The organism is Pseudorhodobacter wandonensis (assembly GCF_001202035.1).
Lineage (GTDB): Bacteria > Pseudomonadota > Alphaproteobacteria > Rhodobacterales > Rhodobacteraceae > Pseudorhodobacter > Pseudorhodobacter wandonensis.
This window is the reverse complement of the sequence record NZ_LGHT01000025.1, coordinates 451,666-503,565: the sequence shown is the minus strand read 5'-3', so window position 1 is coordinate 503,565 and position 51,900 is coordinate 451,666. Positions and strand designations below refer to the sequence as shown.

At 57.8% G+C, this 51,900-nt stretch carries 49 protein-coding genes, 1 other RNA gene and 2 pseudogenes (1 of these 52 only partly in view); 27 read left to right on the top strand and 25 right to left on the bottom strand.

The annotated features are described in order from the left end of the window. Positions 1–89 (top strand): annotated as a pseudogene (locus AKU79_RS20005) (ATP-binding protein); the annotation flags it as partial. A 73-nt stretch (positions 90–162) separates the two neighbouring features. Here AKU79_RS20005 and AKU79_RS06485 read toward each other — a convergent pair. Next, positions 163–396 (bottom strand): annotated as a pseudogene (locus AKU79_RS06485) (transposase); the annotation flags it as partial. A 209-nt stretch (positions 397–605) separates the two neighbouring features. Beyond that, positions 606–1,022, bottom strand: a complete 417-nt coding sequence (locus AKU79_RS06480; RefSeq protein WP_050522720.1) for a VOC family protein — start codon at positions 1,020–1,022, stop codon at positions 606–608. A 396-nt stretch (positions 1,023–1,418) separates the two neighbouring features. Between AKU79_RS06480 and AKU79_RS06475 the strand changes: the two genes are divergently transcribed. The 4 genes from AKU79_RS06475 (at position 1,419) to AKU79_RS06460 (ending at position 9,099) form a co-directional block, all read left to right on the top strand. Then, positions 1,419–1,742: a hypothetical protein gene (locus tag AKU79_RS06475; protein ID WP_156209510.1), complete on the top strand. Its 324-nt coding sequence runs from the start codon at positions 1,419–1,421 to the stop codon at positions 1,740–1,742. 287 nt (positions 1,743–2,029) lie between these two features. After that, a complete protein-coding gene (locus AKU79_RS06470) occupies positions 2,030–4,972 on the top strand; it encodes a Hint domain-containing protein (protein WP_050522718.1) in 2,943 nt (980 codons plus the stop codon). A 222-nt stretch (positions 4,973–5,194) separates the two neighbouring features. Further along, positions 5,195–7,675 carry a calcium-binding protein gene (locus AKU79_RS06465; RefSeq protein WP_050522717.1) on the top strand — a complete coding sequence of 827 codons (2,481 nt, stop codon included), beginning with the start codon at positions 5,195–5,197 and terminating at the stop codon, positions 7,673–7,675. Further along, complete coding sequence (locus tag AKU79_RS06460; RefSeq protein WP_156209508.1) at positions 7,621–9,099, top strand: Hint domain-containing protein; 1,479 nt, start codon at positions 7,621–7,623, stop codon at positions 9,097–9,099. Before AKU79_RS06465 ends, AKU79_RS06460 begins: the two co-directional genes overlap by 55 nt. Before the next feature lie 28 nt (positions 9,100–9,127). On the opposite strand, the gene AKU79_RS06455 is transcribed toward AKU79_RS06460, so the two are convergent. Continuing rightward, entirely contained in the window at positions 9,128–9,763 is a 636-nt protein-coding gene (locus AKU79_RS06455; protein WP_050522783.1) for a nucleotidyltransferase family protein, read from the bottom strand. Between the two features lie 472 nt (positions 9,764–10,235). Here AKU79_RS06455 and AKU79_RS06450 point away from each other — a divergent pair, with 472 nt between their 5' ends. The 4 genes from AKU79_RS06450 to AKU79_RS06435 all read left to right on the top strand — a co-directional run bounded on the left by AKU79_RS06450 (position 10,236) and on the right by AKU79_RS06435 (position 16,587). Beyond that, positions 10,236–12,989: an Rne/Rng family ribonuclease gene (locus tag AKU79_RS06450; RefSeq protein WP_050522715.1), complete on the top strand. Its 2,754-nt coding sequence runs from the start codon at positions 10,236–10,238 to the stop codon at positions 12,987–12,989. 155 nt (positions 12,990–13,144) lie between these two features. After that, positions 13,145–13,894 (top strand): cytochrome c biogenesis CcdA family protein, encoded by a 750-nt coding sequence (locus tag AKU79_RS06445; protein ID WP_050522714.1) that lies wholly within the window; start codon positions 13,145–13,147, stop codon positions 13,892–13,894. A gap of 72 nt (positions 13,895–13,966) precedes the next feature. Further along, entirely contained in the window at positions 13,967–15,244 is a 1,278-nt protein-coding gene (locus AKU79_RS06440; RefSeq protein WP_050522713.1) for a hypothetical protein, read from the top strand. Beyond that, the gene (locus AKU79_RS06435) at positions 15,241–16,587 is read left to right on the top strand and encodes a cytochrome P450 (protein ID WP_050522712.1); all 1,347 of its coding nucleotides are present in this window, start codon (positions 15,241–15,243) and stop codon (positions 16,585–16,587) included. The genes AKU79_RS06440 and AKU79_RS06435 overlap by 4 nt, the downstream gene beginning before the upstream one ends. 110 nt (positions 16,588–16,697) lie before the next feature. Here the strand turns inward: AKU79_RS06435 and AKU79_RS06430 are convergent, their stop codons facing one another. The 10 genes from AKU79_RS06430 to AKU79_RS06390 all read right to left on the bottom strand — a co-directional run bounded on the left by AKU79_RS06430 (position 16,698) and on the right by AKU79_RS06390 (position 24,213). Continuing rightward, positions 16,698–16,928: a ribbon-helix-helix domain-containing protein gene (locus AKU79_RS06430; protein ID WP_050522711.1), complete on the bottom strand. Its 231-nt coding sequence runs from the start codon at positions 16,926–16,928 to the stop codon at positions 16,698–16,700. Continuing rightward, positions 16,925–17,107 (bottom strand): DUF4169 family protein, encoded by a 183-nt coding sequence (locus AKU79_RS06425; protein ID WP_050522710.1) that lies wholly within the window; start codon positions 17,105–17,107, stop codon positions 16,925–16,927. Before AKU79_RS06425 ends, AKU79_RS06430 begins: the two co-directional genes overlap by 4 nt. 11 nt (positions 17,108–17,118) lie before the next feature. Further along, entirely contained in the window at positions 17,119–18,513 is a 1,395-nt protein-coding gene (gene fumC, locus AKU79_RS06420) for a class II fumarate hydratase (RefSeq protein ID WP_050522709.1), read from the bottom strand. Positions 18,514–18,607: 94 nt separating this feature from the next. Then, a complete protein-coding gene (locus AKU79_RS06415) occupies positions 18,608–19,168 on the bottom strand; it encodes a class I SAM-dependent methyltransferase (RefSeq protein WP_050522708.1) in 561 nt (186 codons plus the stop codon). 23 nt (positions 19,169–19,191) lie between these two features. Next, positions 19,192–19,659, bottom strand: coding sequence for an SspB family protein (locus tag AKU79_RS06410; RefSeq protein ID WP_050522707.1), 468 nt, complete (start codon positions 19,657–19,659; stop codon positions 19,192–19,194). 83 nt (positions 19,660–19,742) lie between these two features. Continuing rightward, entirely contained in the window at positions 19,743–20,999 is a 1,257-nt protein-coding gene (gene chrA / locus AKU79_RS06405; protein ID WP_197087233.1) for a chromate efflux transporter, read from the bottom strand. 89 nt (positions 21,000–21,088) lie between these two features. After that, positions 21,089–21,916, bottom strand: a complete 828-nt coding sequence (locus AKU79_RS06400) for a chromate resistance protein ChrB domain-containing protein (RefSeq protein ID WP_050522706.1) — start codon at positions 21,914–21,916, stop codon at positions 21,089–21,091. Between the two features lie 113 nt (positions 21,917–22,029). Next, the gene (locus AKU79_RS06395) at positions 22,030–22,686 is read right to left on the bottom strand and encodes a DUF1194 domain-containing protein (protein ID WP_050522705.1); all 657 of its coding nucleotides are present in this window, start codon (positions 22,684–22,686) and stop codon (positions 22,030–22,032) included. Between the two features lie 248 nt (positions 22,687–22,934). Beyond that, positions 22,935–23,291, bottom strand: a transfer-messenger RNA (tmRNA) gene (ssrA, locus tag AKU79_RS18905). 4 nt (positions 23,292–23,295) lie between these two features. After that, entirely contained in the window at positions 23,296–24,213 is a 918-nt protein-coding gene (locus tag AKU79_RS06390) for an MBL fold metallo-hydrolase (protein WP_050522704.1), read from the bottom strand. An 81-nt stretch (positions 24,214–24,294) separates the two neighbouring features. On the opposite strand from AKU79_RS06390, the gene AKU79_RS06385 reads away from it, so the two are divergent. Further along, positions 24,295–25,587, top strand: coding sequence for an ATP-binding protein (locus tag AKU79_RS06385; RefSeq protein WP_050522703.1), 1,293 nt, complete (start codon positions 24,295–24,297; stop codon positions 25,585–25,587). 6 nt (positions 25,588–25,593) lie between these two features. Here AKU79_RS06385 and AKU79_RS06380 read toward each other — a convergent pair whose 3' ends face one another. Further along, positions 25,594–26,019, bottom strand: a complete 426-nt coding sequence (locus tag AKU79_RS06380; protein WP_050522702.1) for a CAP domain-containing protein — start codon at positions 26,017–26,019, stop codon at positions 25,594–25,596. A 366-nt stretch (positions 26,020–26,385) separates the two neighbouring features. Between AKU79_RS06380 and AKU79_RS06375 the strand changes: the two genes are divergently transcribed. The 4 genes from AKU79_RS06375 (at position 26,386) to AKU79_RS06360 (ending at position 29,267) form a co-directional block, all read left to right on the top strand. Next, complete coding sequence (locus AKU79_RS06375; RefSeq protein WP_050522701.1) at positions 26,386–27,018, top strand: ATP-dependent Clp protease proteolytic subunit; 633 nt, start codon at positions 26,386–26,388, stop codon at positions 27,016–27,018. A 115-nt stretch (positions 27,019–27,133) separates the two neighbouring features. Beyond that, positions 27,134–28,399: an ATP-dependent Clp protease ATP-binding subunit ClpX gene (gene clpX / locus AKU79_RS06370; protein ID WP_050522700.1), complete on the top strand. Its 1,266-nt coding sequence runs from the start codon at positions 27,134–27,136 to the stop codon at positions 28,397–28,399. Between the two features lie 112 nt (positions 28,400–28,511). Then, positions 28,512–28,886, top strand: a complete 375-nt coding sequence (locus tag AKU79_RS06365; RefSeq protein WP_050522699.1) for an NADH:ubiquinone oxidoreductase subunit NDUFA12 — start codon at positions 28,512–28,514, stop codon at positions 28,884–28,886. Between the two features lie 21 nt (positions 28,887–28,907). Next, on the top strand, positions 28,908–29,267 hold the full coding sequence (locus AKU79_RS06360; protein WP_156209506.1) for a DUF2155 domain-containing protein: 360 nt from the start codon (positions 28,908–28,910) through the stop codon (positions 29,265–29,267). Here AKU79_RS06360 and aat read toward each other — a convergent pair. From aat to accB, 3 genes are read right to left on the bottom strand one after another with little or no spacing between them, the layout of a single operon-like run. Next, on the bottom strand, positions 29,231–29,872 hold the full coding sequence (aat, locus tag AKU79_RS06355; RefSeq protein WP_050522698.1) for a leucyl/phenylalanyl-tRNA--protein transferase: 642 nt from the start codon (positions 29,870–29,872) through the stop codon (positions 29,231–29,233). The genes AKU79_RS06360 and aat overlap by 37 nt on opposite strands. 33 nt (positions 29,873–29,905) lie before the next feature. Further along, positions 29,906–31,258 carry an acetyl-CoA carboxylase biotin carboxylase subunit gene (accC, locus tag AKU79_RS06350; RefSeq protein ID WP_050522697.1) on the bottom strand — a complete coding sequence of 451 codons (1,353 nt, stop codon included), beginning with the start codon at positions 31,256–31,258 and terminating at the stop codon, positions 29,906–29,908. A gap of 10 nt (positions 31,259–31,268) precedes the next feature. Next, positions 31,269–31,760, bottom strand: a complete 492-nt coding sequence (gene accB, locus AKU79_RS06345; RefSeq protein ID WP_050522696.1) for an acetyl-CoA carboxylase biotin carboxyl carrier protein — start codon at positions 31,758–31,760, stop codon at positions 31,269–31,271. A gap of 218 nt (positions 31,761–31,978) precedes the next feature. On the opposite strand from accB, the gene AKU79_RS06340 reads away from it, so the two are divergent. Together AKU79_RS06340 and preA are read left to right on the top strand one after the other, a co-directional pair. Continuing rightward, on the top strand, positions 31,979–33,301 hold the full coding sequence (locus tag AKU79_RS06340) for an NAD(P)-dependent oxidoreductase (protein ID WP_050522780.1): 1,323 nt from the start codon (positions 31,979–31,981) through the stop codon (positions 33,299–33,301). A 24-nt stretch (positions 33,302–33,325) separates the two neighbouring features. Then, positions 33,326–34,627 (top strand): NAD-dependent dihydropyrimidine dehydrogenase subunit PreA, encoded by a 1,302-nt coding sequence (gene preA / locus AKU79_RS06335; protein WP_050522695.1) that lies wholly within the window; start codon positions 33,326–33,328, stop codon positions 34,625–34,627. Positions 34,628–34,634: 7 nt separating this feature from the next. On the opposite strand, the gene AKU79_RS06330 is transcribed toward preA, so the two are convergent. The 6 genes from AKU79_RS06330 to AKU79_RS06305 form a co-directional block, all read right to left on the bottom strand. Further along, positions 34,635–34,961 carry a hypothetical protein gene (locus AKU79_RS06330; RefSeq protein ID WP_050522694.1) on the bottom strand — a complete coding sequence of 109 codons (327 nt, stop codon included), beginning with the start codon at positions 34,959–34,961 and terminating at the stop codon, positions 34,635–34,637. A gap of 96 nt (positions 34,962–35,057) precedes the next feature. Beyond that, positions 35,058–35,663: a TetR family transcriptional regulator C-terminal domain-containing protein gene (locus tag AKU79_RS06325; RefSeq protein WP_050522693.1), complete on the bottom strand. Its 606-nt coding sequence runs from the start codon at positions 35,661–35,663 to the stop codon at positions 35,058–35,060. A 283-nt stretch (positions 35,664–35,946) separates the two neighbouring features. Then, positions 35,947–36,498 (bottom strand): helix-turn-helix transcriptional regulator, encoded by a 552-nt coding sequence (locus AKU79_RS06320; RefSeq protein WP_231580107.1) that lies wholly within the window; start codon positions 36,496–36,498, stop codon positions 35,947–35,949. After that, entirely contained in the window at positions 36,476–37,036 is a 561-nt protein-coding gene (locus AKU79_RS06315) for a cytochrome b/b6 domain-containing protein (protein WP_050522692.1), read from the bottom strand. Before AKU79_RS06315 ends, AKU79_RS06320 begins: the two co-directional genes overlap by 23 nt. Before the next feature lie 23 nt (positions 37,037–37,059). Further along, the gene (locus AKU79_RS06310) at positions 37,060–37,320 is read right to left on the bottom strand and encodes a PepSY domain-containing protein (protein ID WP_231580106.1); all 261 of its coding nucleotides are present in this window, start codon (positions 37,318–37,320) and stop codon (positions 37,060–37,062) included. A 124-nt stretch (positions 37,321–37,444) separates the two neighbouring features. Further along, positions 37,445–38,086, bottom strand: coding sequence for a TetR/AcrR family transcriptional regulator (locus AKU79_RS06305; RefSeq protein WP_050522691.1), 642 nt, complete (start codon positions 38,084–38,086; stop codon positions 37,445–37,447). Positions 38,087–38,210: 124 nt separating this feature from the next. Between AKU79_RS06305 and AKU79_RS06300 the strand changes: the two genes are divergently transcribed. From AKU79_RS06300 to AKU79_RS06255, 10 genes are all read left to right on the top strand, one after another. After that, positions 38,211–39,461: a Zn-dependent hydrolase gene (locus AKU79_RS06300; RefSeq protein ID WP_050522690.1), complete on the top strand. Its 1,251-nt coding sequence runs from the start codon at positions 38,211–38,213 to the stop codon at positions 39,459–39,461. Positions 39,462–39,561: 100 nt separating this feature from the next. Further along, positions 39,562–41,013, top strand: a complete 1,452-nt coding sequence (hydA, locus tag AKU79_RS06295; protein WP_050522689.1) for a dihydropyrimidinase — start codon at positions 39,562–39,564, stop codon at positions 41,011–41,013. Positions 41,014–41,064: 51 nt separating this feature from the next. Then, a complete protein-coding gene (locus tag AKU79_RS06290) occupies positions 41,065–41,847 on the top strand; it encodes an ABC transporter ATP-binding protein (protein WP_050522688.1) in 783 nt (260 codons plus the stop codon). A 99-nt stretch (positions 41,848–41,946) separates the two neighbouring features. Next, complete coding sequence (locus AKU79_RS06285) at positions 41,947–42,840, top strand: ABC transporter permease (protein WP_050522687.1); 894 nt, start codon at positions 41,947–41,949, stop codon at positions 42,838–42,840. A 62-nt stretch (positions 42,841–42,902) separates the two neighbouring features. After that, positions 42,903–43,778: an ABC transporter permease gene (locus tag AKU79_RS06280; RefSeq protein WP_082223954.1), complete on the top strand. Its 876-nt coding sequence runs from the start codon at positions 42,903–42,905 to the stop codon at positions 43,776–43,778. Positions 43,779–43,802: 24 nt separating this feature from the next. After that, a complete protein-coding gene (locus tag AKU79_RS06275; protein WP_050522777.1) occupies positions 43,803–44,786 on the top strand; it encodes an ABC transporter substrate-binding protein in 984 nt (327 codons plus the stop codon). Between the two features lie 180 nt (positions 44,787–44,966). Then, complete coding sequence (locus AKU79_RS06270) at positions 44,967–46,271, top strand: helix-turn-helix transcriptional regulator (RefSeq protein WP_050522686.1); 1,305 nt, start codon at positions 44,967–44,969, stop codon at positions 46,269–46,271. Positions 46,272–46,349: 78 nt separating this feature from the next. After that, a complete protein-coding gene (locus AKU79_RS06265; protein WP_050522685.1) occupies positions 46,350–46,739 on the top strand; it encodes a response regulator transcription factor in 390 nt (129 codons plus the stop codon). Then, positions 46,736–47,005 carry a hypothetical protein gene (locus tag AKU79_RS06260; RefSeq protein WP_050522684.1) on the top strand — a complete coding sequence of 90 codons (270 nt, stop codon included), beginning with the start codon at positions 46,736–46,738 and terminating at the stop codon, positions 47,003–47,005. Before AKU79_RS06265 ends, AKU79_RS06260 begins: the two co-directional genes overlap by 4 nt. Further along, complete coding sequence (locus AKU79_RS06255; RefSeq protein ID WP_050522683.1) at positions 47,006–49,696, top strand: ATP-binding protein; 2,691 nt, start codon at positions 47,006–47,008, stop codon at positions 49,694–49,696. Between the two features lie 71 nt (positions 49,697–49,767). On the opposite strand, the gene AKU79_RS06250 is transcribed toward AKU79_RS06255, so the two are convergent. After that, positions 49,768–50,220 (bottom strand): hypothetical protein, encoded by a 453-nt coding sequence (locus AKU79_RS06250; RefSeq protein WP_050522682.1) that lies wholly within the window; start codon positions 50,218–50,220, stop codon positions 49,768–49,770. A gap of 147 nt (positions 50,221–50,367) precedes the next feature. On the opposite strand from AKU79_RS06250, the gene AKU79_RS06245 reads away from it, so the two are divergent. After that, a complete protein-coding gene (locus tag AKU79_RS06245; protein ID WP_050522681.1) occupies positions 50,368–50,799 on the top strand; it encodes a SufE family protein in 432 nt (143 codons plus the stop codon). Positions 50,800–50,803: 4 nt separating this feature from the next. Here AKU79_RS06245 and AKU79_RS06240 read toward each other — a convergent pair whose 3' ends face one another. Further along, positions 50,804–51,900, bottom strand: partial view of an aminopeptidase P family protein gene (locus AKU79_RS06240; RefSeq protein ID WP_050522680.1) — the 3' portion only. It continues 700 nt past the right edge of the window; 1,097 of the gene's 1,797 nt are visible here — the last part of the coding sequence; its start codon lies beyond the right edge, outside the window; it ends in the stop codon at positions 50,804–50,806.

Below are 51,900 nucleotides of genomic sequence, written 5' to 3'. Positions count from 1 at the left end.
AGACCGGCAATGACAGCTACCGCTTCAAGGCCAGCTCCGAAACAGCGAAGAAAAAGCGAAAGGAGGCAACAGCATTGACGCCATCATAACCAGCAGATCATAACGGCTGGGTGGGTCAGATCTCGATGAAAATGCCGGGTCAGTTCTCAATGACAATCAACACACTTCCCTCTCCTCGCGAAGCAGCCGGACTTCCTTGCGAAGGCGTTCGTTCTCTTTCTCGACGTCTTCGTGAGGACCCGACATCAGGTCATCATGCTGATGCTTTTGGACCCACTTGTTCAGCGTCGAAAGCCCAACCCCCAAATCAGAGGCCGCTTGTGGTCGTGTCAGTCCACTGGTCGTCGCGATGCGCACGGCATCACGGCGAAACTCGTCTATGTATCTCGTTGCCATTCTCAATCTCCTTCATAGCAAACATTGCTCGAAAGAGACCGGAACTAAACCGCGACAAGACCAAAGCAACTCTGCCCTGTTTTGTTGCGCTGGCTTGGCGCGCAGTCTTTCAACAGCAGTCTTTGCCAACAGGTGCAGGGCCGCGAAAGGGGGCAAAACAGCGCCATCGCAAGTATTAGTTTGCAAAGTTTGCGCTGCTACCCGTCATGTTATCCGTCGCGGCCCGGCTCATCCGGATTATTTGAGAATAGTGCGATCTTGTTGCCCTGCGGATCGCGAAGGTAGCCGACATAGAAATGGGGGCTATACGCTTTGCGAAAGCCCGGTTGTCCCTCATCACTCCCACCTGCGGCAAGTGCGGCAAAGTGAAGGTCACGAACCTCTTTTTGGCAACGCGCCTCAAATGCGATCATCGTGCCATTTCCGGCCGAAGCGGGACGCCCATCAAAGGTTGGTTTGACGTAGAAATCCGGAAATGTAGCAGCTTGATCAGGCCTTTTGGGCAAAGCGAAACTCAGGCCTTCCGGTCCTTCGTTTAGCTGGTAGTTCAGATGAGGCAGAAACGCCAAGTAAAACCGCTTTGCACGTGCGATGTCATCCGCACCGACGGTGACATAGGCGATCATGATACGTGCTCCTTTTCGCAAATGGTGCTTGGTGCTGCTTTGACCGCAGCATACCAGCTCTTCGCAGGATCTGGGTCAATTTTCGCCCGATTGGGTAGAATGCGCGGCCATAGGGGGGGATTTGCGCGCGTGAATCCATTGCGTTTTCATAAAGGCCGACTCCGGCTGGCGATCTAACCGTTGTCGGCCAGAAATGATGGCATCACCTGAACGTTTTGCTATGGACGAAATGTCGCGGGGTCGAGAGGCGGCGCACGAGCCAAATTATAGGCAAACCGCTTTCGCTTCTTTACGGTTTGTTAAGCGTAGTGATTCGAATTGCCTTGTGTGATTTGTTCTGTGCTCGATCTATTCTGCCGCTAAGTCGATGGATTAGACTGGTTTTTGCAACAATCCGTGTTGGTGGTCGGCAGGTTATTCCTGAAAACTTGTGAATTGGTTACCACGCCCGCGCTGAATGGTCTTGTTTCCGTTTTCGAAATAATAACCGATGGAAGTGTCCGGTTTCTGCCATCCAGAAGGGGGATTCACGCCCGAATAGCGGGTTCACCCGAGTTTGCAGGTGTTGATTTGGAAACAATCGGCGCGATGTATGCGTGGGCACAGCACCGCAATTTCGTGGTCTTCGCGCTAGAATGGCAAAAGCCAAACGGTTTGCGCAAGAATTATGCTTTTATGAAAATGCAAGTCATTGTATTAAAAGATGTCCTATCTGGGTAGGGATGGCCGTGGGGGCGGTCGATTTGAGTGGTTGCTGTGCCGTAAGTTGCGGTACAAAAATTGTGTGTTGGATGCTGCTTTAAGGTCATTTCCTTAAGATTTGGTTATCGTCTGCTTGTGCCAAACTCTTTTGCTGTATCACTTCCTCACTCCGTCGAACGGGCTTTGTAGTAGCGTGGGACCGGTTTTTCCGGCTTGCGTAGATCTGTTGGCCGTCGCTGGCTGTGTTTGATGGGGCGTCCCTGGTTATAGGCCCGGGGGCTCTGCTGATGTGAGGACTTTGAAGAATGCCAGTATTTGCATTGTATAATTTTGACGACACAGGCGTTGTGGCTGCCGATTCCGCACTGTCGAATGGCGCAGAAGACGGGCATTATTTCGACGGGGCCTCGCCAGTCGATGGTCGTGCCGTGCTGGATGGCGTGGACGACAAGGTCAAAATCTATCCGAATGAGAACTTTCAGCTTGATCGCGGCACATTAGAGATTCAGTTTTCGCAAACCGAGCAGGTTGGCGAAACAGCCAATACTGTTTTGTCGCGCGATTCCGTGGGCGAGACCTCTGGTGGTTACCGCATCGAAGTGATGCCTGACGGCTCGGTGCTGATTTCACACGAAGCGTCGAGTGAAACGACGACATTCCAAACCGAGGCCGGTTTTGTGAATCCGGGTGATGAAATCAACGTCGTCTATTCCTGGGATGTGACCAGCGGCGGCTCGGTTCAGATCAGCAATTTGACAACCGATGACAGTTTCAATGACACCGTTCCTGCGGGCCTGACAATGGATCAGGGTTCGATCAGCCAGCCTTGGATGGTGGGTGCAGGGCAGTCAATGTCGGACGCGGGTATTTTGAACAACCTGGATTCCTATTTTGCAGGCTCGGTTGAGATGTTTTCGCTGTCGGATACCGTGGACAACCTATCGGACGACCCAACAGCCAACCCTGATGTGGCTGAAACCGACGAAGATACACATATTGATGTCATTCCGGTTCTGGCCAATGATACCGACCCGAGCGGCGACACTTTGGTTGTGACCGGCACACCCACTGCCGAGCATGGCACAGTTGGCATAAACGCGGACGGCACCTTGAACTACACGCCTGATGCAGATTTCAACGGCACTGATACGATCACCTATTCGATCACCGACCCAAGCGGCAATGAATCGTCCAGCACGGTGACCGTTACTGTCAATCCGGTCAATGATGCCCCTGTGGCGGTCGATGATGTGGCAACCGGCACCTATAACGAGCCAGTCGTGATTGACCTGCTTGGCAATGACACGGATGTCGATAACGAGAATGCCGATCTATCTATCCTTGGTACGCCGACTTCGCCCGATGGTACGATTGAGGTGAACGCGGATGGCCGCAGCATTACCTTTACGCCTTTTGACGGGTTCACTGGCGAGGCGACGATCAATTACACAGTAACCGACCCGGCGGGGCTAACCGATGATGGCGTGGCTGTCGTCAGCTTTGAAGATCCTGACCGTGACGGAATTGTGCGCGGAACGGATGAAGGCAATCTGATAGATACTTCCTACATCGACCCCTTCGATGCCGACCGTGTGGATGCGCATGATGCGATCCTTCCTGGGGATGCGCCGGATGATGATGTTATTCGCGCCGAGGCGGGGAATGACACAGTCTTTGCGGGCCTTGGCGATGACACTGTTTTTGCAGGCCTTGGTGACGATCTGGTTTATGGCGGCGTTGGCGATGACAACCTCAGCGGCAATGAAGGCGCGGATACGCTCTATGGTGGTGACGGGTCTGATACGGTTTACGGCCATGACGGTGACGATTATATCAACACCTCTGCTGACCAACCTTTACCGGATATCGACTATCCTGGTGTTTATCCTGCCGATGCCGACCCGAATGATGACCGCGATATCGTCTATGGTGGCTTGGGGAATGATACGATTCTGACCGGCGACGATGCTGATACAATCTTTGGCGATGGCGGCAATGACCTCATCAACGCAGGCGTTGATGCCGACCTCGTTTATGGCGGTACTGGCGACGATACCATCGTCGGCAGCGAAGGTGCGGACACAATCTTTGGCGAGGCCGGAAATGATCTTATTTATGGTGGGCTTGACGATACTATCGGTGACGCATTGGACCTGCCGGATGCAAGTGATCTGCGTCCGCTGAACAACCGTGACTTGCTGGATGGCGGCGCAGGCAATGATACGATTTATGGCCGCGATGATAATGACACGCTGATCGGCGGCGATGGCAATGACCTGCTGTATGGTGGCGTTGACAATGATCTGCTGTCGGGCGACGCAGGAAATGATACGCTGCACGGCGATGAGGGTGACGACCTGCTGGTCGGCGAAGACGGCAATGACGTGCTCTATGGCGGGCCGGGCGTTGACACCATGTTCGGCGGTTCTGACCATGATGATTTCGTTATCCGTGCGGGCGAAGGCGCGGGCAGCCAGGTTTATGGCGGCGATGGTGGTGACGATTTCGACCGTCTGATTCTTCAGGGGCCTCGTGACAGCTACCGCGTTGTTGATACCGGGCCGGATAGTGACGGCAATGGTATTGACGGCCGGGTTGAGTTCCTTGATGCGAGCGGCAATGTCACCAGCACTTTGAACTTTGAAAATATCGAACAGATTGTCCCTTGCTTTACGCCGGGTACGTTGATTGCGACGCCCAAAGGTGAAGTGCCCGTGGAAAGCCTGAGGGCCGGTGACCGGATTATCACCCGTGACAACGGCATTCAGGAACTGCGCTGGATTGGCCAGCGCAAGTTTGACTGGGCACATTTGCTTGCCAACCCGCATCTGCGCCCGATCATGGTGCGTCGCGGCAGCCTTGGAAATGGCTTGCCCGAGCGTGACATGATGCTTAGCCCCAACCACCGTGTTCTGGTGTCGAACGACCGTACCGCGCTCTATTTCGACGAGCATGAAGTGCTGGTTGCCGCCAAGCATCTGATCGGTGGCAAAGGGATTTTTGAGGTGGAAAGCGTTGGCACGTCTTATATCCACCTGATGTTCGACCAGCATGAAGTTGTGTTGTCGGATGGCGCTTGGACCGAAAGCTTCCAGCCGGGTGACTATACATTGCACGGTATGGGCAACGCACAGCGCTGCGAAATCCTGGAGCTCTTCCCCGAGCTTAAGACACCACAAGGGCTGAATGACTATGCCGCCGCGCGGCGCACCTTGAAAAAGCACGAGGCAAGGCTTTTGGTGCGCTAAGGCATAACGAAAGGGCCGATCGTTACGACTGTTTTGCGCAAGGGGCATAGGCTTCTCGGGCCTTAGCCCCTTGGGTGTAATCCGCGATTTGGCCGAATGGGCGTCAAGTTGCCTTGAATTGCCATAGCCCTGCCCAAACTTTGCCGTGGTTTCCAGCCATAGCGAAGGTGAAAAGTAATGTGCAGTTTCTGTCAGGGCTAAGCTTGGCTAATGTGAGGTAATATGTCTTATAATCTGGATTGGTCAAAAATTGGCGCAAACGGCAGCTATTCATTGGCCGATGGTGCAGATACAATCGGGCTAACCATTTCAACGACAACCAACGCGGCAGGCAAGACGGCAACGGCAACGTCTACCGGTACCCCCTCATCGCCCGCTTTGTGGGTCAGCGGTCTGAAAGACCCGGTTACCAGCACGCTTACATTTGACTCTCCGGTGTCGAATTTCAGTTTTTCGATTTACGATCTGGATTCCAAGGCAAGCGGCTGGGATGACAAGATCACCATTCTGGTGACGGATGCACAAGGCAATGTCCAAACCGTGAATTTTGGTGACCTTGCCGCAGACCCGTATCATTCCAACGATGGCAATGTGCTGAATGCCGACGGCAACTTCAGCTCGGGCGTTGAAACCGCTGGGGCCAAGGATAGTGTAAACATTTCAATCGCCGGGCCGGTTTCGCAAATTCAGTTCATTTTTGACAATGGTGAAAGCTTTGCCACCAGCGGCGTTTTCGGCGTTGGCAATATGAGCTTTGATAATGCCGCGCTGGATTACATCGTCGAAGGCACCTCTGGCGACGATCTGATTGACGGCGATTATTTGCTCGACCCCGAAGGCGACCGGATTGATTCCGGTGATGCCCTTGATGGTTCGCATGATGATTATGTCCTCGCGGGCGCAGGCAATGACAGTGTCAACGCGGGTTTGGGCGACGACTCTGTCGTCGGCGGTGATGGCAACGACACCCTGAATGGTCAGGCTGGCAACGACACTCTGATAGGCGATTATGAGACTGACTCGGACGCCTCTGTTCGTGGCAATCCGGTTGCTGGCCCCGGTGGCGACGATGTCCTGTATGGTGGCGAAGGTAATGACAGCATTTACGGTGGCTCTGGCAATGACAGCCTTTACGGTGGTGACGGCGATGACAGCCTGTTGGGGGGGCATGGCGATGACTTGCTCGAAGGCGGGGCAGGCAATGACGATCTAGAGGGTCTCTACGGCGACGATACCATTTATGGTGGCGACGGCGATGACCACGTTTTCGGCCGCGATGGCGCCGATCTGATCTATGGCGGTGACGGCAATGATACCCTTATCGGGTCAATCGGCATTGATACGCTTTATGGTGGTGCGGGCAATGACATCTTGGCGGGCAGCCAGGGTAGTGACCTGATCTATGGCGGAACGGGCGATGATATTGTGTATATCGGTGTACCAGCGCCGGGTGATATTGCCTATGACAGTGAAGGCAGCGTTTATCTGGACGAAGGGAATGACTATCTGGATGCCGCAGATGCGACGCTGAAATTTGATGCCTATGGCGGCGATGGCAATGACATCATGAACGCCGGAGTCGGCGATGACACCTTGTTCGGTGGCGCCGATAATGACCAGATCTTTGCAGGCGCAGGCAATGACCAGCTAAGCGGCGATGCCGGCGATGACTATATCGAAGGTCAGTCCGGCGACGATACATTCCATCTGGCCAATGGCTTTGGTCAAGATACGCTTGTCGGTGGTGAAACCGGCGAAACCAACGGCGATACGCTTGACGCCAGCGCCATGACAACTGGTGTTGTTTTGGACCTGAGCGCAGGTGACGCGGCCAACCCCGAGGATGGCACGCTGACAGGCTCGGCCGAAGATGTCGCAAATTTCTCCGAGATCGAGAACATCTTTCTTGGGTCCGGCGATGACAATGTTATTGGTTCATCCGGTGATGATGTCGTCTCGACTGGGGCAGGGGCCGACACAGTTGATGGCGGCGCAGGCGATGACCGCTTTGACCTTGGGGCCGCGGATAACGCCGTAGATCTTGTTGGAATGTCGGATGGCGACGGTAGCGATACAATCATCAGTTTTGAAGCCCCGATTGACAATGGCGACGGCACCTATGACGGCCGCGACCAGCTTGACGTATCCGAGCTGACCTCGGATGGCGGCACAACGCCGGTCAATACCTCGGATGTTGTGGTCACCGATACCAATGGTGACGGTACCGGCGACGCCATTCTGACCTTTCCGGGCGGCGAAAGCATCACACTTGTCGGGGTGTTGGCCTCACAGGTCGATAGCCCTGCGGAACTGGCTGCCATTGGTATTCCAAGGCCACCTTTGGATTATATCGTCGAGGGAACCTCGGGCGCGGATCTGATCGACGGGACCTATTTGGGTGACCCCGAAGGCGACATGATCGACGCAAACGATAACCTTGCGGGCAACAACGACGACGTTGTTCTGGCGGGCGGCGGCAATGATACCGTCTATGGTGGGGCCGGGAACGACAGCATCAGTGGCGGATTGGGCGCTGACCAACTTTATGGCGGGATTGGTGATGATACCCTGTTGGGTGAGGCCGGAAATGACTCGTTGGATGGTGGCGCAGGCAATGACAGCATCCTGGGCGGCGACGGCAATATACGATCATCGGCTATGAGGGCAATGATTACGTCGAGGGCAATGATGGCGACGATCTGATCAACACCCGCACCTCTGTGGGCACAGGTCAGCCAGACCAAGGCTATCCCGGATTATATTCTGCCGATACCGACCCTTCGAATGATCTTGATACGGTTTACGGCGGCCTTGGCAATGATACGATCCTGACCGGCGATGATGATGATGTGATCTATGGCGGCGGGGGTGCAGACAGCATCGACGCAGGTTTTGACGATGACATCATCTTTGGTGGTGACGGTGCCGATACGATCATTGGCAGCGAAGGCAGCGATGCCATTGACGGTGGTGACGGTGCAGATGTGATCTATGGCGGGCTGGATCTGGGGGCGCTCGACCTCTCGTCCATCCCGGATGCAACTGATCTGCTGCCTGAAAACGGGATTGATACCATTCATGGCGGCGCGGGCAATGACCTGATCTATGGCATGGATGATGCCGATCACTTGTATGGTGATGACGATAACGACACCATTTACGGTGGTATCGACAATGACAGCCTTTATGGCGGTACCGGTGATGACAGCCTGCATGGCGATGACGGTGACGACTATATTGAAACTGGCGCCGGTGCAGATGCGGCCTTTGGTGATGCCGGGAATGATACGATCATCGGCGGTGACGGTGCCGACAGCCTGTTTGGCGGCGACGACCGCGATGTGTTCTTTGGTGGCATTGGCGATGTGATCGACGGTGGCGAAGGCGGCGACGATTTTGATACGCTCGACCTGTCGAGGCTCGGCGGCAATGCGATGACGAATGTTATCTATGGCGGCGGTAACAATGAGGCCGGCACCGTAGAGGTGTTGGATGACACTGGCGCAGTCGTCGGCTCGTTTGACTTTGAAAATATCGAAAGCGTCATCCCCTGCTTTACGCCGGATACGAAAATCGTAACCAACCGCGGCGAGGTTGCGGTGCAAGACCTCGGCGTTGGCGATAGGGTGCTGACACGCGACAGCGGCTATCAGGCCATTCGCTGGGTAGGCTCGCGCACCCTCAGCGATGTTGAGCTGGCGGCACAACCCAGGTTTAACCCGATCCGCATCAGTGCAAATGCGCTGGGCGCTGGAATCCCCGAACGCGATATGATCGTCTCGCCCCAGCACCGCATGTTGGTATCAGGGCCACGCGCGGAAATGATGTTTGGCGAGGCCGAAGTTCTGGTCGCTGCCCTGCATCTGGTGAATGACCAGAGCATCACGCGGCTGCGTCCGCAAACCGTGACCTATATCCATCTGATGTTCGATCAGCATGAGATTATTCTTGGTGATGGCGCCTGGACCGAGAGCTTTCAACCCGGTGATCAATCTCTGGACAGCATGCAAAGCCCGCAGCGCGAAGAGTTGCTGACCTTGTTTCCTGAACTTGCCGATGGCGCAAACTACCCTGCCGCGCGTATGACATTGAAAGCATATGAGGCAAAAGCATTGCTGGGGGCCTAGCACCCGCATCCGCCAATGGCCGTAGTATTCAGTTGTGGCCACCGGTTGCTTGGGCCTTGCGCCATTTTGCCCAATCTTCGGGGGTATCAAGATCGGTCGTGGCCCGCAGGCCGGGCAGGGGCACATGCCGTATAGAATGCGCATGGGCCTTTAGCACTGCCTTGGCACCCGTATCGCCAATGATGCCCATCAGCGCAGGCCTTGCCCAAGCCGGAAAGATGACCGGATGCCCGTCATGGCCCATGTCATTGGTTGCGCGATAAATGAATTCCGGTGCCAAGGAGTATGCAGAAATCATCTTGCAAAGGTCTTGGCATTCAATTTCTGGCATATCGGCCAGCAGCAGCAAAACCGCATGCGTCGGGTCTATGCGTCCCAATCCGGCCCGTAACGAGTCGCTCATCTCGCCGCAGGCGAACACTGGCTCAATGCTTAGCCCCTGCAATGCTTCGCGGCGTTCCGGCCGGTCTTGTGCCAACGCTACCACCACTGGCAGGCCCGTCCCAATTCCGGCCAAAACCACACGGCGCAGCAATGGCATTCCGCCCACGGTTTCCACCAACTTGTCAGTGCCCCGCATGCGTGACGACGCCCCGGCCGCCAAGACCAGAACTGTCAGCTTCAAGGGCGCAGGTCCATGCGCTGGGCTCTCTGTTGCGTTCATTTTCGCCCCTCGAAAACAGCCTTCAACCACATCCTTATAGTGCCAGACCAATGCACTTTAAAAACAAAGACCGCAAATTGACCATTGTCTTCTGTTGCGTCCTGCCTTTATGGTCAATCCACGCGGCTCTAGTTCTTACTGAACAGTGCCTGCGCAACAGTTTTATACCAAGGCGCGTTGGGCGGACAGGTCGTTCGTCGATGCTTGCCAAAGGTGGATCAACGGCCGCAAGGCCTCTTATTTGCCCGTTAAGTCACTGACATTACGGGTTTTCATATGGATGCAGCAATGCATTCGGGATAAACCGCGATGTGCCGCGCCGAATTACAGATCAAAGATGACAGGGGGCTTTTAAGGCCGACCTTGCCGTTTTTGCTGCGCAGCCCCGCCTATACAAGTCACCACATCCGCGCAAATCGCCCCCCCGGAGACACTCCGGCGCGGTGGGCGCGATTGGGTGCCATGGAACATTATGGCCAAGAAAATGCTAATCGACGCCACACATGCCGAGGAAACTCGGGTTGTTGTGGTAGATGGAAACAAGGTTGAGGAATTTGACTTTGAAACCATTAACAAACGCCAGCTGGCTGGCAATATTTACCTCGCAAAAGTAACACGGGTTGAGCCGTCGCTGCAGGCAGCTTTTGTAGATTATGGCGGAAACCGCCATGGTTTCCTCGCCTTTGCCGAGATTCATCCCGACTACTATCAAATCCCGATCGCCGATCGCCAAGCGCTGTTGGCCGAAGAGCGTGCCTTGGCACGGGCCGAGGATGAGGACGAGAACGACAAGGAAAAAGACGGGGGCCGCAATCGCAGCCGCCGCCGCAGCCCGCGTGCGCAGGCGGCGAAATCCAATGATGCGGTAAAATCTGTCGAAATTGGTTCGATGGATGTCGTGGATCTGGATGGTGATGACTCTGCCGCGACGGATGCCGACGCAAATACCACTAGCTCGGACCAAACCACGGCACCACAAGAGCAGACGGAAGCGCCAGTCGCCGCCGCCGATAGCAACACTGGCGAAAACAACGCTGATGCTGGCAACGGTGACGATGACAGTGATGACGAAAACCTGAACGCAGATAACGCGGCTTCGGATGCGGACAGCGATATTGAATCGGTTGCCGATGAAGATGTTGCCGAGGAAATTCGCGCCCCGCGTCGCCCGCGCGCGCGCCGCTATAAAATTCAGGAAGTGGTCAAAGTTCGCCAGATCATGCTGGTGCAGGTGGTCAAGGAAGAGCGCGGCAACAAAGGCGCCGCCCTTACGACCTATCTGTCCCTTGCCGGCCGCTATTGCGTATTGATGCCGAACACCGCCCGCGGTGGCGGCATTTCGCGCAAGATTACTCAAGCGAATGATCGCAAAAAGCTAAAGGAAATCGCGTCCGAGATTAAGGTTCCGGAAGGCGCGGGCCTGATTATCCGCACCGCCGGGGCCAAGCGTACCAAGCCGGAAATCAAGCGCGACTATGAATACCTGATGCGCCTGTGGGAACAGATCCGCGAGCTGACGATGAAATCGATGGCGCCCGCCGCCATTTATGAAGAGGGCAACCTCATCAAGCGCTCGATCCGTGATCTGTACAGCCGCGAGATTGACGAAGTGCTGGTTGAAGGCGCCGAAGGCTATCGCGTGGCCAAAGACTTTATGCGCATGATCATGCCATCGCATGCCAAGGCCGTGCAACCATACAATGATCCGACCCCGCTGTTTGCCCGCTATCAGGTCGAAAGCTATCTTGGAGGCATGTTCAACCCGACTGTGCAGCTGAAATCGGGTGGCTATATTGTCATCGGCATTACCGAGGCATTGGTGGCGATTGACGTCAACTCGGGCCGCGCGACCAAAGAAGGCTCGATTGAAGAAACAGCGACAAAAACCAACCTCGAGGCCGCCGAAGAGGTTGCCCGCCAACTTCGCCTGCGCGATTTGGCCGGCCTGATCGTGATCGACTTTATCGACATGGAAGACCGCCGTAACAACGCAGCCGTTGAGAAGCGTTTGAAAGACAAGCTGAAAACCGACCGCGCGCGGATTCAGGTTGGCCGTATCTCGGGCTTTGGCCTGCTGGAAATGAGCCGCCAGCGCCTGCGCCCCGGCATGTTGGAAAGCACAACACAGCCTTGCGCGCATTGCCATGGCACGGGGCTTATCCGCTCGGACGACAGCATGGCGCTGCAAATTTTGCGCGCGCTTGAGGAAGAAGGCACGCGTAAGCGTTCGCGTGAAGTTTTGCTGCGCGCGCCGATTGCGGTTGTGAACTTCCTGATGAACCAAAAGCGCGAGCATATCGCGATGATCGAGGCCCGCTATGGCATGTCGGTGCGCGTTGAATGCGACCCGGCGATGATCAGCCCCGATTACACCATCGAAAAGTTCAAAACAGCGACGCGTGTGGTCGCCGAGGTTTCTGCGGCGATTTCGGGCAATTCCTCGTTCATGGGCGCGGTAGAGGATGACATTGTTGATCCTGATATCCCGACCGAAGAGGAAGAGAACGCAGAAGTCGAAGCTGCTGCTCCAGCAGCTGAAGAAGAGCCAAAAGATGGCAACGGGCGCAAAAAGCGTCGCCGCCGCCGTCGCCGTCGCAGCGGCAATGGTTCGGATGACAACGGGTCTGATAACAACGATTCGGACGATTCTGATCGTGATGACGCAGACAGCATAGTTGCCGCAGAGCCCAAGTCAGCGCCTGCAGCCACGCCCGCATCCGAAGCCGTAGCAACGGATGCCCCTGACGAGGCGCCGAAAAAGCGCACGCGGTCGCGCAGCCGTAAACCCAAGGCGGTTGTAGAGGTCGTTGACGCCGAAGCGGTAGTCCCGGTCGATGCTGCGCCTGCAGCGGATGTCACCGAAGAGGCTGTGGAAAAACCGAAGCCGAAACCCAAGCGGACCCGCAAGCCAAAAGCCAAGGTTGAGGCTGAAACGGTTGCGCCCGAAACGGTTGCGCCCGAAACGGTTGCGTCTGAAACCGTTGCGTCTGAGGCCCATGAAAGCGTCGCTCCGATCATCGAAGTGGTGCCAGAGACGAAAGCGCCCGAGCCCCCCCCCGTACCGGCGCCCGAGCCAACGCCCGAGGCAGCATCGGCACCAGAGGTTAATTCGCAGCCAGCCGAGGTTGAATCGGTCAATGTTGAAGCAACCGCAACGCCGGATACCGAAAGCCCCGAAGAACCCGCCAAGCCAAAACGCCGCGGGTGGTGGAACATCGGGCTCTAGGCGCAAACTGAAACAGCCGAGGGCGCAGGGTCATTCCTGCGCCCTTTTTTCTTGGCCTGACGGCTTTGCCTATGACCACGCGAAAGTGACAATCTGTCGTGGTGACAAACCCGTACAGATCGCGCTATGTCCAAAGTGAAAACAAAGGAATAGCCATGGCCGGAATTGACCTTATCGACGCAGCCCTGCTGCCAGCGATGCTTGTTGCTTTGGTGGCGGGTGTGCTGTCATTCCTGTCACCTTGCGTTTTGCCAATTGTGCCACCTTATCTGGCCTATATGGGCGGCATCAGCATGGGCGAAATGCAAGGCGGCACGGCACGCCGCCGCGTCTTGTTGCCTGCGGTTTTCTTCGTGTTCGGCCTCTCGACAGTGTTTTTGTTCCTCGGGTTTACGGCCTCAATTTTCGGTACGTTTTTCTTGCAGTACCAAGATGTTATGGCAAAGGTCTCTGGCCTGATTGTCATCATCTTTGGTCTGCATTTTCTGGGCATTTTCCGCATTAATATTCTGGACCGCGAGGCACGGCTTGATGCGGGCGACCGCGGCGGCTCGGCGTTCGGGGCCTATCTCTTGGGGCTTGCATTCGCTTTTGGCTGGACGCCCTGCATCGGCCCGCAGCTGGGTGCAATTCTGTCGCTTGCGGCCTCTGAGGCAAACCTTGTCAGGGGCACAGCCCTTTTGGGTATCTATGCTTTAGGCCTTGGCCTGCCATTCATCCTTGCTGCCGTGTTCATTGAGCGGGCCATGGGCGTCATGTCGCGCCTAAAGCGTCATATGAAAACCATTGAGCGCGCGATGGGGCTGTTGCTTATCATTGTCGGTCTTGCGTTGTTGACAGGCGCATTTTCGGCTTTCTCATTCTGGTTGCTCGAAACCTTTCCGGCGCTAAGCGTTTTGGGCTAAGGATATGATTAAACCCATGGTTTTGCCTTCGGTTTGTCGGCATACTCGCCCAGAAAGCTAAGGGACGCGCCTATGTCAGGCACTCAAACTGTTAAAAACGGGGGGCAGGTACGTCGCCGCCACGTTTTTTATATTCCGGGGTATGACCCTTTTCATCCGCGCCGCTACCGCGAGCTGTATCGCAAAGAATCTGCAGTGCAGGCGGCTGTCTCGAACTATGCTTTGCAGCTTTCGCCCAAGCAATCCGGCGGGGCCTATGGTTGGGATGTGGCCGCGCAAATTGATGGCACAGACGTGCAGACCCAGGTCGAGGTGTTGGTCTGGTCTGATATCGTCAAATCCTCGATGGATACTGGCATTCTGGCGACCTACCTGCAAATGCTGCGCACGGCGTGGATCTACATTGGTTCGGGGGCGTTGTGGCGGTTGATGCAACTGCGCAAAGGGCCAGTGATTGCGGCATTGTATCCGGTGGTGTTTTTGGTGGGGCAGTTGGGCCTTTCTGTCTTGGCAGGTCATCTTGCCGGAAAGGTGCTGGTCACGGGCTTGCAACTGTTTTTACTGGACACTGAGGGGGCGGCTTTAACAATCAGCCTGCTTGGGTGGTTGGTGTATTGGGGCGCATTCGGTGGGGTCGTGTTGATGGCCTTGCGCTGGTTCCGGCGGATCGACGCAAGAGTATTTGCCTATTACCTGATGCATGATTATGCCTATTCGGCGCAGATGAACGGGGCCAATCCGCCCGCGTTAGAGGCCCGCATGGCAGATTTCACCAAGACCATCGCAGAGGCGCTGCAAAGAGATGTGGATGAGGTGTTGATCGTCGGCCATTCCTCGGGCGTGCATTTGGCGGTGTCGGTCTTGGCCGATCTTATTCGGGCAGGCCGGGTGCCAAAATCGGGACCGGCTTTGTCGTTCCTGTCTTTGGGGCAGGTGGTTCCCATGGTGTCATTCTTGCCGCAGGCGCAACGCTTGCGGACTGATCTGGCGTTTTTGGCGGCCACAAAGGCGTTGTTTTGGGTGGACGTAACAGCCCCCGGCGATGGCTGTGCCTTTGCGCTCTGCGATCCGGTAGCGGTTTCTGGGGTGGCCCCTGCCAACAAACACTGGCCGCTGGTGTTTTCGGCGGCTTTTACGCAATCTTTGTCACCGGCCCGCTGGAAAGAGCTGCGCTGGCGGTTTTTTCGTCTGCATTTCCAGTATCTTTGCGCCTTCGATCGCCCGCGTGATTATGATTATTTTCAAATCACCGCCGGGCCGATGACGCTTGGCGCGCGCTATCAGGGCCGCCCTGCATCCCAATCGCGCATCGAGACGCCTGTAAACAAATACACTTCGGTGACATTATGATGCCGCCGAAACCTGCGGCCCGCCCAGACAAAGTGTCGCTGTGGCGGTATTTGAAACTGTTTCGCCAAGACATTTTGTCGGCCCAGCCTGCGCGGCTGTATCGCGCTTGGATGGCAGAGTTTCGGACACCGTTTTTTCGCAGCTATTTGTGCAATGATCCGGCGCTGGTACGCCTGATCTTGAACCAACGTCCGGATGACTTTCCAAAATCGAACCGCATCCGCGAGGGGCTGACACCTTTGTTGGGCAACTCGGTTTTCGTGACCAATGGTGAGGTTTGGAAACGGCAGCGGCGGATCATCGACCCCGCGTTCGAAGGCGGGCGTATCCGCGAGAGTTTTGCGGCGATGGCGGCGGCAGGGCAGGCGGCGGTGTCGCGGATGCAGCCGGGCGTGCAAGAGATCGAGCCGGAAATGAGCCATGCGGCGGCAGATGTGATCTTTCGCACGCTGTTTTCCATTCCGATCGAGCATGAGATCGCGGCGAAAGTGTTTGACCAATTCCGTGCTTATCAGCGCGAGCAGCCGATCTTGAACCTGGCCGCGTTTTTGCCTTTGCCGCGCTGGTTTCCGCGGTTTCATTCGCGGCGTACCAAGCAGACGGCGGCGCGGATACGCGGCCTAATTCGGGGCCTGACCGAGCATCGGGCAGGCTTGATTGCGGCGGGTGAGGCGCCGGATGATCTGGCGACGAAAATCATGACCACCCCTGATCCGGTTTCAGGGCAGCTTTTTGATACAGAAGAGATGATCGATCAGGTCGCGATCTTCTTTCTGGCGGGGCATGAAACCTCGGCCTCGGCTTTGGGGTGGGCGCTGTATTTGCTGGCGACGTATCCGGAGGTTCAAAACCGGCTGGCCGAAGAGGCGGCCGGAATTGGTGAGGCGCCGGATTTCGCTGTGATGGGACAGCTGAAATTCAGTCGGGATGTCTTTCGTGAGGCGCTGCGATTGTATCCGCCGGTGCCGATGATGGTGCGGGAAAATCGCTGCCCTGAGGTCTTTCGCGGCCGCGAGGTGGCAGCGGGGGGGCAGGTGGTTTTAAGCCCGTGGCATCTGCATCGCCATGAAAGAATTTGGGAGCGGCCGGATGAATTTGATCCGGATCGCTGGCAAACCGAGGCCGGGCGGAGCTGCGCGAAAGAGGCGTTTTTGCCGTTTTCGGCAGGGCCGAGAGTGTGCCCCGGAGCCGGGTTTGCGATGATCGAGGGGCCGCTTTTGTTGGCGATGCTGGTGCGGGCTTACCGGTTCGAAACGGTGGCCGGGCGCGCGCCGGTTCCGGTGGCGCATCTAACGGTGCGGGCGCGGGATGGGATCTGGTTGGATGTGAAAAAGCGCGGATGACCGCGCGCGGACATGTTATTAAGATATTGATTTAAAAACGAAATCACAAAAAAATTTGTGATTTGTTAAGGGTTTGGCGCGCGGAAACGGGTGGTGCGCTGAAGCGCACCCTACGGCTGGTTGCGGAAGTGGTTTAGCACGAAAACGCGGATCGCCGAGGCAAGGCCGATGTCAGTTTGGCGGGATTCGTCGATTTCAATCGCAAGCGCGTTGATGGTCAGATCGCGCGCGGCGGCGATGTCGCGGAAGGCTTGCCAAAACTCGGTTTCAAGCGACACCGATGTGCGGTGACCGCGCAGGGTGAGCGAGTGTTTGACGGGGCGTTCTGGCGCGCGTTTCATGGTTTGGGGTCAAGCGCGTGGCCGTCGAGGTCGCGCTTGGCCTTGTCTTTGCGGGCAGCTTCGGCCAGCTTTTCGGCCTTGGTCCGTCCGAATTTCGCGGCGTTGGCATCAGCCTGCGCAGTTGCCTCGGCCCGCTGACGGGCCTTTTTAACACTGCGCAGGTTGATGACTTGTGCCATTTTGGACCCGATTACCCTTTGGGACCGATCATGTCTTCGGGGCGGACAACGCGGTCAAAGGTTTCGCCATCGACGAGGCCCAAAGCAATCGCCTCTTCGCGTAAGGTCGTGCCGTTTTTATGCGCGGTTTTGGCAACTTTGGTCGCGTTATCATAGCCGATTGTCGGCGCAAGCGCCGTCACCAGCATCAGCGATTCCTTCATCAGCTTGTCGATGCGTGCGGTGTTGGCCTGCGTGCCGACAACCATGTTGTCGGTAAAGCTGCCAGCGGCATCGCCCAAAAGCTGCATGGATTGCAACAGGTTATAGGACATCATCGGGTTGTAGACGTTCAGCTCAAAGTGCCCTTGGCTGCCTGCAAAACCGATGGCGGCATCATTGCCCATGACATGGGCGCAAACCATGGTCAGCGCCTCGGCCTGGGTCGGGTTTACTTTGCCCGGCATGATGGACGAGCCCGGTTCATTTTCTGGCAGGATCAATTCGCCAAGGCCCGAGCGGGGGCCGGAACCGAGCAAGCGCAGGTCGTTGGCGATTTTGAACAGGCTGGCGGCAACCGTTTTCAACGCGCCCGAGAACATGACCATCGCGTCATGCGCGGCCAGAGATTCGAATTTGTTAGGGGCGGTCACAAAGGGCAGGTTGGTGATGGCGGCGATTTCCGCAGCAACGCGGGTATCCCAGCCAACGCGGGTGTTCAGGCCGGTGCCAACGGCGGTGCCGCCTTGGGCCAGCTCATAAATATCGGGGAGGCAGGCTTTGACGCGCTCGATCCCTTTGGCGACCTGATGGGCGTAGCCGGAAAATTCCTGACCCAAGGTCAGTGGGGTTGCATCCTGCGTATGGGTGCGGCCGATCTTGATGATGTCTTTGAATTCGTTTTGTTTTGCGACCAGTGCGGCGTGCAGTTTTTCAAGGCCGGGCAGCAGCACATCCCGCGCCATCATGCCAGTTGCCACGTGCATTGCGGTGGGGAACGTGTCGTTCGACGACTGGCCCATGTTGCAATGATCGTTGGGGTGAACCGGTTTTTTGCTGCCTTTGACGCCGCCCAGCATTTCAATCGCGCGGTTCGAGATGACCTCATTCGCGTTCATGTTGGATTGGGTGCCGGAACCGGTTTGCCAGACGACCAGCGGAAAGTTGTCATCAAACTTGCCGTCGATCACCTCTTGCGCGGCCTCGGCAATGGTTTTGCCCAGATCTGCGGGCATATCGCCTTGGGCCACGTTAACGGTGGCACAGGCCTTTTTGATGACGCCCAAAGCGCGGATGATGGCGACAGGTTGCTTTTCCCAGCCAATGGGGAAGTTCATGATCGAGCGCTGGGTTTGTGCGCCCCAATATTTATCGGCGGGAACTTCGAGCGGGCCAAAGCTGTCGGTTTCGGTACGGGTTGCGGACATTATGCGCTCCTGATGGGCCTGAATTCGGGGCCTGTTTAGGGCGTTGGGCGCAGAAAATCAATCGGTATACGGCGGCATACCGCCGCAGGACAGGCTAGTTCTGGCTGCGCCGCAGGATATAGACCTGTGCCGGCGGAAAGTTGGCCCAGACCTTTTTCGCCTTGGTCGCGGTAAGGCCGAGGGCGGAAAGGCCCTCGGGGGAAAGCGGTGTGGTGTGGCCGTAGGTGAACTGGACGAAAATACCATCGGGGCGCATGACCTTGAAGGCGGCGCCCACAATCTCGCGGCGCAGGCTGCGCGGCATTGACAGCAAGGGCAGGCCAGAGACAACGGCGCCGACCGTGGCGGGCATCAGGTCGGGGGCCTGTTGTGCGCCGGTGACATGCATCGTGGTGCCGGGAAAGCGTTTGGCCACGGTTTCGGCAAAGACCGGGTTCATTTCAAACAGCGTCAGATTTTCGGGGCGCACGCCGCGGGCAAGGATGGCGCGGGTGATGATACCGGTGCCGGGGCCAAATTCGACCACGGGGCCGGTTTCGGGGCCGACATGTTCGGCCATTGCGGCGGCAAGCGCACGCGATGAAGGCACCAGTGATGAGGTTTGCTTGGGTTGCAAAACCGCTTGTTTCAGAAAGAACGCAAGTTCAGACAACATGGTTTTGCCTTGTGGCTGTTGGACTATTTCCGGAATTTGTCGAGCGAGACGACCTCGGCATCCTGATGCGGCTTTTCAGGTTTTTCCTGTTCGCCGTCAAGGTCTTCGTCGTCACTTTCGTAATCGTCGTCATCATCTTCTTGTGTTTCGAACCGCAAGCCGAATTCGACCGAAGGGTCAACAAACGTGCGCAACGCGTCAAAAGGCACGACCATCGGTTCGGGGTTGTTGCCGAAGTTGAGGGTGATGGAAAAGCCGGTATCGGTGACGGTGAGGTTTTCGAACCAGTTTTGGATAACGATAGTCATTTCAGTCGGGTAACGGGCGTGCAACCAGTCGGCTATCAGCACATCGGGGTGCTTGGTATCAAAGGTGATAAAGAAATGGTGGTTGCCCGGCAGGCCGTGCATCGCCACGTCGGTCAGGACGGACTGGATCAGCCCGCGCATCGCGTTATGCATAAGGTTGCCGTAGTCGATGGTGCGGGCCATGCTTTCTTCCTTTTGTCGATTCAGCACAGCATAAGGGATTTGAGGTCGAAAGAAAGGGGCGGTAGTGGTGAAAAAAGTGGCAGTTATGTGAGGGCGGGGATTGCGCCGAGCGCGGCGCAGAGGGCGAGGGTTTGTGCAAGGCCCCAGTGGCGGGCAAAGATAAGCCAGGTTGCCAGAATGGTTAGGGCGGCGGCGATCGGGTCCAGTGTGTTGATATGGGGTAGGGTTAGTGCAACGGGGCCGAGGGTATAGCTGTCGATTTGGCCAAACAGCACATGCAGCGCGAACCAGACCGACAAGTTGCCGATCACCCCGACGACGGCTGCTGTGATCGCGGCGAGGGCCGAAGACAGCCGTGGCGCGTGTTCTAGCCGCGCGATGAGCGGTGCGCCGGCAAAGATCCACAAAAAGCAGGGGGCAAAGGTCATCCATAGCGCGATGAGGGCGGCGGCGAGGCCCAGTGGCACCCCGCCTTTGCCATGGCCCGAAAGATAGGCCACGAACTCGGTGACCAGAATCAGCGGGCCGGGGGTGGTTTCGGCCAATCCGAGCGCATCGATCATTTGTGGCAGGGTCAGCCATGTTTTGTCTTGCACGATGGCTTGGGTAAGCCAGGCGAGAACCGCATAGGCGCCGCCAAAGGTCAGGACGGCGAGTTTTGAAAATAACAGGCCGATTTCAAACAAAAATCCGCCCTCGGCCAGCCAAAGGGCAGCAAGTGGCAGCAGCCAGATTACGGCCCAGAGCGCGGCGGGGCGCAGGGTTTGAGACCAATCTATCGCGGTGCTTGCTGCTAGCGGGGCCGTTTGGTCAGGCTGTTTCGCGGTGAGAAAGCCGATCAATCCTGCGGTAAGGACGACAAACGGAAAGGGCAGGTTGAACAGAAACAGCGCCAGAAAGGCCGCAACGGCGAGTTCCCTATGGAACCACCCTGTCAGCGCGCGCTTTGAAATCTTTAGTAGCGCGTGCAGCACGATGGCCAACACTGCCGCCTGCACGCCGCGCAGCAAAGCTGCCGCCAGTGGCAAATCGCCGTAAGATGCATAGAGCATGGCAAGGATTAGCACCACCAAAGCCCCGGGCAGCACGAACAACAGCCCCGCGATCAGCCCGCCAATTGTGCCGCGCAGACGCCAGCCTGCGTAGGTCGCAAGTTGCATCGCTTCGGGGCCGGGCAGCATCATGCAAAAAGACAATGCGCGCAGGTAGTCGGATTCGGTTAGCCAGTTGCGCTGTTCTACCAATTCGCGGTGCATCAGGGCGATCTGGGCGGCGGGGCCACCAAAGGACAGCAGGCCGATGCGGGCAAAGACGCGGGTAAATTCAGGCAGTTGGGGCAATGGGATGCTCTTTATTGCTGGGGCGCGTGGGGGCAGGGCGGTGCCTCCGGCGGGGATATTTTTGCCGAAAAGAAAGCGGGGGGTGGGATTTACGTGGCAGCGGGCCAGTCGTGGGTTTCAAGATGCCCGTCGCGGGCCCAACGGTAGAGGGCATCATAGAGCGGCATGGCGGCGTCAAGCTGTTGCAGATCATCTTTGTACATGCGCGACAGGCCGACCGAGAGGGCAAGCAGGCCCGCCGCTTGTGGGGCGTTTTCGTGGCTGTCTGTATCGGCGGCGCGGATGATCCGGGCCAAGCGGTCCATCGCGGGTGAGCCGAGACCGAATTCTGTGACCATTGTATCAAAGCTGCAGGTTTCGGCGCGGTGTGACCAGAAGGTGTTTTCGATATCAAAAGGGAGTGCGCTGAAGCGGTCGGCAACCGCTGCGACCTCGGATGGTGGGACATAGAGAAATTCGGCCTGCGGGTTGACGAAGCGGCGGATCAGCCAAGGGCAGGCGATGCGGTCTATTTTGGGGCGGTGACGGGTGACCCAGCGGTTGCTGCCCGCAAGAATGCTGGCGGGGGTAAGGGGCAGTTCGGCCTTTGACCAAGCCGCAAATCCGCCTTCGAGCGATTCGGCGGTGGCGCCGAGGCAGCGCAGCACAGCCGCCGCGCCATGCGAGAGTTTCAGCCCGTGTTGGCAAATGACAACGGCGTGTGGCCCGTTTTGTTGGGGGCCGTTTTGAGGGAAGGCGTTTTGGGCGAAGGCGGTTTGCAGGCTGATGTCTTGATGCGAGATGCGGCGGGCAGTGGGGATAAGGCGGGGATCGGCATTGAAATCTTCGTCCGTTCGCACATCGATCAGGGTCGGGCAATCGGGGGTGCCGATAAGGCGGGCGAGTTGGGACGGGGTAATCTGGTTGGGGCCGGGCATAGGGGCATCCTGTATAAAGCTAGGGGGATGCGATGCTTGGGCTGGCGCCTCACGGGGCGTTCGCGGGCCCCATAAGCCAAGGATAGCGCGTGGCTTGTGGCGTGGTCAAGCGTTTAGCCTGTGGGTTTGACCAGTTCGCGCAGCAGTTTGGCGCGGATGGCGCGGGGGTAATCATCAAGGCCGCGGGCGGTGATGACAAAGCCTTTGGGGGTGATGACCCAGTTCTTGTAGAAATTCGAGGTTGGCGACGAGAGGCCCATATCCTCTATTGCGATAGCGTTTATGGTGATGTTCTGGGCCAAGGCGTTGCGGCGGGCGCGGGAAACCGTGTGCCCTGCGTTTTCGGGGCCATCGCCCGAGATGTCGATCACATGGCGGGTGCAATCGGGTACCGCCGCGAATTGTGCTGTTGCAAAGCTGATCGCCTGTCCGACTGCGGTATCCGAGCCGGTAAAGGCACGGGGCAGGGTGCGGGTGGATTGGGCAAAACGGTTCAGGGCCTGAGGTGAGAGCATGCGTTGCCAAGGGATGACGAGCGCTTGGCGGTCCAAGCCCGACCATTGTACCACGGCCAAAGCAGATTGGCCCCGAAGCAGGATGTCTGCGACCTCGGGGTCTTGGAGCGCGTCGAAAAGCCCGCCGATTTGCAGCGCGTATTCGCCTTTGTCGATCGAGCCTGAGACATCGATCGCCAGCAAAAGTGCTGTGTCACAGGCCTGTGCCGGTTGGGTCAGGCCAAGGCTGAGGGCAAGGGCGAGAATGCGCAGCATGGGGCAAGTTTGGCGTGGCCCGGGTGATCGCGCAAGCGTTTAGTGGCTATGCACAAAGCCGCCGGAGGTGGCTGCCCATACTGCGTGCAGTTTGGTATTGGCGGAATTGCCTGTCTGCGGAAGAGGGGTGCGCGTGTTGGGCGGGCAATGCGGCGTTATGGGTTGTGGTTTGATCAGGTGGCTGGCGGCGGCTGCCTCCGGCGGGGATATTTGGGCCGAACAGAAAGCGGGGAGTGGTTTGGGGGGTAAGTGCAGGATTCTGTTGCCAGGCTCCTGCGGGCCCCGCCTTACACTGCTAGGTGCAAGGGCTTAGTTTTCGATAGGTCCGGTCGCTTACGCGGCCATAGCCATCGGAGCACGGTTGTCATTTGCAACTGTACGATTTGTACCGATAACGGTGGTAACTCACCGAGCGAAAGCTGGCCTCTTTAAACGTTCGTCGATCCTATTTCGACCCCGAACCCCCGAAATGAGCGGGTGGAATGGTGGAGTCGCCGGGTACCGCCCCCGGGTCCGAGCCGTGTATTACAGGTGCGTTTATCGCCATAGTCCGAGCAAGCCCGAACAAGATCAATATAGGGGGGCAGTTGCGGGCGTGCAAGGGGACGATCAGGCCAAACTGTAGCGGGCGGAAAAGCCGGGTGCGGGCCGGGCGGTGACGCGGCCTTGTTGCACCAGATCGAGCAGATGGGCCAGGACGTTGCGCTGTGCCGCGGGGTGCAGGGCGGGCGGGGTATCGGTGTAGAGCGTTTGGGTGAGGGTTTGAACGGTGCTTGGGCCATGGGCGAGTTGGGCGAGAATCTCGGTCTCGCGCTGTTCGCGGTGCCGGAGAAGAAAGGCAAGGCGGGCGACGGGATCGGTGATGGGGTCGCCGTGGCCTGCGTGGATGACCTGCCAGTTTTGCGCGGCGAGGCGGCGGGTGGAGGCCATATAGGCCGCCATGTCGCCATCGGGGGGCGAGACCAGAGACGAGGCCCAGCCCATCACGTGATCGCCTGAAAACAGTGTTGTGCCAGAGGCAAAGCAGAGGTGGTTGGACAGATGGCCGGGGGTGTGAAGGGCTGTCAGTGACCAATCGCCATGGGCGAGCGTATCGCCATCGGCCAAGGAGACATCGGGGGTAAAGGTGGCATCAATGCCTTCGCCGCCGGCAATCAGCCCGGCATCGGCCAGCGCCTGCATTTGCGGGCTGCGGCCTGCTGTGGCGGGGCCGTAGGCATAGATTTTCGCGCCATAGAATTCGGCCAAGGGGCGGGCGAGGGGCGAGTGGTCGAGATGGGAATGGGTAACGAGGATATGGCTGATCCGCTCGCCCTTGTGCAGCGCGCTTTGCAGGGCGGTGGCGTGGGCTGCAATATTGGGGCCGGGGTCGATCAGGGCGACCTCGCCCGTGCCAACCAGATAGCTGTTGGTGCCATGTAGGGTCATTGGCGAAGGATTGGGTGCCAGAATGCGACGCAAGCCATTGCCGAGATCGGTGTGCGGGCTGTCGGGCTGCGGCTGCTTTGGGGGGCGGGCATTTTGCATTTAACGCGATCCTTTGCCGCTATTGGTGTATTGCAATTGCGGGGGCTTTTGTAATGGCCGCGCCGGGGGTAGGTTGGTGCTATGTTTAGCAAGCTTAAATACCTTATGCCACGAGGCCTTTACGGGCGGGCGGCACTTATTTTGATCGTGCCTGTGGTGACGATCCAATTGGTGGTGTCGGTTGCGTTTATCCAACGTCATTTCGAGCGGGTGACGCAGCAGATGACCGAGGGCGTGGCCCAAGAGATCCAGTATATGTTGGCGCAAGACGGTAGCCTGCGCGATGATTTCGCCGCTGCCATGGGCTTTAGGATTGAATATCCGACGAAAAAGACCGGCCAAGGGGATGTGCGCAGCGCGATTGATCTATCTGGCAAAGAGGTGATTCTGACGCTGCGTACACTGGTGCCGGGGGTGCGACAGGTTGAACTGTTGTCTGATCCGCAGCGGGTGGAAATGGTGATTGATACCGCGGACGGGCCTTTGTGGTTGATGGTTGATCGGGTGCGGGTTTCGGCCTCGAACCCGCACCAACTGCTGGTTTTGATGATTCTGACCTCGGTTTTGATGACATTTATTGCCTACGGGTTTTTGCGCAACCAGCTGCGCCCGATCACCAAACTGGCCGATGCGGCGACGGCGTTCGGCAAAGGGCAGACGGTGCGCTACCGGCCGCGCGGCGCATTAGAGGTGCGGGCGGCGGGCAAGGCGTTTCTGGACATGCGTTCCCGGATCGAGCGGCAGATCGAGCAGCGCACGATGATGCTGTCGGGGATCAGCCATGATTTGCGCACGCCATTGACCCGTATGCGGCTGGGCCTGTCTATGCTGCCCGAGGATGAGGATACCGAAGCCTTGCTGCGCGATGTGGGTGATATGCAGCGGCTGATCGACGGGTTTCTATCCTTTGCGCGTGGCGATGCGATGGAAGAGGCGGAACTGACCAATCCGAAAGAGCTGATCAAGCGCATTGTTGATAATGCTGTGCGGGCAGGGATGCCGGTTGTAACGGGGGCGCAAACGGGCAGCGGTGAGGTTATGCTGCGGCCTGCGGCAGTCATGCGTGCGATAGAGAACCTGATCGGCAACGGGGTGCGGTTTGGCAGTAAAGTGCGGGTCGGGTTTGTGCAAACCGAGCGCAATTTGCGCGTGATTGTCGAGGATAACGGCCCCGGGATACCGGAACCCCAGCGTGACGAGGCCCTGACGCCCTTTGCGCGGCTGGATGCGGCACGAGACCCGAACAAAGGCGGCGGCGTAGGGCTTGGCCTTGCGATCACCCAAGATATTGCTCGCAGTCATGGCGGCAGGCTAATTCTGTCGAAAAGCGAGGATCTGGGCGGGTTGAAAGCCGAGTTCATAATCGCCTGTTAGGGTGCCTTAGCGCGGGCTGCCGCCGACCATGACCCAATAGACCTGTTTGTCTGCGCCGAGCGCGATGCCCAAGCCTATTTCTGTGATTTTCGGTGACAGCATATTCGCGCGGTGGCCGGGTGAATTGTACCACCATTGTGCCGCTTTGCCCGTTCCGAACATGCCGACATTTTCGTTTGCGGCGCTGAAGTTATAGCCCCTCGTCTTGATGCGCTGCGCAAAATCCGAGCCGTTGCTGCCTGAATGCGAGATTTTGCCCCTGTCGGCCATGTCGCAGGCGTGGCTTGCAGCTGCGGCGGCCAGTTTGGTATTTTGGCGCAGGGCGGGCAGACCTGCCTGTGTGCGATAGGCGTTGATCTGGCCACGTGTTTCGCGGATTTGCGCTGCGGCATCTGCAGGCAAAACGCATTTGGCCATGGCAGGGGGTGCCATCGCGAGGCACAAGGAAATGCAAAGCGCGTGTCGTAAATTCAAGCGGTTTCCAATTTGGCGGCTGTGTTTTGCACCTGTATTTTAGGGTGACAAAGCGTAGGGGCAACGCGAAATTGCCGCGACAGGCGGTGTGCCGCTGATGCCTTGGGAAACAGGCGGAAGGTGTGCCTTTGATCTTGTCGCTTAAGCATTTGCTAACGGTGTTTTGGCATGACAGGGTTGGGCAGGGTTTCCGGGGCGGTTGTTTTGACGTGTTGCTTTGGCTTTGGGATTTTTCCTGATGCCCTTGCAGGGGGCGGCACGCACTACTAAGACTTATGCAATCCTTTGGGACAAACGTTACTTTAGATAAACAGGCAGGCGCAGATGCAAGATCCGATTGATCACTACATGAACACCCTCGTTCCTATGGTTGTGGAACAGACCAGCCGCGGTGAACGCGCCTATGACATCTTTAGCCGGATGCTTAAGGAACGGATCATCTTTTTGTCGGGCCCTGTGCATGACGGTATGTCGAGCCTGATCTGCGCCCAGCTTTTGTTCCTTGAGGCTGAGAATCCGTCGAAAGAAATCTCGATGTATATCAACAGCCCAGGCGGCGTTGTGACGGCAGGTTTGTCGATTTATGACACGATGCAATACATCAAGCCCAAGGTTTCGACGCTGGTTATCGGGCAGGCGGCATCAATGGGCAGCCTTTTGCTGACAGCCGGCGAAAAGGGTATGCGGTTTTCGTTGCCCAATTCCCGTGTCATGGTGCACCAGCCATCTGGCGGGTATCAGGGGCAGGCGACCGACATCATGATCCACGCGCGCGAAACCGAAAAACTGAAGCGCCGGTTGAATGAAATTTATGTGCGCCATACGGGCCAAGACCTGGCGACGGTTGAGGCCGCGCTGGAACGCGACAACTTTATGTCGGCCGAAGATGCGAAAGAATGGGGCCTGATCGACGACATTCTGGAAAACCGTGGCAAAGCCGAGCCAGAAGCGAAGTAAGGCCAATGCCCCCAAAGGTGATCACATTTGGGGGCGATTTGACATTGTGAAGGCGTGGGGCTTGGCCTAGACTTGGCCCCAGCAGATATTAAGCGACGCAGGGCAGAGGATCAGGATGGCGACGAATTCGAGCAGCGACAGCAAAAACACCCTCTATTGCTCATTTTGTGGCAAAAGCCAGCATGAGGTGCGTAAGCTTATTGCAGGGCCGACGGTGTTCATTTGTGATGAATGCGTTGAACTGTGCATGGATATTATCCGCGAGGAAACCAAAACTAGCGGATTGAAAACAACCGAGGGCGTGCCAACGCCGCGCGATATTGCCAAGGTGCTGGATGATTATGTCATCGGGCAAGAGCATGCGAAACGCGTTTTGGCGGTGGCGGTGCATAACCACTATAAACGTCTGAACCATTCGTCCAAGTCGGATATTGAACTGGCGAAATCCAACATCTTGCTGATTGGCCCAACGGGTTGCGGCAAAACCTTGCTGGCGCAAACGCTGGCACGGATTTTGGATGTGCCGTTTACAATGGCCGATGCAACAACTTTGACCGAAGCAGGCTATGTTGGCGAGGATGTGGAAAACATCATCCTGAAGCTGCTGCAAGCGTCGGAATATAACGTCGAGCGCGCGCAGCGTGGCATCGTTTACATCGACGAAGTGGATAAGATTACGCGCAAGTCTGACAACCCGTCGATTACGCGGGATGTCTCGGGCGAGGGCGTGCAGCAGGCGCTGCTGAAGATCATGGAAGGTACGGTTGCATCCGTGCCGCCGCAGGGTGGGCGCAAGCATCCGCAGCAGGAATTCCTGCAAGTGGATACGACGAACATTCTGTTCATCTGTGGTGGCGCGTTTGCCGGTTTGGAAAAGATCATCGCGCAGCGCAACAAGGGCTCGGGCATCGGTTTTGGCGCCGAGGTCAAAGACCCGGATGCACGTGGCGTGGGCGAGATGTTCCAAGAGCTGGAGCCGGAAGATCTGTTGAAATTCGGGCTTATCCCTGAATTTGTGGGCCGTTTGCCCGTTTTGGCGACCCTGACCGATCTGGATGAGGCCGCGCTGATCACGATTTTGACCCAGCCAAAGAATGCGCTGGTTAAGCAGTATCAACGTTTGTTTGATATTGAAGGCACGCAGCTGACCTTTACCGCCGATGCGCTGACCGCGATTGCGAAACGCGCAATCAAGCGGAAAACCGGCGCGCGGGGCTTGCGGTCGATCATGGAGGATATCTTGCTGGATACCATGTTCGAACTGCCGGGTCTGAGTGACGTGCAAGAGGTTGTTGTCAACGAAGAGGCGGTGAATTCGGGTGCGAAACCGCTGCTGGTGCATACCGATCGCAAGAAAAAAGAACCTGCAAGCGCGGGCTAAGCAATAGGGGCGGGCCTTTCGGGGCCTGCCCTTTTTTAGGGCTGCGGATGAGGCTGGACCTTGGCCGCGCCTTACGCCATATAGCACAGTGAAACGAAGCCGGAGACCCGTGATGTATTTCCTTAAACGCCTGCTGACTTGGTGGAACAGCCAAACCATCAGCACCCAGATTTTCACTTGGCGCAAAGGCGTGAAAGTGGGGGAAGATGCGCAGGGGAATATCTATTACAAAACCACCGATGGTAAACGCCGCTGGGTGATTTACAACGGCGAGATGGAGGCCACACGGGTAAGCCCGGATTGGCACGGCTGGCTGCATTTCACCTGGAATGAGACACCGAGCGATAAGCCTTTGGTGCATAAAGCCTGGGAAAAGCCGCATCTGGAAAACCTGACGGGGACCGACGCGGCCTATGCGCCAAGCGGCTCTATTCGTCGGCCAGTGCCTGCGGCACGCAGCGATTATGACGCGTGGCAGCCGGAATAATCGGGCTGCGGAAAGAGAAACATGATTAGGGTTACCGCAGTTTTACTGGCCGCGCTTTGCGCGACAGCGGCCCAATCGCAAACGGCTGTCAGTGCGCCGGGCGGTGTGGTGCGGTGGCTGGATAAAGTCTCGGGCGAGACTGGCGATATTGAGCTGGGGCGGGGGCAATCGGCGCGCAACGGGCGGTTGTCAATTCAACTGGACGAGTGCCGCTATCCGTCAGAGGACAGCCCGACCGAGGCCTATGCGCATTTGACGATTTTGGATTCGCTGATGGACAAGCCCGCTTTCGTCGGGTGGATGATCGCCAGCAGCCCTGCGCTTTCTGCGATGGACCATCCGCGTTATGATGTGTGGATTTTGCGCTGTCTGACCAACTGAGGCGTCGGCGCGTAATCTGGGGGCGTAAAGCTTGCCGATTGCTGCAACGCTGCGTGCAGCCGCCTGTGATAGTCATTCCGGGAAATCTCGATCGCGCCGAGTGAGGCCAGATGTGGCGTGATGAATTGGGTGTCAAATAACGAAAACCCACCCGCCCGCAAGCGATGCACCAACCAAGCCAGTGCGATTTTTGAGGCATCGGTGCGGCGCGAAAACATGCTCTCGCCAAAAAACGCGCCGCCGAGCGTGACGCCATACACGCCGCCGACCAGATCGGGCCCATCCCAAACCTCTAGGCTATGGGCAAAGCCTGCGGTGTGCAGCGCTTGGTATAGCGTAAAAATCTCGTCGTTGATCCAGGTTTCTTGACGGTCGGCGCAGGCGGCAACAGTGGCGGCAAAGTCATGGTTCACGCGAATGCGGTATTTGCAGCGCGCGATGCTTTGCGAAAGGCTGCGTGAAATATGGAAATTTTCCAGCTCGAATATGCCGCGGCGGCTTGGGTCTACCCAGTGCATTTCCGTGGATGTGCTGCTTTCGGCCATCGGAAACACACCGGCGGCATAGGCGGAAAGCAAAAGCTGGGGGGTTACGGGGGCTGTCATGGAAAAAGGGGGGCGTTTCGGCCCCCCAATGCGTTAATGCTGGCCAAGCTGGGCATCGAGCCATTTTTCCAGCCAGTGGATGTTGTAATCACCGGTTTGCACATCTGGTTCGGCCAAAAGCGCGTGGAACAGCGGCACGGTGGTATCAACCCCGTCGATAATCAGCTCGCCCAAGGCGCGGCGCAGGCGGGCCAAAGCTTCGGGCCGGTCACGGCCGTGGACGATCAGCTTGCCGATAAGGCTGTCGTAATAGGGCGGGATAGAATAGCCGCCATAAAGCGCCGAATCCATCCGCACGCCAAGACCGCCCGGCGCGTGGAATGTGCGCACTTTGCCGGGGCAAGGTGCGAAATTCGGCAGCTTTTCGGCGTTGATCCGCACCTCAATGGCGTGGCCGTTGATTTCCAGATCGTCTTGGGTGAATGACATGCCCAAACCGGCGGCAACGCGGATTTGTTCGCGCACCAGATCGACGCCAAAGATGGCCTCGGTCACCGGGTGTTCAACCTGCAAACGCGTGTTCATCTCGATAAAGAAAAACTCGCCATCCTCATACAGAAATTCGACCGTGCCTGCGCCGATATAGTTAATTTTGGCAACGGCTTCAGCGCAGATCTTGCCGATTTTGGCACGCAGTTCGGTGGTGATCGCGGGGCCGGGGGCCTCTTCAAACACCTTTTGGTGACGGCGCTGCAACGAGCAGTCACGCTCGCCCAAATGCACCGCATTGCCTTTGCCATCGCCGAACACCTGAATTTCGATGTGGCGCGGCTTTTGCAGGTATTTTTCGATATAAACTTCGTCATTGCCAAAGGCGGCTTTAGACTCGCTGCGCGCGGTGCGGAAGGCGACTTCAAGTTCCTTGGCGTTTTTGGCCACTTTCATACCGCGCCCGCCGCCGCCGGCAGTCGCCTTGATGATAACCGGAAAGCCGATACCTTCGGCCACACCAATCGCATCTTCATAGCTGGCAACGCCGCCTTCCGAACCCGGAACAACGGGAATGCCCAAAGCCTTGGCGGTTTCTTTGGCGGTAATTTTATCGCCCATGATGCGGATATGTTCCGCCGAGGGGCCGATAAAGGTGATGTCGTGATCTTCGAGCGCCTGCGCAAAGGATTCGTTTTCCGACAGAAAGCCATAGCCGGGGTGGACCGCTTGCGCGCCCGTAATCTCACAAGCCGAGATGATCGCGGCTTTGTTCAGATAGCTGTCGGTCGAAGAGGCCGGGCCGATGCAGATCGACTCGTCGGCCATGCGCACATGCATGGCGTCACTATCGGCGGTGGAATGCACGGCGACAGAGGCGATCCCCATTTCGCGGCAGGCGCGGATGACGCGAAGGGCAATTTCCCCTCGGTTGGCGATCAGGATCTTGTCAAACATGGTGTGCCCCTTATTCGATGATCATCAAGGGGGCGCCATATTCGACCGGGCTGCCATCTTCGAACAGGATTCGTTTCACCGTACCCGCGCGCGTGGCGTGGATGTGGTTCATGGTTTTCATTGCCTCAATAATAAGCACAGTGTCGCCTTCGGCAACTTTGTCACCAACTGCGACGAACGGCTTTGCGCCCGGTTCGGCGGCCAGATAGGCCGTGCCAACCATAGGCGATGTCAGCGCGCCGGGGTGTTGGGCTGGATCTTCGTTGGTCGCGGCAGCGGCGGCGGCAACTGCGCCGGCGGCGGGCATGGCGGCAGGTGCCATCATCGGGGCTGCAGACTGTGCCATGGTGACGACAGTTGCCTGTTTTACAACGCGTACATCAAGGCTGTCATCCTCGGCATAATCGCGTTTTACCGAGATTTCGGTCAATTCATTGGTGTTCAGAATCTCGGCCAGTGCCTTGATGAAGGCTACGTCTGCGTCAGTCGAATGTTTGCTCATACCGTCCTCGAATATCGGGTTTTCGGGTGTTTTCGGCAAATTTTGACTTGCCCGCCCCGCATGATGTGCGGGCTTTATACGCTAGGGAAGCATTGGTGAAAAGCACGAGTTGCAGCTGTGCGGGTTTGAGAAAAAATGAAGTTTCAAAATTTACCGTTTGATAAAATAATTGACCTGTGGCAGCATTTTTTAAATCACAGCCATCGGAGGGCCAAATCTTGTCCAACACCCCGCTGACACCCGGAATAGTCTCAGGTCGGCTTGTCGCCGAAGCCTATGCCCATAACTTTGATGATCTGGAGCCGGTTCTGGATGGGCATGAGGCGCATGTGGCGGCCGATCGCTGTTATTTTTGCCATGATGCGCCCTGTATGACGGCCTGTCCGACCAGTATCGACATTCCTTTGTTCATTCGCCAGATCGCGACGGGAACCCCCGAAGCGGCTGCGAAAACCATTTGGGATCAGAACATTCTGGGCGGCATGTGTGCACGGGTATGCCCGACCGAGCAGCTGTGCGAAGAGGTTTGTGTGCGCGAAGTGGCCGAAGGCAAGCCGGTAGAAATTGGCCGCTTGCAGCGCTTTGCGACGGACCGCGTGATGGCGGCAGGGGTGCATCCGTTCACGCGTGCGGCCCCTACAGGCAAGCGGGTGGCGGTGGTTGGTGCGGGGCCAGCGGGTCTGGCGGCGGCGCATCGCTTGGCCTTGCACGGCCACGATGTGGTGATGATGGACCGGCGCGAAAAGCCGGGGGGGCTGAATGAATACGGTATTGCAAGCTATAAAGCACCGCATGATTTTGCGCAGGCCGAGGTTGAGTGGCTGCTGAAAATCGGCGGGATTACAGTGCAGACAGGCGTTGAGCTGGGCCGCGATGTGACGCTGGACGGTTTGCGGGCCGAGTATGATGCGGTGTTTTTGGGCATTGGTCTGGGTGGCGTGAACGCGCTGCGGGCGGCCGGAGAAGATATCGCCGGTGTGCGTGATGCTGTTGATTTCATTGCCGAGTTGCGCCAGCAGCCGGATAAGGCAAAGCTGGCGATTGGCCGCGACGTGGTGGTGATTGGCGGCGGGATGACGGCGGTGGATGCGGCTGTGCAGTCGCGGCTGCTGGGCGCGCAAAACGTGACAATCGTGTACCGGCGTGGCCAGGAAAAGATGAGCGCGAGCGTGCATGAGCAAGACCATGCGCAACAGGTGGGCGTGCGGATCATTTGCAACGCCGCACCGGTTGAGGTGATCGGCAAAGGTGGCAAGGTCTCGGCTGTCGAGTTTGCCTATACGCAGGATGGTCCGGAGGGGCTGAAGCTGTTGGATGATACGTTCACGCTGGCGGCCGATCAGGTGTTTAAGGCGATCGGGCAAACGCTGGTTGCGCCCGAGGGTATGGCGGGGCCAAAGCTGGATGTGCAACCATTGGCGCGTGTTTGGGCCGGAGGCGATTGCGCGCAAGGCGGTGAGGATTTGACCGTGACCGCCGTGGCCGAAGGGCGCGACGCAGCAGAGGCTATTCATATCAATTTGATGGGGGCGGTGCGCTGAAGCGCACCCTACGGAGATTTTCAAATGGCAGATCTGACAACGAATTTCATCGGTATCAAATCCCCCAACCCGTTCTGGCTGGCCTCGGCGCCGCCGACGGATAAGGAATACAACGTGCGCCGCGCGTTTGAGGCGGGCTGGGGCGGGGTGGTTTGGAAAACGCTCGGGTCCGAAGGGCCGCCCGTGGTGAACGTGAACGGCCCGCGCTATGGCGCCGTTTGGGGGGCTGACCGGCGCTTGCTGGGGCTGAACAACATCGAGTTGATCACCGACCGGCCGCTAGAGGTGAACCTGCGGGAAATAAAATCTGTAAAACGCGATTATAAAGACCGCGCATTAATCATTTCTTTGATGGTTCCCTGCGATGAAGAGTCGTGGAAGGATATTTTAAAGCGGATCGAGGATACGGAGGCGGATGGCGTAGAGCTTAACTTTGGTTGCCCGCATGGCATGGCCGAACGTGGTATGGGATCGGCCGTAGGGCAGGTGCCGGAATATATCGAGATGGTAACGCGCTGGGTAAAGCAGCATTCGCGGATGCCCTGTATCGTGAAATTGACGCCGAATATTTCCGATATTCGCAAACCTGCCGAGGCGGCAAAACGCGGCGGGGCGGATGCGGTGTCGTTGATTAACACGATCAACTCGATCACCTCGGTAAACCTGGACAGTTTTGCACCCGAGCCGATGATTGATGGCAAGGGCACGCATGGTGGCTATTGCGGGCCGGCGGTAAAGCCGATTGCGCTGAATATGGTGGCCGAGATTGCGCGCAGCATGGAAACGCGGGGCTTGCCGATTTCGGGGATTGGCGGGGTTACGACATGGCGCGATGCGGCCGAGTTTATGGCGCTTGGCGCGGGCAATGTGCAGGTTTGCACGGCGGCGATGACCTATGGTTTCAAGATCGTTCAGGAAATGATCTCGGGCCTGTCGCAATATATGGATGAAAAGGGGATGGTTTCGACAGCCGAGTTGGTTGGCCGTGCGGTGCCGAATGTGACGGATTGGCAGTTCTTGAACCTGAATGCGGTGTCAAAGGCCAAGATTGACCAAGATGCCTGTATTTCTTGCGGGCGCTGCTATGCGGCCTGTGAAGATACCAGCCATCAGGCGATCTCGATGAGCGAGGATCGGGTATTTGAGGTGATGGACGACGAATGCGTTGCCTGTAACCTGTGCGTCAACGTCTGCCCTGTGGAAGGCTGCATCACGATGGAAGAATTGCCAAAAGGCGCGGTTGATGCGCGGACAGGCAAAAAGGTTGGCGACTATGCCAATTGGACGACGCATCCTAACAACCCCAGCGTGGCGGCTGCTGAATAAGCGCCGCTCAGGTCTGGGTTTTGTTGACTGGCAGCACCGCCGGCCCGATGGTTTCACGGGCGGTGCTGTACCCGGCTTGCGCCGTTTGCGACTGGGCGGCGATTTGGGTGGCGAGGCTTAAGGCCTCGGCCGACGCGGGAGGGTTTGCAAGAAGGGCCCGGATAATCGCGGTTTTTTCGCGCGGCTCCATCGCGGTTTCGGCCGCTTTGCGGGCCTCATCCACACTGAGCGGTGCAGGAAGGACCGAGTTTTCGGCGAGTGAGCCGACCGGTTTTTGCAGGTCAATTGCAGTTGGTTGCGGCACCGAGAGGCGCGTTGAAGTTGGGAATTCCATCTGTGCTATCCGTTTCCGGTGAGGCCCCCGCCTAAGCACAGCGTAGCAAATTTCGTGCAGCATTTCCTGCCCGAAATGCCCAGAATTTTAGTGAATTTATACCGTTAGCAGCCGCCGGAACAGAATTTCGAGAAAGGCCTCGGCTTCGGCAAAGGGGTCATGATCGGGGCCGAGTACAGCGCGTACCTGAACGTCAAAATCGGCGTAATGCTGGGTCAGGGCCCAGATTGAGAAGATCAGGTGAACCGGTGGAAGGGCGGCAATTTTGCCGGCATCCATCCATTCTTGCAAAACGACGGTCTTTTCATCAACCAGCTCTTTCAACTCGCCTTCGATCGCCGCCCGCAGATGCGGCGCGCCGTGCAGAACTTCGTTGGCGAAAAGGCGGCTTTCGCGGGGGAATTTCTGGCTGATCTCCAGCTTTTTGCGGACATAGGTCATGATCTCGACCAAGGGGTCGCCCGACGGGTTCATCGCGCGCAAAGGATCAAGCCAGGTGGTTAAAAGCTGGCTGAGAAGGGCGAGGTGCATCGCCTCTTTGGAGGGGAAATAATAGAGCAAATTGGGCTTGGACAGACCCGCAACCTCGGCGATTTGGTCAAGGGTCGCGCCGCGGAAACCGTTGGCGGAAAAAACGTCCAGCGCTGCATCGAGGATGGTTGTCGAATTCTTTTGCTGAATTCGTGTTTGCGGGCGGCTCATATGTGGTCCTGCGAAAGGGCCGGTTTCTGCCCGGCGGGAGGGTGATATTAGCCCGAGTTGTAAGGGGGGTCAAACGCAATGCGGGGTGTGGGCGCGGCAAGCGATTCAGAAAATACTGCGGTGATGTCCAATGATTGCCCCTGTAAAATTAACCTGCCCTTAACGCGGATAGGCAATTCTGGAAATCAGAGGCGGAAGAAAGACGAGGCTAATTTGCCAATCAGTGCCAGGAAGGGGGGAAGTACAATGTGAGGAACACGCATGATCGGTTGATAAGGTTCGTTTAACCTGCGCTTTGCGGCTGTGTGGTGTTGTTGGGCTGGGCGTTGTTTGGGGCGCTAAGGCCATTGATCAGTTCTTCAACCATGACCGAGATCAGTTCGGACCGGCTGGAGACGCCGGCTTTGCGGTAGATCGAGGCAGATTGCGCCTTGATCGTGCCGTCGCGGGTGTGCCGCAAGGCGGCGATGTCTGCAACGGACAGGCCTTTGATCAAAAACAGCGCGACATCGCTTTCGGCCGCTGTCAGGCCCCAGCGGCGGAAATGCTCGTTTATCACCTCTTGAAACGCGCCAGAGGCTACGCCGAGTTCGCGTTCAACCTTAGTATTGCGGTGCAGCAGGTTGCGATATTCGCGCAGGGTAAGGGTTGCGCCAATCGCCAGGCCAATCACCGCAACAGCCTCAAACAAAGCATGGAAGTTGAGATCGTGCAAATCCATGCTAACATCGACGACGAAAATCAGGCAGCAGATGATTTGCAAAGCTGCGGCGCATAAGAACAACATGCGTCGGACTGACAGTTGGTCGAAGTTAGAGGTGTCTGGTCGGGTCATCAACAGGCTTTCTGCCGGTAATCATTGCTTTAACGAGGTTTTCAGAATGGCGGTAACTGGCAAGAATGACACCGCCCAAATGCAAGCCCACGAGGATAACCAACGCGTCAACAAGGGTCTTATGCGTGGTTTCCACCCATGTTTGGCCAAAATAGCGATTCATTCCCATCATATAGCCCGTCGCGCCAATCGCCGCGAGTGTCATTAACAACGCGACAATCATCGCAGCACCGGCGGGGTTATGCCCAAGGTAGCGCTTTTCCTTGGCTGTCAGAATGGCGGCGATATAGGTTATCAGGCGCTTTGGGCCGGGAATGAAACTGGCAAAGCGGGCGTGATGCGGCCCGATCAGCCCCCAGACCAGCCGAAACACCAGCAATCCGATCACGACATAGCCGAGGCTGCGGTGAAGCTGGCGGAAGTCGCCGGTAAAATAGGCCCCTACGACCATGGTCACCAAAGACCAGTGAAAGAGGCGCACCCCGAGATCCCAAACAGGGATGGTTTTGCCAGAGTTGGCTGTGCTTGTCGTCTGCATGATACGCCTCCTGCTGGTTTGGGTTACTGGTTGATACGGTCGAGTTCTTCGCCGGTATTCGGGTCGTAGAACACTTCCATATTGGTGTCGTTCAATGAGCCGTAGATTTCATAGCAAGCACCGTCATTGATTTTGAAGGCGATGACTTTGCCGCCTTCGTCTTCAAACGCCTTGAGCGATTCCCAAACCGGTTTGGGCGCATCGGGCATGGTGCAGGCGGGTTCGGCCAGAACGGGGGCTGCGAGTGTGGACAGAAGGGCGGTGAGGAGAAGCTTTTTCATCATGTTATCCTGTTGTTATGCACCCAACCCGATGTCGGGGCTGCAGTGGTGCTAACGAAAACAAGACAGGTCTGGCCATTGCGCGATGGGTTATGCGCGGGCTTTAGGCCGAAAGTTTATGGCGGTTTTACGCCGAACCGGCGGCGCCTATTCCGCGCAGGATAATGGATTTGATCGCGGCCTTGGCGGTGTGCCAATCCGCATCTGACAAGGGTTGGCCTGCGTTCAGCGTTTCAATCTGATGGCCGAAATCGGCGTAGTGTTGGGTGGTGGCCCAGACCATATAGAGCAGATGGCGCGGGTCGATCGGGGCGATCTGGCCTGTGTCGATCCAGTTCCGGATAACTTTGATGCGGCCGTCGGTCCAATCACGCAGGGTTGATTCGAGATAGTCCTGAATCACCGGCGCGCCGTGCATCACCTCGGTCGCCCAAACCTTGGAGCCGTCAGGGTGGCGGCGCGATATTTCCATTTTGGCGTCGATATAAGCGCCGATAGCGGTCGCCGCATCGGGGGCGGTATCAAAGCTGTCGGCAGCGTGGAGCCAGATTTCAAAGATATCCTGAACCACGCGGCGATAGAGGTCTTCTTTGGTGGTGAAATAGTAATGGAGGTTGGCCTTTGGCAAGCCGGCCGCATCGGCGATCAACTGCATTGTTGCACCTTTGAAACCGGCATTGGCGAATACTTTTTCCGCCGCAGAAAGGATCAGCCGCTCAATTTCCTGACGGGTCTCGGTGCGTTTTGAAGGACGGGGGGCGTGGGCCATGCTTGGGGTGCTGAATTTTCTTGACCGATTGGTCAGGTTGTGTTGCGCTATGGGGAAAGCATAGGGCGGCGGGGAGACTCGCGGCAAGGGGTATCGCGCCCCGACAGCCAGCAGGGAGATTGAAATGGCGGCACCGGGTGAAAATCTGAGGATTAATGAGGCGCGGCTGTGGGACAGTTTGATGGAGATGGCGAAAATCGGGCCGGGTGTGGCGGGGGGGAATAACCGCCAGACCTTGACCGATGATGATGCCAAAGGGCGCGCGCTGTTTGCCGAGTGGTGCAAGGCGGCGGGCATGACGATGGGCGTTGACACGATGGGCACGATGTTTGCCACGCGTGCGGGTGAGGATGCCGATGCGCTGCCGGTTTATATGGGCAGCCATTTGGACACGCAGCCGACGGGTGGCAAATATGACGGGGTTTTGGGCGTTTTGGGCGCGCTAGAGGTGGTGCGCAGCATGAACGATGCGGGGATCAAGACCAAGCATCCGATCGTCGTGACCAACTGGACCAATGAGGAAGGTACGCGCTTTGCCCCTGCGATGCTGGCGAGCGGCGTGTTTGCGGGGATGCACACCCAAGACTGGGCCTATGCGCGCCGCGATGCCGAGGGCAAGGCCTTTGGCGATGAGTTGGCGCGGATTGGTTGGGTTGGCGATGAGGCCGTGGGCAGCCGCAAGATGCATGCGATGATCGAGTTGCATATCGAGCAGGGGCCAATTCTCGAGGCTGAGGGGCGCGATGTCGGGGTTGTGACCCATGGGCAGGGGCTGTGGTGGTTGCAGATTACGCTTACGGGTAAGGATGCGCATACCGGCTCTACCCCGATGAATATGCGAGTGAATGCCGGATTGGGCATGGCGCGGATTACCGAAGCCGTGCACCGGATCGCGATGAGCCATCAGCCCGGCGCGGTGGGCGCGGTGGGGCATGCGAATGTTTACCCCAACAGCCGCAACGTTATTCCGGGCAAGGCAGTGTTTACGGTGGATATTCGATCACCCGATCAAGGCAAGCTGGATGCGATGAAGGCCGAAGTTGAACGGGCGGCGCGGGCTGTGGCGCTGGAGCTGGGGCTGGGGATCGAGATTGAGGATGTCGGGCATTTTGACCCTGTGACTTTTGATGCGGGTTTGGTGGACGTGGTCCGCGCCTCGGCCGAGCGTTTGGGCTATAGCCATATGGATATTATTTCCGGCGCGGGGCATGATGCGTGTTGGATTAACCGCGTGGCGCCGACGGTGATGATTATGTGCCCATGTGTCGATGGTTTGAGCCATAATGAGGCTGAGGAGATAAGCCCGGAGTGGGCAGCGGCGGGGACAGATGTGATGTTCCACACGGTTCTGGAAGTGGCCGGCGTGGTCGCGTGAGGCTGGCCGCCGGGGGAGGCTGTCTGCCTCCCCCGGACCCCCTCGGAGGATATTTTTGGATAGATGATGGGGGCGCGGGCCCTTGCAGGGAGATGGCGAGATGAGCACGGTTATCAAGAATGGCACAGTTGTGACGCATGATCTGACCTATAAGGCGGATGTGTTGATCGAGGGCGGCAAGATCGCAGCGATCGGGCCGGGTTTGTCAGGCGATGAGGTTTTGGATGCGACGGGCTGTTATGTGATGCCCGGCGGAATTGACCCGCATACGCATTTGGAAATGCCGTTCATGGGGACTTATTCGTCGGATGATTTCGAGAGCGGCACGCGGGCGGCGCTGGCGGGTGGTACGACAATGGTGATTGATTTTGCCCTACCGGCACCGGGGCAGGGTTTGCTGGATGCGCTGGATATGTGGCACAACAAGTCGGGCCGCGCGAATTGCGACTATTCTTACCATATGGCGATTACGTGGTGGGGTGAGAAGGTTTTTGATGACATGGCGAAAGTCGTGGATAAGGGGATTACCAGCTTCAAGCATTTCCTCGCCTATAAGGGCGCGTTGATGGTGAATGATGACGAGCTGTATTCCAGTTTCCAGCGTGTGCGCGATTTAGGGGCGCTTGCCATGGTGCATGCCGAGAATGGCGATGTGGTGGCGGAATTGTCGGCGAAGTTGTTGGCGGAGGGGAACACGGGGCCAGAAGCGCATGCCTATAGTCGCCCGCCGCAGGTCGAGGGTGAGGCCACCAACCGTGCGATTATGATTGCTGATATGGCGGGGGCGCCGCTCTATGTGGTGCACACGTCTTGTGAGGATAGTCATGAGGCCATTCGCCGAGCGCGTCAGGCGGGCAAGCGGGTGTGGGGCGAGCCGTTGATCCAGCATTTGACGCTGGACGAATCCGAGTATTTCAACCCCGACTGGGACCACGCGGCGCGGCGTGTGATGTCGCCCCCATTCCGCAACAAGGCGCATCAGGATAGTTTGTGGGCGGGGCTTTCGGCGGGGTCGCTTTCGGTTGTGGCGACCGATCATTGTGCCTTTACCACTGCGCAGAAGCGTTTTGGCGTTGGGGATTTTACCAAGATACCGAACGGCACGGGCGGGCTTGAGGACCGGATGCCGATGCTGTGGACCTATGGGGTGAACACGGGCCGGATTACGATGAACGAGTTTGTGGCCGTTACCTCGACCAATGTTGCCAAGATTTTCGGGATGTATCCGAAGAAGGGCGCTGTGGCAGTTGGGGCAGATGCCGATCTGGTGGTATGGGACCCGTTGAAGGAAAAAGTGATTGGCGCGGATACGCAGCAATCATCCATTGATTACAATGTGTTTGAGGGCAAAGCAGTGAAAGGCTTGCCGCGGTTTACGCTGACGCGCGGCCATGTGGCTGTGCATGATGGCGAGATCCGCACACAGGAAGGCCATGGGGAATTTGTTGCGCGTGAGCCGAACGGGGCGGTGAACCGGGCCTTGAGCACTTGGAAAGAGTTGACAGCGCCGCGGCCGGTGCAGCGTTCGGGCATTCCGGCGAGCGGGGTTTGATGGGACTGGGCGAGCAAGGTTGAGGGATTTGTGTAGAGAGAAGAGCAGTTTATGCCGGATACGGTGATTGAAGCAAAAGGCGTCGGGCTGACGTTTCAGACGGGTGACGGGCCGGTGCACGCACTAAAGGGCGTGGATTTGGTGATTGAGAAAGGGGATTTTGTCTCTTTTATCGGGCCGTCGGGCTGCGGCAAGACCACGTTTTTGCGCTGTATGGCGGCGCTGGAAACCCCGACCGAGGGTAGCCTGACCGTGAACGGGATGAGCGCCGAGGCGGCAAGGCAGGCGCGGGCCTATGGCTATGTGTTTCAGGCGGCGGGGCTTTACCCTTGGCGGACGATCGGCGGGAATATCCGTTTGCCGTTGGAGATTATGGGGTTTTCCAAACAAGAGCAGGCCGAGCGGGTGGAGCGGGTTCTGGAACTGGTGGACCTGAAGGGATTTGGCAAGAAGTACCCGTGGCAGTTATCGGGGGGGATGCAGCAGCGGGCAAGCATTGCGCGGGCGCTGGCCTTTGATGCCGATATTTTGCTGATGGATGAGCCTTTTGGCGCGCTGGATGAAATTGTACGCGACCATCTGAATGAGCAGTTGCTGGCGCTATGGGCGCGGACAGAGAAGACGATAGCGTTTGTGACGCATTCGATCCCTGAGGCGGTATATCTGAGCACCAAGATCGTGGTGATGAGCCCGCGGCCCGGGCGGATTGCGGATGTGATCGAGAGCCCTTTGCCGCGCGAGCGTCCGCTGGATATTCGTGACAGCCCCGAGTTTATTGCAGTCGCGCATCGGGTGCGCGATGGTTTGCGGGCGGGGCATTCCTATGATGATTGATCTATTGACTGCGCTTGCGGGGGACATTCTGTCCCCCCTTGGCGTGACCGCCAATTCCCCCCTTGAGGATATTTGTGCCGAACAGAAAGCGGGGGGAGCATGAAGTCCTTTGCGCCGGTTTTGGTGGTGGTTGGGGTGATTGTGGCGCTTTGGTATGCTGCGGCTGTCGGGATGAATGCGCAGTGGGAGCGGGACCAAGCGGCGCGGGCGGGATCTGAGATTGGTTGGGCGGAGATTGTGCCGAAAGCGATGCACCAAGAGCGGCCGGTTTTGCCTGCGCCGCATCAGGTGGTGGCGGAGTTTTGGAAGCTGACTTGGGGCGAGGAAGTTGCGGGGCGGCGCGGGATTGTGCAGTCGGGAAGCCTGTCGAACCGTGGGCTGGTACTGCATGCTTGGGTCACTTTGTCAGCGACGATGTTGGGGTTTGTGATTGGTTCGGGCTTTGGGATTTTGCTGGCGGTGGGGATTGTGCATAACCGCGCGATGGATGCGTCTGTGATGCCTTGGGCGATTGCCAGCCAGACCATTCCGATTGTGGCGATTGCGCCGATGATCATTGTGGTTTTGAACTCGGTCGGGGTGGCAGGCTTGGTGCCTAAGGCAATTATTGCAGCGTATTTGAGCTTTTTCCCGGTGGTTGTGGGCATGGTGAAAGGGTTGCGCAGCCCTGACGGGATGCAGTTGGATTTGTTGCGGACCTATAATGCCAGTGCGGCGCAGGGCTTGTGGAAGCTGCGGTTGCCGGCCTCGATGCCGTATTTGTTTGCGTCGCTTAAAGTGGGGGTTGCGGCGTCTTTTGTCGGGACGATTGTGGCCGAGCTGCCTTTGGGTGGGGCCGGTTTGGGGACGCGGCTGTTGGCCGGATCTTATTACGGGCAGACGATACAGATTTGGGCGACGCTGGTGGTGGCGTCATTGCTGGCTGCGGGCATGGTAGGGGTTGTGGGCCTAGTGCAATCGCGGGTGCTGGCGCGGATGGGGATGGCGGCATGAGCGGATCGGCGGATGTGACGCGGCGTTGGACGGATTGGCTGTTCGGGTTGGACGCGCTGTTGATGCTGACCGGCGGTGTTGTGGCACTGTTGGCCTGGGATGTGCGGGTATCGATTTTGCTGGGGGTCTGGTTGGGGGCTTGGGTCTTGAACCATGGTTTGTCGCTGATTGGCGGCCGTTGGGCGATGCGGCTGGTGCCGGTGATTTTTGGGCTGACGGTGTTGGCCTTGTGGCAGCTGGTGGTGGATATGTTTGCTGTGCCTTCGGTGATTTTGCCGGGGCCGTTGGCGATAGCCGCGCGGTTTGGTAGCAGTCTTGATGTGCTTTGGGCCGATTTTGTGCAGACCTTCGTGAAAGGCGCGTTAAGCGGCTATGTGATGGGTTGTAGCGCTGCGGTTCTGACGGCGATTGCGGTAGACCGGTCACTGTTTTTGCAGCGCGGGTTGTTGCCGGTGGGCAATTTCATTGCCGCGTTGCCGATTGTCGGAATTGCGCCGATTTTGGTGATGTGGTTCGGGTTTGACTGGCAATCCAAGGCGGCGGTGGTCGTGGTGATGGTTTTTTTCCCGATGCTGGTAAACACCGTCGCGGGGCTGCGGGCGACAGATGCGATGCAGCGCGATTTGATGGCGACATATTCGGCAAGCTATTGGCAAGGCCTGTTCAAGCTGCGTCTGCCAGCGGCGATGCCATTCATGTTTAACGGGCTTAAAATTGCGACCACTTTGGCGATGATTGGCGCGATTGTTGCTGAATTTTTCGGCAGTCCGACGCAAGGCATGGGGTTTCGCATCAGTACCGAGGTCGGGAGGCTTGGCCTTGATATGGTTTGGTCCGAGATTGCGGTGGCAGCCGTGGCGGGATCGGCGTTTTACGGTGTCGTGGCGATGATAGAAAAAGGGGTGACGTTCTGGCACCCTTCACAGAGAGGCCGGTAATCGGCCCAACATGGGAGACGGATGATGAAAAAGATTCTGACAGGGGCTTTGGCGGCGTTTGCTTTGGCGGGGGCAGCGCAAGCCGAAGATGACGTGACCTTGCAATTGAAATGGGTCACGCAGGCGCAGTTTGCGGGCTATTATGTGGCGCTGGAAAAGGGCTATTACAAGGATGAGGGCCTGAACGTGACTATCAAGCCAGGTGGGCCGGATGTGGCGCCGGTGCAGGTATTGATGGGCGGTGGCGCGGATGTGATGGTGGATTGGATGCCATCGGCGCTGGCCGCACGTGAGCAAGGCGCGCCGGTGGTGAACATTGCACAGCCGTTTAAACACTCGGGCATGATGCTGACCTGTTTGAAGGAAACCGGCATCAAGACGCCTGAAGATTTCAAAGGCAAAACGCTGGGCGTTTGGTTCTATGGCAACGAATATCCATTCCTGAGCTGGATGGGAACTTTGGGCATTCCGACAACCGGTGGCGCGGACGGGGTGGAGGTGTTGAAGCAGGGCTTCAACGTCGATCCGCTGTTGCAAAAGCAGGCAGCCTGTATTTCGACCATGACCTATAATGAATATTGGCAGGTCATCGATGCCGGCATTTCGGCCGATGATCTGGTGACGTTCAAATATGAAGATCAGGGTGTGGCGACGTTGGAAGACGGGCTTTACGCGCTTGAGGCCAATCTGGCCGACCCAGCCTTTGAGGATAAGATGGTGCGCTTTGTGCGGGCCAGCATGAAAGGTTGGAAATACGCCGAGGAGAACACTGACGAGGCGGCGATGATCGTGCTGGACAATGACGAGACCGGCGCGCAGACCGAGGGCCACCAAAAGCGGATGATGTCGGAGGTTGCCAAGCTGACCGCCGGATCGAATGGTGCGTTGGATTTGGCTGATTATGACCGCACGGTTGCGACGTTGTTGGCTGGTGGGTCGGACCCTGTGATTTCCAAAACGCCTGAGGGCGCCTATACGATGGCGATCACCGATAAAGCGTTGAAGTAAAGGCATATAACAAAACTGGATGGGGGCGTGCCTGTGATGGTGCGCCCCCTTTTTCTTTGGCCGCTGGTTTGGCGGAACCGTCCGGATATGGATATTTAGAGATAGATGATTTGGGTTTTACTGGAATTGTAAATTCTGACGATTGGTGTAAATTTTGTTGAATCGGGGGAGGTTGGGCGCATGCCGTTGACAGGACTAACAGGCAGCCGCGTGCGAGAGCGCCGACTTGCTGCGGGAATCGGGCAGGCCGATCTGGCACGCGCCGTTGGTATTTCGGCGTCATATCTGAATTTGATCGAACATAACCGGCGCAAGATTTCTGGTGCGCTTTTGGGCAAGCTTTCCAACGCTCTTGGGGTTGAGGCGTCTGTGCTGGCCGAAGGGGCCGAAGGGGCGGCGGCGCAGGATTTGCTGGCGGCGGGGAATGTGGGGCTGGCCTCAAAGCCGGAGATGGGCAAGATTGACGAATTGCTGGGGCGTTTTCCCGGTTGGGCCGATTTGCTGGCAGAGCAATACCGCAGGATCGGGCATTTGGAACGCATGGTCGTGGCGCTGAATGACCGGATAAGCCACGACCCGCATTTGTCGCAGGCGCTGCATGAGGTGCTTTCGGCGGTTAGTTCGGTGCGCTCTACTTCGGCCATTCTGGCGGAAACCGAGGATATCGAGCCGGAGTGGCGGGCGCGGTTTCATGCCAATTTGCATACAGATAGCGAGCGTCTGGCCGCGGGGGCCGAGGCCTTGGTGGCCTATCTGGACGGATCGGAGCAAGAGGCCGATATGGGCTTGGCAGCGCCGCAAGAGGAGCTGGAATCCTGGCTTGCCGCGCATGACTGGCATTTTGAGGCGTTGGAAGAAGGCGGCGGGGGGCCAGAGGCTTTGGCGGCAGAGCTGGCGGGGCTGGCCTCGGGGGGGGCGCGCGTTCTGGCACGGCAATGGGTGGCGCAGGCGGCCGAGGATGCCAGGCGCCTGCCATTGGCGGCATTTGAGGCGGCTTTGTTGGGAAGCGATGGCGACGACCCGTTGCGCCTTGCGCATGCATTTGGCTGTGATGTTTTGACGGTGTTTCGCAGGCTTGCGTTTCGAAAAGGGTCAAAGCTGGGCTTGGTGATGTGTGATGGTGCGGGCGGTTTGATCATGCGCAAACCCGTCGAGGGGTTTTCGCTGCCACGCCATGGGACGGCCTGCCCGCTATGGCCGCTTTATTCGGCACTGTCGCGGCCGTCACAGCCGATTTTAAACGTGGTTGAAATGCCGGGGCTTGCGCCGTGGCACTTTATGCTGCGGGCCTATTGCGCGGTGGATTATCCAAGCGGTTTCGCTGGGCCTGAAGTCCGTGATGCGGCGATGTTGATTGAAAAAATGGGCTCGGCCGAGGAGGTGCAGCGGGAGGCTGCGGTGCCGGTTGGCAGCACTTGCCGGATTTGCCCGCGCAAGGCCTGTGTCGCGCGGCGCGAGCCGTCGATCATTGCGGAGACGGCTTAATCGCGTTTTGACAGCGGCGCGTGAACCCGTAATACTTGTACCAAGGGCCAGGCGCGGCGAGGGGGGCGGTTGCGACATATGGGGCTACATGTACTGTTGATTGAGGATGAGCCAAATATCGCGGAGGCGATCCGCTTTATTCTGAGCCGTGACGGTTTTTCGGTAAGCACATATGGCGATGGTCAGGATGCGGTTGCCCAAGTGGTAAGCTTGCGCCCGGACATTCTGATTTTGGATGTGATGCTGCCGGGCCAAAGCGGCTATGACATTCTGGGGCAGTTGCGGCAACGTGCGGGATTTGCCGATCTGCCGGTGCTGATGCTGACGGCCAAGGGGCAGGGGCGTGACCGCGAAACGGCGGCGCGGGTGGGGGCGGATATGTTTATGACGAAGCCGTTTTCCAATGCCGAAATTCTGGCGGCCGTGCGCAGCCTTGGCCGCGGGCTTACATTGCGGGGGGCGGAATGAAGCGGCCGCTTTTTCTGGCACCGCAAACCTATCGGCAACGCCGTTTGCGTGATGCCGCGCGGATTTTGCCGGTTTTGGCGGCATTTTTGCTGATTTTGCCGATGCTTTGGGGGGATGAGGCGAGTGATATTCGCCAGACCGGCAGTGACGGAATTTACCTGTTTGTGGTTTGGTTTCTGTTGATTGTCTCTGCCGCCCTTTTGGCGCGGCGATTGTCGAGCGAGCCTGACGGTGTGGATGCAGCCAGCCCAAAGGACAAAAAGTAGATGCCGTTCAATCTGCTGGTCGTTGCAGCGCTTGCCTATGTGATTTCCCTGTTTTGTGTGGCCTTTGTCGTTGAGCGGCGGGCCGAGATCGGGGCGGCGGGGTGGTTGCGGTCGCCGCTGGTCTATACATTGTCGCTGTCGGTTTATTGCACGGCATGGACGTTTTATGGCGCCGTGGGCTATGCGGCGCGGTCGGGGTTGGAGTTTCTGACGATTTATCTGGGGCCGACGATTGTGTTTGTCGGTTGGTGGTGGGTGCTGCGCAAGCTGGTTCGGATCGGGCGGCAGCATCGCGTAACCTCGATCGCCGATTTGATTTCGAGTCGATATGGCAAATCTAACCTTTTGGGCGTCATTGTAACCGTGATGTGCGTGATGGCGGCGACGCCCTATATCGCGCTTCAATTACAATCGGTTACGCTGTCTTTCGGGGTTTTTGCCAGTGCGACGACAGATGGTTGGGCCAAGCCGAATGGCGATGTGACCTCTATCTGGGTGACGGCGGGTCTGGCCGTGTTTACCATTCTGTTCGGCACGCGAAATCTGGATGCGAATGAACAGCACACCGGGGTTGTGACGGCGATTGCTGTTGAAGCGGTGGTAAAGCTGGTCGCGCTGGTTGCTGTGGGGTGCTTTGTGGTTTGGGGCATTGCCGACGGCCCCCGCGATATTTTGGCACGGATTGATGCCAGCGAGATGGCGAACTGGCACATGAAGCCCTCGCGCTGGACGGGATTGATTTTTCTGTCGGCGGCGGCGGTGATTTGTTTGCCGCGGATGTTTCAGGTTCTTGTCGTGGAAAACAGTGATGAGCGGCATCTGGCCACGGCAAGCTGGGCTTTTCCGCTATATGTGATGATCATGAGCCTGTTTGTGGTGCCGATTGCGGTCGTCGGGTTGGAACTGATGCCCGAGGGTGCGAATCCGGATTTGTTTGTGCTGACACTGCCGCTGGCCCAAGGGCAGGGCGGGCTTGCGATGTTGGCGTTTCTGGGCGGGTTTTCCAGCGCGACATCGATGGTTATTGTGGCGTCAATCGCGCTGGCGACGATGGTTTCGAACCATATTGTTATGCCGTTCTGGCTGTCGCTGCGGCCGGCCAAGGCGGTTCCGGGGGATGTGCGGCGGTTAATCCTGTTGTCGCGGCGGCTGTCGATTGGGGCGATACTCGCGCTCGGCTATGCCTATTACAAGGTATCTGGCGGGTCGGAAGCACTGGCGTCGATTGGCCTGATTTCCTTCGTTGGGGTTGCGCAAATTCTGCCTGCCATGCTGGGCGGGTTGTTTTGGCGCGGGGCAACGCGGGTTGGCGCGGTTTTGGGCCTGTGTTTTGGCTTTGCCATTTGGGGCTATACGCTGTTTTTGCCCTCGTTCGGGGCCGAGGCTGCATTGTCGGCGCAAGTGATGACCGAGGGGCCGTTCGGAATTACGTGGTTGCGCCCGCAAGCCTTGTTTGGCGTGACAGGTATGGACCCGTTGATCCATGCGCTGTTTTGGTCGATCACATTGAATACATTGATATTCTGTGCAGGCTCTCTGGTCAGTTTTCCGTCGCCGGTTGAACGGGTGCAGGGGGCTGCCTTTGTGAATGCCTTTGATGCCGAACCGGGGGGCGGGCAGGGCTGGACCGCACAAGGCGAAGCGGGCGCCGAGGACTTGTTGGTGATGGCGCAGCGCATTTTGGGCGATGACGAAGCGCTTGGGTTCTTTGAGGCGCAAGCGGTAATGCAGGGGAAAGTGGGTTATTTGCCCGACCCTACGGCCGGGTTTATTGAACAATTGGAACGCAGGCTTGCAGGCGCTGTGGGGGCGGCTACCGCGCATGCGATGATCTCGCAAATTGTGGGGCGGACGGCGGTTTCGGTTGAGGATCTTATGGCCGTGGCGAATGAGGCGGCGCAGATCATGGAGTATTCGGCCAAACTGGAAGAACAGCAAGACGCGCTGACCCGCTCGGCGCGCCAGTTGCGCGATGCTAACGACAAGCTGACGCAATTATCGGTGCAGAAAGACGCGTTTCTAAGCCAGATCAGCCATGAATTACGCACTCCGATGACCTCGATCCGGGCGTTTTCCGAGATTTTGACCGAAGGGGATTTGCCGCCGGAACTGGTGACGAAATACGGGTTGGTGATTCATCAGGAAACCAAGCGCTTGACGCGGTTGCTGGACGATTTGTTGGATTTGAGCGTGTTGGAAAGCGGGACGGTGCAGCTTAATCTTGATCTGAGCAGCCTGCGCAGCATGATCGATGCGGCGCTGCAATCGGCCAGTCATACGCGGCCTGAGCGCAGCTTTGTGATTCATCGGGATTTGCCGGGCGAAGAGGTGTTTTTGCGCACCGACAGCGACCGGCTGACGCAGGTGTTTATTAACCTTATCTCAAACGCGCGGAAATATTGTGATTCTGATGCACCCGAGCTGCGCATTTCGGTGCGCCGCAAAGGGGGGCGCGTGACTGTCGATTTTATTGACAATGGCAGCGGGATTCCAAAGGATAAACAATCGCTTATATTTGAAAAATTCGCGCGTTTGACGGATCAGACCAAGGCCGGCGGGGCGGGGCTTGGGCTGGCGATTTGCCGAGAGGTTATGGCGAACTTGGGCGGTACGATTTCGTACTTGCCGGGGCAATGGGGCGGTGCTTTTCGCGTTACACTGCCGTTGCGATTGGAAAAGCCGAAAGCTTAGGCAATTGACGCCGAAAATGGCGATCTTTCGACGGAAAGCCGAAAGCGCGCCATGTGGTGGTTTCGGCTGGCTTATCGGCGGGTGGTGCGGGCGTTGCTGGCGCCTTGCACGGTGATCTGGCGAATTCTCTCAAGCTTGATATTCGACAGATAGGCCGCAACGATCACTTCGCGCGATTGGGGCGTCGAAGATGGTTTTGGCGTGATCGGGGGGAAGACGCGGAAATCATAGGTGATTTTGCCGTCTTCAATCGGACGTGCGACCAACTCTGCCTCCCAATACCCTTGGGTCGGGGGCAGGCCGGTGGCGCGTACAAGCACACCGCCGGGCATTCTTTCCAGCGTCAAATCGGTCACTTGCGCGACCAGGGCGCGTGTATCCGTTGCCTCTGCCGTGGGCGCGGAAACGGGTGCATCTTCGGACCCGCCGAACCAATTGAACGGGTTTAGACGCGACTTGCCAATAGACGAGCAGGCCCCAAGGGCCAGTGTTGCGCAAAGGGCTGTGACCAGCATTTTGTTCATTGCAGTTTTTCCCGTTCAATCTACGTCTCTTGGGTAGCCCATAGCGGAGCGTTTGAAAAGCACTTGCTGCTGTGATTTGTGCCAGATGCTGGACCTTGTGGCCCGAACGCGCTATCGCTGGGGCAAATTATGACCGGAGCAGACGTTATGGCGAGCGCCGCCTTTGAAGAAATTGCCGAAACCTTTGAGTTTCTGGAGGATTGGGAAGAGCGGTATCGCCATGTTATCGCCTTGGGCAAAGAGATGCCGCCTTTGGCTGACGCGTTCAAAGTGCCTGCGCTAAAGGTGAATGGCTGCGCTAGTCAGGTGTGGTTGCGCCCGATGATTGAGGGGCAGGGTGCGGCTGCGGTTTTCGGCTTTGAGGGCGAAAGCGATGCAATGATCGTGCGCGGGCTGATCGCGGTATTGCATGCGCTTTATGCGGGGGAAACTGTGACAGAAGTGCTGAAAATCGATGCCCCTGCCGAATTGGCGCGGCTGGGGCTGAATGAGCATTTGTCGTCGCAACGGTCAAACGGTGTGCGGGCGATGGTCGAGCGTATTCGTGAAACCGCCGCCGCCGAGATGGCGCGCGGCTAAGGGCCTAGAGCGGCGAAGTGGCCTGTGCCAACCATTCGCGGGCAGGGGCCGACAGGCGCTTTTCAAGCTTTTCGAAAACCTGCGCATGATAGGCGTTCAGCCAGTCACGCTCGCCCGCCGACAGCATTGCCGGATCTATCAGGCGTTTGTCCAAGGGCACAAAAGTCAGGGTTTCAAAGCACAGCTGGTCGTGGTCATCTGCCAGTTTTGGCGCGGGTGTAACCACAATCAGGTTTTCCAGCCGGATGCCAAAGGCGCCTTCGCGGTAATAGCCCGGCTCATTCGACAGGATCATCCCGGGTTGCAGCGGCACCTCTGATATTTTGCTGATGCGCTGCGGGCCTTCATGGACTGACAGAAAGGCGCCAACGCCGTGGCCGGTGCCATGGTCGAAATCCATGCCGGCCAGCCACAAGGGATAACGCGCCAGCGGGTCAAGATCGCGCCCCGCAAGGCCACGTGGCCAACGCACACGGGAAATCGCAATCATGCCTTGCAGCACACGGGTGTAGGCACATGCCGCGCCGTCGGGCACAGGGCCGATGGCCATGGTACGGGTAATATCGGTGGTGCCATCGACATATTGCGCGCCGCTATCGACCAACAGCAATTCGCCCGATTTGACGGGGCGGTTGCTGTCATGCGTTACGCGGTAATGCATGATCGCGCCATGTTCGCCTGCACCGCAAATGGTGTCAAAGCTGATGTCATGCAACTGGTTGGTGGCGCGGCGGTAGGATTCGAGTGCCGTGACGACATCAATTTCGGTCAGGCCGCCTTTGGCTGCGTTGGCATCAAGCCAGCACAGAAATTCAACCATCGCGGCGCCATCCCGCAAATGCGCGCTGCGGGTGCCGTTAATCTCGGCGTCGGTTTTGCAGGCTTTGGGCAGACGGCAGAGGTCTTCGCCCCAAACGCATTCGACGTCAGCATCTGACAGTTCCAGTGAGACCGCCAGCGGGGCGGTGCCGCGATCGACGCGCACGGGGCCGTGCAGGGTGCGCAGCGCCGGAACAAAGGCGGATGGGGGCCGGATTGTGACATGCTGGCCAAGATGTGCGCGGGTAGATGTGTCGAATTTTTCCGGCGCGGCAAACAGGG

Coding starts and splice junctions, on each gene's coding strand:
- AKU79_RS06395 (WP_050522705.1), bottom strand. CDS start 22,686: ATGCTGCGCATTCTCGCCCTTGCCCTCAGCCTTGGCCTGACCCAACCG.
- clpX (WP_050522700.1), top strand. CDS start 27,134: ATGGCGACGAATTCGAGCAGCGACAGCAAAAACACCCTCTATTGCTCA.
- AKU79_RS06285 (WP_050522687.1), top strand. CDS start 41,947: ATGAAGTCCTTTGCGCCGGTTTTGGTGGTGGTTGGGGTGATTGTGGCG.
- AKU79_RS06265 (WP_050522685.1), top strand. CDS start 46,350: ATGGGGCTACATGTACTGTTGATTGAGGATGAGCCAAATATCGCGGAG.
- AKU79_RS06470 (WP_050522718.1), top strand. CDS start 2,030: ATGCCAGTATTTGCATTGTATAATTTTGACGACACAGGCGTTGTGGCT.
- AKU79_RS06250 (WP_050522682.1), bottom strand. CDS start 50,220: ATGAACAAAATGCTGGTCACAGCCCTTTGCGCAACACTGGCCCTTGGG.
- fumC (WP_050522709.1), bottom strand. CDS start 18,513: ATGTCCGCAACCCGTACCGAAACCGACAGCTTTGGCCCGCTCGAAGTT.
- AKU79_RS06325 (WP_050522693.1), bottom strand. CDS start 35,663: ATGAGCCGCCCGCAAACACGAATTCAGCAAAAGAATTCGACAACCATC.
- AKU79_RS06375 (WP_050522701.1), top strand. CDS start 26,386: ATGCAAGATCCGATTGATCACTACATGAACACCCTCGTTCCTATGGTT.
- AKU79_RS06270 (WP_050522686.1), top strand. CDS start 44,967: ATGCCGTTGACAGGACTAACAGGCAGCCGCGTGCGAGAGCGCCGACTT.
- accC (WP_050522697.1), bottom strand. CDS start 31,258: ATGTTTGACAAGATCCTGATCGCCAACCGAGGGGAAATTGCCCTTCGC.
- AKU79_RS06480 (WP_050522720.1), bottom strand. CDS start 1,022: ATGATCGCCTATGTCACCGTCGGTGCGGATGACATCGCACGTGCAAAG.
- AKU79_RS06430 (WP_050522711.1), bottom strand. CDS start 16,928: ATGAAACGCGCGCCAGAACGCCCCGTCAAACACTCGCTCACCCTGCGC.
- AKU79_RS06315 (WP_050522692.1), bottom strand. CDS start 37,036: ATGCAGACGACAAGCACAGCCAACTCTGGCAAAACCATCCCTGTTTGG.
- AKU79_RS06465 (WP_050522717.1), top strand. CDS start 5,195: ATGTCTTATAATCTGGATTGGTCAAAAATTGGCGCAAACGGCAGCTAT.
- hydA (WP_050522689.1), top strand. CDS start 39,562: ATGAGCACGGTTATCAAGAATGGCACAGTTGTGACGCATGATCTGACC.
- AKU79_RS06360 (WP_156209506.1), top strand. CDS start 28,908: ATGATTAGGGTTACCGCAGTTTTACTGGCCGCGCTTTGCGCGACAGCG.
- AKU79_RS06435 (WP_050522712.1), top strand. CDS start 15,241: ATGATGCCGCCGAAACCTGCGGCCCGCCCAGACAAAGTGTCGCTGTGG.
- AKU79_RS06245 (WP_050522681.1), top strand. CDS start 50,368: ATGGCGAGCGCCGCCTTTGAAGAAATTGCCGAAACCTTTGAGTTTCTG.
- AKU79_RS06425 (WP_050522710.1), bottom strand. CDS start 17,107: ATGGCACAAGTCATCAACCTGCGCAGTGTTAAAAAGGCCCGTCAGCGG.
- AKU79_RS06400 (WP_050522706.1), bottom strand. CDS start 21,916: ATGCCCGGCCCCAACCAGATTACCCCGTCCCAACTCGCCCGCCTTATC.
- AKU79_RS06280 (WP_082223954.1), top strand. CDS start 42,903: ATGCTGACCGGCGGTGTTGTGGCACTGTTGGCCTGGGATGTGCGGGTA.
- AKU79_RS06385 (WP_050522703.1), top strand. CDS start 24,295: ATGTTTAGCAAGCTTAAATACCTTATGCCACGAGGCCTTTACGGGCGG.
- AKU79_RS06455 (WP_050522783.1), bottom strand. CDS start 9,763: ATGAACGCAACAGAGAGCCCAGCGCATGGACCTGCGCCCTTGAAGCTG.
- AKU79_RS06275 (WP_050522777.1), top strand. CDS start 43,803: ATGAAAAAGATTCTGACAGGGGCTTTGGCGGCGTTTGCTTTGGCGGGG.
- AKU79_RS06290 (WP_050522688.1), top strand. CDS start 41,065: ATGCCGGATACGGTGATTGAAGCAAAAGGCGTCGGGCTGACGTTTCAG.
- AKU79_RS06410 (WP_050522707.1), bottom strand. CDS start 19,659: ATGGCCCGCACCATCGACTACGGCAACCTTATGCATAACGCGATGCGC.
- AKU79_RS06450 (WP_050522715.1), top strand. CDS start 10,236: ATGGCCAAGAAAATGCTAATCGACGCCACACATGCCGAGGAAACTCGG.
- AKU79_RS06305 (WP_050522691.1), bottom strand. CDS start 38,086: ATGGCCCACGCCCCCCGTCCTTCAAAACGCACCGAGACCCGTCAGGAA.
- AKU79_RS06255 (WP_050522683.1), top strand. CDS start 47,006: ATGCCGTTCAATCTGCTGGTCGTTGCAGCGCTTGCCTATGTGATTTCC.
- aat (WP_050522698.1), bottom strand. CDS start 29,872: ATGACAGCCCCCGTAACCCCCCAGCTTTTGCTTTCCGCCTATGCCGCC.
- preA (WP_050522695.1), top strand. CDS start 33,326: ATGGCAGATCTGACAACGAATTTCATCGGTATCAAATCCCCCAACCCG.
- AKU79_RS06415 (WP_050522708.1), bottom strand. CDS start 19,168: ATGTTGTCTGAACTTGCGTTCTTTCTGAAACAAGCGGTTTTGCAACCC.
- AKU79_RS06390 (WP_050522704.1), bottom strand. CDS start 24,213: ATGCAAAATGCCCGCCCCCCAAAGCAGCCGCAGCCCGACAGCCCGCAC.
- AKU79_RS06440 (WP_050522713.1), top strand. CDS start 13,967: ATGTCAGGCACTCAAACTGTTAAAAACGGGGGGCAGGTACGTCGCCGC.
- AKU79_RS06330 (WP_050522694.1), bottom strand. CDS start 34,961: ATGGAATTCCCAACTTCAACGCGCCTCTCGGTGCCGCAACCAACTGCA.
- AKU79_RS06320 (WP_231580107.1), bottom strand. CDS start 36,498: ATGACCCGACCAGACACCTCTAACTTCGACCAACTGTCAGTCCGACGC.
- AKU79_RS06300 (WP_050522690.1), top strand. CDS start 38,211: ATGGCGGCACCGGGTGAAAATCTGAGGATTAATGAGGCGCGGCTGTGG.
- AKU79_RS06260 (WP_050522684.1), top strand. CDS start 46,736: ATGAAGCGGCCGCTTTTTCTGGCACCGCAAACCTATCGGCAACGCCGT.
- AKU79_RS06365 (WP_050522699.1), top strand. CDS start 28,512: ATGTATTTCCTTAAACGCCTGCTGACTTGGTGGAACAGCCAAACCATC.
- AKU79_RS06445 (WP_050522714.1), top strand. CDS start 13,145: ATGGCCGGAATTGACCTTATCGACGCAGCCCTGCTGCCAGCGATGCTT.
- AKU79_RS06310 (WP_231580106.1), bottom strand. CDS start 37,320: ATGATGAAAAAGCTTCTCCTCACCGCCCTTCTGTCCACACTCGCAGCC.
- AKU79_RS06380 (WP_050522702.1), bottom strand. CDS start 26,019: ATGGCACCCCCTGCCATGGCCAAATGCGTTTTGCCTGCAGATGCCGCA.
- accB (WP_050522696.1), bottom strand. CDS start 31,760: ATGAGCAAACATTCGACTGACGCAGACGTAGCCTTCATCAAGGCACTG.